At 64.4% G+C, this 56451-nt stretch carries 50 protein-coding genes and 4 tRNA genes (2 of these 54 cut by a window edge); 22 read left to right on the forward strand and 32 right to left on the reverse strand.

Annotation, left to right across the window (positions count from 1 at the left end):
• Positions 1-415: the 5' end (the start) of a DUF2797 domain-containing protein gene (locus JQN66_RS12280; protein WP_204675259.1), read on the reverse strand. The gene continues 527 nt to the left of window position 1, outside the view; 415 of the gene's 942 nt are visible here — the first part of the coding sequence; its start codon is at positions 413-415; its stop codon lies off the left edge, out of view.
• A gap of 385 nt (positions 416-800) precedes the next feature.
• On the opposite strand from JQN66_RS12280, the gene JQN66_RS12285 reads away from it, so the two are divergent.
• Positions 801-1535, forward strand: coding sequence for a GTP pyrophosphokinase (locus JQN66_RS12285; protein ID WP_229777391.1), 735 nt, complete (start codon positions 801-803; stop codon positions 1533-1535).
• Between the two features lie 125 nt (positions 1536-1660).
• Here the strand turns inward: JQN66_RS12285 and JQN66_RS12290 are convergent.
• A tRNA-Met gene (locus JQN66_RS12290) sits at positions 1661-1734 on the reverse strand.
• 47 nt (positions 1735-1781) lie between these two features.
• Positions 1782-1853 (reverse strand) — tRNA-Thr (locus JQN66_RS12295).
• Positions 1854-2369: 516 nt separating this feature from the next.
• On the opposite strand from JQN66_RS12295, the gene JQN66_RS12300 reads away from it, so the two are divergent.
• Positions 2370-2441 (forward strand) — tRNA-Thr (locus JQN66_RS12300).
• 637 nt (positions 2442-3078) lie between these two features.
• Here the strand turns inward: JQN66_RS12300 and JQN66_RS12305 are convergent.
• Positions 3079-4977, reverse strand: a complete 1899-nt coding sequence (locus tag JQN66_RS12305) for a DEAD/DEAH box helicase (protein WP_204675261.1) — start codon at positions 4975-4977, stop codon at positions 3079-3081.
• Positions 4978-5282: 305 nt separating this feature from the next.
• Between JQN66_RS12305 and JQN66_RS12310 the strand changes: the two genes are divergently transcribed.
• Positions 5283-5711: a hypothetical protein gene (locus JQN66_RS12310; RefSeq protein WP_204675263.1), complete on the forward strand. Its 429-nt coding sequence runs from the start codon at positions 5283-5285 to the stop codon at positions 5709-5711.
• Positions 5712-5851: 140 nt separating this feature from the next.
• Here the strand turns inward: JQN66_RS12310 and JQN66_RS12315 are convergent, their stop codons facing one another.
• Together JQN66_RS12315 and JQN66_RS12320 are read right to left on the reverse strand one after the other, a co-directional pair.
• Positions 5852-7009, reverse strand: coding sequence for a cystathionine gamma-synthase (locus JQN66_RS12315; protein ID WP_204675265.1), 1158 nt, complete (start codon positions 7007-7009; stop codon positions 5852-5854).
• 25 nt (positions 7010-7034) lie between these two features.
• The gene (locus JQN66_RS12320; RefSeq protein WP_204675267.1) at positions 7035-8399 is read right to left on the reverse strand and encodes a cystathionine beta-synthase; all 1365 of its coding nucleotides are present in this window, start codon (positions 8397-8399) and stop codon (positions 7035-7037) included.
• Positions 8400-8535: 136 nt separating this feature from the next.
• Between JQN66_RS12320 and JQN66_RS12325 the strand changes: the two genes are divergently transcribed.
• On the forward strand, positions 8536-9507 hold the full coding sequence (locus tag JQN66_RS12325) for a DNA-3-methyladenine glycosylase family protein (protein WP_204675269.1): 972 nt from the start codon (positions 8536-8538) through the stop codon (positions 9505-9507).
• Between the two features lie 18 nt (positions 9508-9525).
• Here the strand turns inward: JQN66_RS12325 and trxA are convergent, their stop codons facing one another.
• Complete coding sequence (trxA, locus tag JQN66_RS12330) at positions 9526-9900, reverse strand: thioredoxin (protein WP_188948967.1); 375 nt, start codon at positions 9898-9900, stop codon at positions 9526-9528.
• Between the two features lie 127 nt (positions 9901-10027).
• A tRNA-Tyr gene (locus tag JQN66_RS12335) sits at positions 10028-10109 on the reverse strand.
• A gap of 181 nt (positions 10110-10290) precedes the next feature.
• Here JQN66_RS12335 and JQN66_RS12340 point away from each other — a divergent pair.
• Entirely contained in the window at positions 10291-10779 is a 489-nt protein-coding gene (locus JQN66_RS12340; protein WP_188948968.1) for a YajQ family cyclic di-GMP-binding protein, read from the forward strand.
• A gap of 86 nt (positions 10780-10865) precedes the next feature.
• On the opposite strand, the gene htpX is transcribed toward JQN66_RS12340, so the two are convergent.
• Positions 10866-11744 (reverse strand): zinc metalloprotease HtpX, encoded by an 879-nt coding sequence (gene htpX, locus JQN66_RS12345; protein ID WP_188948969.1) that lies wholly within the window; start codon positions 11742-11744, stop codon positions 10866-10868.
• A 255-nt stretch (positions 11745-11999) separates the two neighbouring features.
• Here htpX and rarD point away from each other — a divergent pair, with 255 nt between their 5' ends.
• Positions 12000-12938: an EamA family transporter RarD gene (gene rarD / locus JQN66_RS12350; protein WP_204675271.1), complete on the forward strand. Its 939-nt coding sequence runs from the start codon at positions 12000-12002 to the stop codon at positions 12936-12938.
• Positions 12939-13232: 294 nt separating this feature from the next.
• Here the strand turns inward: rarD and gabT are convergent, their stop codons facing one another.
• The 3 genes from gabT to JQN66_RS12365 all read right to left on the reverse strand — a co-directional run bounded on the left by gabT (position 13233) and on the right by JQN66_RS12365 (position 16522).
• On the reverse strand, positions 13233-14576 hold the full coding sequence (gene gabT / locus JQN66_RS12355) for a 4-aminobutyrate--2-oxoglutarate transaminase (protein ID WP_204675273.1): 1344 nt from the start codon (positions 14574-14576) through the stop codon (positions 13233-13235).
• A 198-nt stretch (positions 14577-14774) separates the two neighbouring features.
• The gene (locus JQN66_RS12360; RefSeq protein ID WP_204675275.1) at positions 14775-14912 is read right to left on the reverse strand and encodes a methionine/alanine import family NSS transporter small subunit; all 138 of its coding nucleotides are present in this window, start codon (positions 14910-14912) and stop codon (positions 14775-14777) included.
• 2 nt (positions 14913-14914) lie between these two features.
• Entirely contained in the window at positions 14915-16522 is a 1608-nt protein-coding gene (locus JQN66_RS12365; RefSeq protein ID WP_204675277.1) for a sodium-dependent transporter, read from the reverse strand.
• A 116-nt stretch (positions 16523-16638) separates the two neighbouring features.
• Here JQN66_RS12365 and JQN66_RS12370 point away from each other — a divergent pair, with 116 nt between their 5' ends.
• The 3 genes from JQN66_RS12370 to JQN66_RS12380 are packed head-to-tail and all read left to right on the forward strand — an operon-like array spanning position 16639 to position 19008.
• Positions 16639-18042, forward strand: a complete 1404-nt coding sequence (locus JQN66_RS12370; RefSeq protein ID WP_204675279.1) for a PucR family transcriptional regulator — start codon at positions 16639-16641, stop codon at positions 18040-18042.
• Between the two features lie 19 nt (positions 18043-18061).
• A complete protein-coding gene (locus JQN66_RS12375; protein WP_188948975.1) occupies positions 18062-18496 on the forward strand; it encodes a hypothetical protein in 435 nt (144 codons plus the stop codon).
• Positions 18496-19008 (forward strand): HIT family protein, encoded by a 513-nt coding sequence (locus JQN66_RS12380; RefSeq protein WP_188948976.1) that lies wholly within the window; start codon positions 18496-18498, stop codon positions 19006-19008. The genes JQN66_RS12375 and JQN66_RS12380 overlap by 1 nt, the downstream gene beginning before the upstream one ends.
• Positions 19009-19089: 81 nt before the next feature.
• Here JQN66_RS12380 and JQN66_RS12385 read toward each other — a convergent pair whose 3' ends face one another.
• On the reverse strand, positions 19090-20187 hold the full coding sequence (locus JQN66_RS12385) for a polyprenyl synthetase family protein (RefSeq protein WP_204675281.1): 1098 nt from the start codon (positions 20185-20187) through the stop codon (positions 19090-19092).
• A 306-nt stretch (positions 20188-20493) separates the two neighbouring features.
• On the opposite strand from JQN66_RS12385, the gene JQN66_RS12390 reads away from it, so the two are divergent.
• The 4 genes from JQN66_RS12390 (at position 20494) to JQN66_RS12405 (ending at position 24487) form a co-directional block, all read left to right on the forward strand.
• Positions 20494-21831, forward strand: coding sequence for an isochorismate synthase (locus JQN66_RS12390; RefSeq protein WP_188948820.1), 1338 nt, complete (start codon positions 20494-20496; stop codon positions 21829-21831).
• A gap of 169 nt (positions 21832-22000) precedes the next feature.
• Complete coding sequence (locus JQN66_RS12395) at positions 22001-22804, forward strand: ABC transporter substrate-binding protein (RefSeq protein ID WP_204675283.1); 804 nt, start codon at positions 22001-22003, stop codon at positions 22802-22804.
• Positions 22805-22900: 96 nt separating this feature from the next.
• Positions 22901-23692 carry an amino acid ABC transporter permease gene (locus JQN66_RS12400; protein ID WP_188948818.1) on the forward strand — a complete coding sequence of 264 codons (792 nt, stop codon included), beginning with the start codon at positions 22901-22903 and terminating at the stop codon, positions 23690-23692.
• 12 nt (positions 23693-23704) lie between these two features.
• Complete coding sequence (locus tag JQN66_RS12405; RefSeq protein ID WP_275439030.1) at positions 23705-24487, forward strand: amino acid ABC transporter ATP-binding protein; 783 nt, start codon at positions 23705-23707, stop codon at positions 24485-24487.
• Between the two features lie 96 nt (positions 24488-24583).
• On the opposite strand, the gene menD is transcribed toward JQN66_RS12405, so the two are convergent.
• The 3 genes from menD to JQN66_RS12420 form a co-directional block, all read right to left on the reverse strand.
• Positions 24584-26284, reverse strand: coding sequence for a 2-succinyl-5-enolpyruvyl-6-hydroxy-3-cyclohexene-1-carboxylic-acid synthase (gene menD, locus JQN66_RS12410; protein ID WP_204675285.1), 1701 nt, complete (start codon positions 26282-26284; stop codon positions 24584-24586).
• Between the two features lie 149 nt (positions 26285-26433).
• The gene (locus tag JQN66_RS12415) at positions 26434-28539 is read right to left on the reverse strand and encodes a PhoX family protein (protein ID WP_204675287.1); all 2106 of its coding nucleotides are present in this window, start codon (positions 28537-28539) and stop codon (positions 26434-26436) included.
• A 123-nt stretch (positions 28540-28662) separates the two neighbouring features.
• Positions 28663-29658 (reverse strand): o-succinylbenzoate synthase, encoded by a 996-nt coding sequence (locus JQN66_RS12420; protein WP_204675289.1) that lies wholly within the window; start codon positions 29656-29658, stop codon positions 28663-28665.
• Between the two features lie 80 nt (positions 29659-29738).
• Here JQN66_RS12420 and JQN66_RS12425 point away from each other — a divergent pair, with 80 nt between their 5' ends.
• Positions 29739-30593 carry a phosphatase PAP2 family protein gene (locus JQN66_RS12425; protein WP_204675291.1) on the forward strand — a complete coding sequence of 285 codons (855 nt, stop codon included), beginning with the start codon at positions 29739-29741 and terminating at the stop codon, positions 30591-30593.
• 16 nt (positions 30594-30609) lie between these two features.
• Here JQN66_RS12425 and JQN66_RS12430 read toward each other — a convergent pair whose 3' ends face one another.
• From JQN66_RS12430 to pdhA, 4 genes are all read right to left on the reverse strand, one after another.
• The gene (locus tag JQN66_RS12430) at positions 30610-31596 is read right to left on the reverse strand and encodes a DUF3093 family protein (RefSeq protein ID WP_204675293.1); all 987 of its coding nucleotides are present in this window, start codon (positions 31594-31596) and stop codon (positions 30610-30612) included.
• A gap of 228 nt (positions 31597-31824) precedes the next feature.
• Complete coding sequence (locus JQN66_RS12435) at positions 31825-33294, reverse strand: dihydrolipoamide acetyltransferase family protein (protein WP_204675295.1); 1470 nt, start codon at positions 33292-33294, stop codon at positions 31825-31827.
• Between the two features lies 1 nt (position 33295).
• A complete protein-coding gene (locus JQN66_RS12440; RefSeq protein WP_204675297.1) occupies positions 33296-34378 on the reverse strand; it encodes an alpha-ketoacid dehydrogenase subunit beta in 1083 nt (360 codons plus the stop codon).
• A gap of 1 nt (position 34379) precedes the next feature.
• Complete coding sequence (gene pdhA / locus JQN66_RS12445; protein WP_188948810.1) at positions 34380-35543, reverse strand: pyruvate dehydrogenase (acetyl-transferring) E1 component subunit alpha; 1164 nt, start codon at positions 35541-35543, stop codon at positions 34380-34382.
• A 226-nt stretch (positions 35544-35769) separates the two neighbouring features.
• On the opposite strand from pdhA, the gene JQN66_RS12450 reads away from it, so the two are divergent.
• Positions 35770-36222, forward strand: coding sequence for an Lrp/AsnC family transcriptional regulator (locus JQN66_RS12450; protein ID WP_188948809.1), 453 nt, complete (start codon positions 35770-35772; stop codon positions 36220-36222).
• 780 nt (positions 36223-37002) lie between these two features.
• Here the strand turns inward: JQN66_RS12450 and JQN66_RS12455 are convergent.
• The 11 genes from JQN66_RS12455 to JQN66_RS12505 all read right to left on the reverse strand — a co-directional run bounded on the left by JQN66_RS12455 (position 37003) and on the right by JQN66_RS12505 (position 47037).
• Positions 37003-37623 carry a TetR/AcrR family transcriptional regulator gene (locus JQN66_RS12455; protein ID WP_204675299.1) on the reverse strand — a complete coding sequence of 207 codons (621 nt, stop codon included), beginning with the start codon at positions 37621-37623 and terminating at the stop codon, positions 37003-37005.
• Positions 37610-39139, reverse strand: a complete 1530-nt coding sequence (locus JQN66_RS12460) for an MFS transporter (RefSeq protein ID WP_204675301.1) — start codon at positions 39137-39139, stop codon at positions 37610-37612. Before JQN66_RS12460 ends, JQN66_RS12455 begins: the two co-directional genes overlap by 14 nt.
• Before the next feature lie 277 nt (positions 39140-39416).
• A complete protein-coding gene (locus tag JQN66_RS12465; RefSeq protein WP_188948806.1) occupies positions 39417-40202 on the reverse strand; it encodes an enoyl-CoA hydratase/isomerase family protein in 786 nt (261 codons plus the stop codon).
• A gap of 18 nt (positions 40203-40220) precedes the next feature.
• A complete protein-coding gene (gene paaE / locus JQN66_RS12470; protein ID WP_188948805.1) occupies positions 40221-41381 on the reverse strand; it encodes a 1,2-phenylacetyl-CoA epoxidase subunit PaaE in 1161 nt (386 codons plus the stop codon).
• The gene (gene paaD, locus JQN66_RS12475; RefSeq protein ID WP_188948804.1) at positions 41378-41875 is read right to left on the reverse strand and encodes a 1,2-phenylacetyl-CoA epoxidase subunit PaaD; all 498 of its coding nucleotides are present in this window, start codon (positions 41873-41875) and stop codon (positions 41378-41380) included. Before paaD ends, paaE begins: the two co-directional genes overlap by 4 nt.
• Positions 41876-41915: 40 nt before the next feature.
• A complete protein-coding gene (gene paaC, locus JQN66_RS12480; RefSeq protein WP_188948803.1) occupies positions 41916-42776 on the reverse strand; it encodes a 1,2-phenylacetyl-CoA epoxidase subunit PaaC in 861 nt (286 codons plus the stop codon).
• Entirely contained in the window at positions 42773-43063 is a 291-nt protein-coding gene (gene paaB / locus JQN66_RS12485) for a 1,2-phenylacetyl-CoA epoxidase subunit PaaB (protein WP_188948802.1), read from the reverse strand. Before paaB ends, paaC begins: the two co-directional genes overlap by 4 nt.
• A 1-nt stretch (position 43064) precedes the next feature.
• Positions 43065-44051: a 1,2-phenylacetyl-CoA epoxidase subunit PaaA gene (paaA, locus tag JQN66_RS12490; RefSeq protein ID WP_204675303.1), complete on the reverse strand. Its 987-nt coding sequence runs from the start codon at positions 44049-44051 to the stop codon at positions 43065-43067.
• Between the two features lie 182 nt (positions 44052-44233).
• Complete coding sequence (locus tag JQN66_RS12495; protein ID WP_204675306.1) at positions 44234-44677, reverse strand: DoxX family protein; 444 nt, start codon at positions 44675-44677, stop codon at positions 44234-44236.
• A gap of 213 nt (positions 44678-44890) precedes the next feature.
• Positions 44891-45628 (reverse strand): amino acid ABC transporter ATP-binding protein, encoded by a 738-nt coding sequence (locus JQN66_RS12500; protein WP_047120861.1) that lies wholly within the window; start codon positions 45626-45628, stop codon positions 44891-44893.
• Positions 45629-45642: 14 nt separating this feature from the next.
• Positions 45643-47037, reverse strand: coding sequence for an amino acid ABC transporter substrate-binding protein/permease (locus JQN66_RS12505; protein WP_204677583.1), 1395 nt, complete (start codon positions 47035-47037; stop codon positions 45643-45645).
• A 275-nt stretch (positions 47038-47312) separates the two neighbouring features.
• Here JQN66_RS12505 and JQN66_RS12510 point away from each other — a divergent pair, with 275 nt between their 5' ends.
• From JQN66_RS12510 to JQN66_RS12535, 6 genes are all read left to right on the forward strand, one after another.
• Positions 47313-49472 (forward strand): S9 family peptidase, encoded by a 2160-nt coding sequence (locus JQN66_RS12510; protein ID WP_204675308.1) that lies wholly within the window; start codon positions 47313-47315, stop codon positions 49470-49472.
• Positions 49473-49496: 24 nt separating this feature from the next.
• Positions 49497-50510, forward strand: a complete 1014-nt coding sequence (locus JQN66_RS12515) for a bifunctional GNAT family N-acetyltransferase/GrpB family protein (RefSeq protein ID WP_204675310.1) — start codon at positions 49497-49499, stop codon at positions 50508-50510.
• A 116-nt stretch (positions 50511-50626) separates the two neighbouring features.
• Complete coding sequence (paaI, locus tag JQN66_RS12520) at positions 50627-51073, forward strand: hydroxyphenylacetyl-CoA thioesterase PaaI (RefSeq protein WP_204675312.1); 447 nt, start codon at positions 50627-50629, stop codon at positions 51071-51073.
• A 33-nt stretch (positions 51074-51106) separates the two neighbouring features.
• A complete protein-coding gene (locus JQN66_RS12525) occupies positions 51107-52426 on the forward strand; it encodes a phenylacetate--CoA ligase family protein (RefSeq protein WP_188948796.1) in 1320 nt (439 codons plus the stop codon).
• Between the two features lie 32 nt (positions 52427-52458).
• On the forward strand, positions 52459-53088 hold the full coding sequence (locus JQN66_RS12530; RefSeq protein WP_188948795.1) for a TetR/AcrR family transcriptional regulator: 630 nt from the start codon (positions 52459-52461) through the stop codon (positions 53086-53088).
• Positions 53089-53280: 192 nt separating this feature from the next.
• Entirely contained in the window at positions 53281-54006 is a 726-nt protein-coding gene (locus JQN66_RS12535; protein WP_204675314.1) for a nicotinamide mononucleotide transporter, read from the forward strand.
• An 84-nt stretch (positions 54007-54090) separates the two neighbouring features.
• Here JQN66_RS12535 and paaZ read toward each other — a convergent pair whose 3' ends face one another.
• Entirely contained in the window at positions 54091-56214 is a 2124-nt protein-coding gene (gene paaZ / locus JQN66_RS12540) for a phenylacetic acid degradation bifunctional protein PaaZ (RefSeq protein WP_204675316.1), read from the reverse strand.
• 91 nt (positions 56215-56305) lie between these two features.
• Between paaZ and JQN66_RS12545 the strand changes: the two genes are divergently transcribed.
• Positions 56306-56451, forward strand: the 5' end (the start) of a protein-coding gene (locus JQN66_RS12545) for a hotdog fold thioesterase (RefSeq protein ID WP_204675318.1). 283 nt of this gene lie beyond the right edge of the window; the window shows 146 of its 429 coding nt (coding positions 1-146); its start codon is at positions 56306-56308; the stop codon falls past the right edge of the window.

The following is a 56451-nucleotide window of genomic DNA, read 5'->3' on the forward strand; positions in this document are numbered from 1 at the left end:
ATTTGCTCTGGGTTGAGGTGGTGCCGACCTTCGTGGCTCCGTGGGCGAAGCTTGCCACGTACAGGAAGTGCGGCTGCTCCAGGTACTTGCGCATCCCCGCCGGCGCTTCACCGGTCGTATGGAAATGGTGCATGAATTTGGAGTGGTCCAGGCGCCGGCATCGGTCGCACTGGCTTCCGGTCCGCACGGCTTTGTTCTTGGGGCAGGGGAAGTTGTTGCGGCTTCCATCGGGGTTCATGGTGATATAGCCCAGGCAGAATTTCAGGTCGCTGACCTGCAGGCGCAGGGTGCGGTTCACCGACAGCGACTCATGGCTCCACTGTGAACCACGGCGCAGGCTCAGGCTCGGCGCCGGCTCGTAGTGGGAAAAACTAATCCCGTGGCAGAGCTGTCGTGATTCGCTGGGGAATTCCATGGAGGCCTTTCAAGAGAAGAGTCGCATTCAAGCCTAGGCCAGTGCCAACCGGTTCGGAGAACGTAGCCCACCAGAACGGCCGCCGCCCTCGCGGAACATTGCCGACCCGAGCGGGGTTGCCATTCTCACGGCCCTGGCCAGGATTTCTTACCAGCTACGTATCGGCCGCCGTGTAAACCGATGACTTTCGGGCGGCGCTCCAGGGGTTCTGGCCATTTTCTTAGGAGCGCGTTCTACGCTGGAGGTACATACAGGCGCGCGCTCCCGGCTTCGCGACAGTGATTATTCAGAGGTGATCGAGATTTCAACTCAAAGCTCAGACCGGCCGTCCCCGTCCCCGGTGGCACTGCCTACCGCAGCGATGAACAACCCTGAACTCCAGAACATGGCACGCACGTTCCATCACCAGTTCCAGCGTTTCATGATGGAGCACCAGTTTGCGGTCGATGAAATCCTGACCAAGGTCTCGATCCTCCGCGAGGAATTCCTGTACCTGCACAAGTACAACCCGATCGAGCATGTCACGTCCAGGGTCAAGTCCCCGGAAAGCATCATGAGAAAGGTTGCCCAGCGGCACATCACTCCAACGTTCGAGGCTATTCGCGAAAACATCAGCGACATCGCCGGCGTTCGCATTACCTGCAGCTTCGTGAAAGACATCTACAAGGTGCTCAACACGCTGACCTCGCAAAGCGATCTGGAAGTCATCCAGATCAAGGACTACCTCAAGAATCCAAAACCCAACGGATACAAGAGCCTGCATGCCATCGTGAAGGTCCCTGTTTTCCTGTCCGAGGGGCCGGTAGACATCACCGTGGAAATCCAGATCAGAACGATCGCGCAGGACTTCTGGGCGACGCTCGAGCACAAGATCTTCTACAAGTACGAGGGCGCGGTGCCTGAGCATCTCGTCGAAGAGCTGGCTGAAGCTGCACGGGTCGCTGAGAGCCTCGACATGAAAATGCAAAGGCTGCACACGGAAGTCCACGGTCACGACGTCAACAGCACCGAGTCGGAAAACGAACGCGGTTTCGATGATTCCGTGCTGCAGGAACTGCTGATGATCGCACAGCAGGGAGCGACGGCGGAACAACCCGAGTCCCAGAAGAAACGCAACTGACCCGGGTATGCGCGGATCGGTCTCAAACCGGCCCGCGCGTATCCCGCTCCCCGGCCTGCGGCAGGATGCACCCGGGATTTTTCCTCTTAACGAGAAAAGCCCCGGATGAACCGGGGCCATTCTTGTAGCGGCGCCGGGACTCGATCCCGGGACCTCACGATTATGAGTCGTGCGCTCTAACCAGCTGAGCTACGCCGCCACAAGTGAGAAGCTTTCCAGTAGAAGCCAAGATCGCTTCTCACTCAGAGCCCCCTGCCGGAATCGATCCGGCGACCTCGTTCTTACCAAGAACGCGCTCTACCACTGAGCTAAGGGGGCAACGAGTAAATACTCTACACGGGTTTCCGTGGAAACAAAAATCGTCAACTACCCCCGGAAATGCCGCGCAAAAATCATACATAACCCCAAGTCAGATAATGTTTTATGTTTGCCGAGGGGCATCAGTAAACGATGCCCGGGACAAAAACACTCACAGTGACGATGCTCACTGACGTTTCGGGGTCCAGGAATTGACAAGCCATTGGCGCCCAGTCATTAAATGACGGCCCGATCCGCTGGCTAATGCCCGAGCTATCGAAGATATTTGCGGGCACCCATTCACAATTCACCGCGATTCACCCAGGCGCCACGCATGCGGACGCGACCCCGGCAATTCCGCTTCTCCGGGCGATTCCCACGCCGTCAAGAATTCTGGCGCCACGGATCCCGCCACCCCCGATCCCCCATGCGACTACCGCTGTCATTGTCGACCTGAGTAGGAGCGATGTGACCTCAGCTACAAATTGCTGCAGAATTTTGCAATCACTCAAAAGCTGTGTAAAGTTATTACTCGTTGCCCCCTTAGCTCAGTGGTAGAGCGCGTTCTTGGTAAGAACGAGGTCGCCGGATCGATTCCGGCAGGGGGCTCGAAATAGGAGAGGCAATCTGAATTCAGATTGCCTCTCTTTTCGTTTCCCTGCGCCATTTCCTGCTCCATTGCTTGCGGGATTCTTTGCCGTTTTTCAGGCCTCGCCCGGGAACAATCAAGGTCCTGTAATCCCTAGCCGCTCCATGCCACGAGCCATCGGTTTTACAGCCCTTGGACCGCATTCCAACCGCCCACTTGCCTCTGCTCTCCATCCGGCAGGCATCCTTCTTCCCCACAGGCTGTTCCCCGGAGGCGTCCCAGGCATCGGCCGGCGGACCCGGCGAGCAGAGGCTGCCGCCGGGAGCATTCCGATGTCCCCCGTACATGCGTGCTTGCCCGCAGACCCGAGCAGGACTGTGGGCCGAGCTCCCACCCGCCAGAGCCCGTGAGAGGCCTTCGCAGCGCCCAAGACGGCACAATCCCGACCCCGCCCGTCCTTGGCCTGCAGATCAAGCGCTGTGCAGCCGCAGAAGGGCGGCATTCCCCGTCAGTGCGCGCCTGCTGTCCGCTGTCGTGCACCGCCGGGTTCTTTGGACACCGTTGCCACGCAGGTGCAGGGAAAACGAGAACCCCCGGAAAGGACCAAGTGGTCCTTTCCGGGGGTTCCCAGTTCACGCTGGCTAAGCCGCTGGAGGCTTAGTAGTCGCGGCGACGAGCCGAATCGCTGAAGCGATCCTTGCTGCGTCCGCCGAAGCGCTTTTCTCCGCCACCGCGGCGGTCATCGCCACGGAAGCCGCCCGAGCGCTTGCGGTCGTTGAAGCCGCCGCCTCGTCCGCCGCGGTAGCCGCCACGATCCGAATCGTCGTCGCCGTGCTGCTTGCGGCCGGAGTCAAGCTCCAGGTTGATCGGCTCTCCGCCGATGCGGGTGTTGGACAGCGCACGCCACTGGTCCTTGCTCAGCTCGGCTGGCAGCTCGACCAGGGTGTGGTCCGAACGGATCTCGATGCCGCCGATTTCCGAGGAGTTGAAGCCGCCCTCGTTGGCCAGTGCGCCAACGATGGAGCCCGGCTGCACGCGGTTGCGGCGGCCGACAGCCAGACGGTACATGGCGTTGCCTTCGGCAGCGGTCTTGCCGCGGCGGGGGCCGCGCTCTCCGCGATCGCCACGGTCGCCGCGGTCTGCACGGTCGCGCTCAAGACGGGCCTTCTTGGCAGGAGGGATAACCGGCTCGGTCATCAGCAGCGGACGACCGCCCTGGGCCATGAGGGCCAGAGCTGCAGCGATTTCCAGGTGGTCCAGGTCCTCGTGCTGGGAGGCGAACTGCTCCACGATTTCGCGGAAGGTGCCCAGGTCCTGACCGGTGATGGTGGCATCGATGCGGTCGGTGAACTTCTGGATGCGGCGGTTGTTCACCGAATCCAGGGAAGGAAGCTGCATCTGGGTCACCGACTGGCGGGTGGCCTTCTCGATGGCGCGCAGCAGGTACTTCTCACGCGGGGTCATGAAGAGGATCGCGTCGCCCGTGCGGCCTGCACGGCCGGTACGGCCAATGCGGTGCACGTAGGACTCGGTGTCGTGCGGGATGTCGAAGTTCACGACGTGCGAGATGCGCTCGACGTCCAGACCGCGAGCGGCGACGTCGGTGGCGACCAGGATGTCGATCTTGCCCGAGCGCAGGTTCTCGACCGTGCGCTCACGCTGCTGCTGCGGGATGTCGCCGTTGATGGCTGCAGCGGTGAAGCCGCGGGCCTTCAGCTTGTCGGCGAGGTCCTCGGTGGCCATCTTGGTGCGCACGAAGGCGATGACGCCGTCAAATGGCTCGGATTCGAGGATGCGGGTCATGGCGTCCAGCTTGTGTGCGCCCATCACCTGCAGGTAGCGCTGGGTGATGTTGGCGCCGGTGGTCTGCTTGGACTTCACGGCGACTTCCTGCGGGTTGCGCAGGTACTCGGAAGCGATGCGGCGGATCGTGCGCGGCATGGTGGCCGAGAACAGGGCAACCTGCTTGTCCGCCGGGGTGGCTTCCAAGATCTTGTCGACCTCTTCGGCGAAGCCCATGCGCAGCATTTCGTCGGCCTCGTCCAGCACCATGTACTGCAGGTTGGACAGGTCCAGGGAACCCTTGTTGATGTGGTCGATCACGCGACCCGGGGTGCCAACGACAACCTGTGCGCCGCGGCGCAGGCCGGCCAGCTGAGGGCCGTATGGCGAGCCGCCGTAGACAGGCAGCACGGTGAAATCAGGAAGGTACTTGGCGTAGGAGGTGAAAGCCTCGGCAACCTGCAGCGCAAGCTCGCGGGTCGGTGCCAGCACCAGGATCTGCGGGGTGCGGGCCGGACCGTTCAGGTCGGCCAGCTCTGCCATGCGGGACAGGGCAGGCAGTGCGAACGCGGCGGTCTTGCCGGTACCGGTCTGGGCCAGGCCGACAACGTCGCGGCCCTCGATCAGCAGTGGGATGGTGGCGGCCTGGATCGGCGACGGCTTTTCGTAGCCCAGGTCGGCCAGTGCTGCAAGCACGCGGGCATCAAGACCAAGTTCGCTGAAGGTAACCGTTGGTTCCTCGGTGGTCTGGGCGTCGGCAGTGTTTACGGGCATGTCAGAAGACAAGAAGAATTACCTCAATCGTTAGGGGAAAGGCCTAGCCGTCCCCATAAGAAACGACGCCAGGCTGCACAGTCAGAAAACAAGTCACGCTCATCAAGCGCTCCCCTATGACATAAAGACCCGCACACACTTTGCGGAGATACAACACGAGAAGGCTCTAACCTCAAAAATTGGGCCAGATGCAAGGGATACCCTGATGTTCGCGAACACCTAATGCTAACGAATCCGGAGCCTGTTTGTCAGCGTCAGGGGTGTGTGAGATCGGGCACCGCAGCTAAACCAGTAGGGTTGGAACCGTGAATATTCGTGATTTTCCAAGGCGTCCGGACGAGCCCGTGCCCGGCGGGCTGCTCATCTCGCAGCTGCTCTGGGTGCTGGCCGGAGTGCTCTTCCTGGGCTTCGGCGCATTCCTGGTTTACGAACAAACCCAACGCGGTTCCTTCGACCTCGGCGCGATGGCCCTGGTCGTGCTGCTGCTGGCCGCCGGGGCCGCGTTCGGCATTCTGGCGTACCGGCTGTTCCTCGGCCAGCGTTCGGCGCGGGCCCAGCTGACTTGGGTCGGGCTGATCGCGGCCCTGCCCATGGTGCTGCGCATGGGACGGTATTCAATCCTGGCGGCCATCGTGCTGTTCAGCGTCGCGCTGATGTGGGCGCCGGCCAGCAACCGCTACTTCAAGGTGGTCTCCCCCAAGCCGCGCAAACGCCGCCCGCTGCCCCCGCGCTGACAACTCCCGCGCCGCCCAGCACCCGGACCTGCAGGTTCGCGGGCAGGACGGCAAATGCGCGCTGAACCCGGTGACGGGTCAGCGCGCATTTTTCATTTCCGTCCGTTGCCTATTCCTCCGGCATCGGGTGTCCTTGCCTCCTACAGCGCGGAGAAGGCCCGGTCCAGGTCGTCAATGAGGTCCGCAGCGTCCTCGATGCCCACCGAGAGGCGCAGCAGATTCACCGGCACGGCCAGCTCGGTGCCCTTGACCGACGCGTGGGTCATCTCCGAGGGGTAGTTCATCAGCGATTCGATGCCGCCCAGCGACTCGGCCAGGGTGAACAGCCTGGTGCTTTCCGCGACGGTGCGGGCCGCCGCCTCGCCGCCGGCGAACTGCACGGAGACCATGCCGCCGAAGCCGCTCATCTGGGTCTTGGCGATCTCGTGGCCCGGGTGGTTTTCCAGGCCCGGGTACAGCACCCGCTCCACTTCCTTGCGCTCGCCCAACCAGGCGGCCACCTGCGCCGCGTTTTCCGAGTGGGTGCGCATGCGCACGCCCAGGGTCTTCAGGCCGCGGGTGGTCAGAAACGCGTCCATCGGGCCGGAGACCGCGCCCACGGCAAACTGGATGAACCCGATCTTCTCCGCCAATTCGGCGTCCTTGACGATGACCGCCCCGCCGACCACGTCGGAGTGGCCGCCGATGTACTTGGTGGTCGAGTGCACCACGATGTCCGCGCCCAGCGCCAGCGGCTGCTGCAGGAAGGGACTGGCGAACGTGTTGTCCACGACCAGCAGCGCTCCGGCTGCGTGGGCGATCCGCGCGGCCTTGGCGATGTCGGTGATCTTCATCATCGGGTTCGACGGGGTCTCGACCCACACCAGCTTCGCCTTGTTCTTTTCGATCGCTGCGGTCAGCGCCGCCTCGTCGCCCATGTCCACCGGGGTGTTGCCGATGCCCCAGGCGCCCAGCACGCGGTCGATCAGGCGGAAGGTGCCGCCGTAGGCGTCGTTGCCCAGCACGATGTGGTCCCCCGGGCGCAGGATCGCGCGGATCAGCGAATCCTCGGCGGCCAGGCCGGAGCCGAAGGAGAAGGCGTGGGTGCCGTGCTCGGCGGAGGCCAGCTGCTCCTGCAGCGCGTCGCGGGTCGGATTGCCGCCGCGGCCGTATTCGTAGCCGCTGCGCAGCTGTCCGATGGCTTCCTGCGCATAGGTCGAGGAGAAGTGCAGCGGAGGCACCACGGCGCCGGTGACCGGTTCAAAGGCCTGGCCGGCGTGGACGAAGCGGGTGTTGGATCCCTGGGCATTGTGGGTCATTGAATGTGTGTCCTTTGCGAAATCTCTAGCGGGTGACGTAGGCCAGCAGGTCTGATGCGGTCAGGGCGGCGACGACTTCGCCGTTGTCGGCCAGCAGCACAGCGGGGTGATCCGCCAGCAGCTGGTGGGCGCGTTCCAGGCTCTCCCCCACTCCCAGCAGCGGGACGGGCAGCGAGTCCAGGTCGGCCAGGGTGCTCTCCGGCGCGGCACCGGCCAGCAACGCCTCGGTGAGCTGCGCGGCGCCGACGACCCCGCGAACCTCGCCGATGCGGGCCGGCAACTGCGCCGTGGCGGCAACCAGCGCGTCCGCTCCGGATTCGCGCAGCGATGCCGCGGCCCGGGCCAGCGTGGTGTCCAGCGGAATGGTCATCACCGGGTCGGCCGCCAGCGCGGTGGCCACGCGACGCAGCTCGGCGTCGCCGTCGCCGGTGAAGCCCTGGGTCAGCATCCACGATTCGTTGTAGATCTTGGTCAGGTAGCCGCGGCCCCCGTCCGGGGCGATGACGACGATGACGTCGTCCTCGTCCAGGTCCTTGGCGATGCGCAGGGCCGCTGCAACGGCCATGCCCGAGGAGCCGCCCAGCAGCAGTCCCTCTTCCTTGGCCAGCCGGCGGGTCATGGCGAAGGCCTCGGCATCGGTGACGGCCTGGACCTCGTCGGGCACGGCAGGGTCGTAGTTCCCCGGCCACATGTCTTCTCCCACGCCCTCGACGAAGTAGGGGCGGCCGGTGCCGCCGGAGTAGACCGAGCCGTCCGGGTCCGCGGCGATGACCTTCACCGGGCCGGAGGCGCGGTCGGCGGAGATCTGCTTGAGGTAGCGGCCGGTGCCGGTGATGGTGCCGCCGGTGCCGGCGCTGATCACCACATGGGTCAGTTTGCCGTCGGTGTCGGTCCAGATTTCCGGGCCCGTGGTTTCAAAGTGGCTGTCCGGCGCCCCGGGGTTGGAGAACTGGTCGGGTTTGTAGGCGCCGTCGATCTCGGTGACCAAACGGTCCGAAACCCCGTAGTACGACTCGGGCGAATCCGGGGCGACCGCGGTGGGGGTCACCACGACCTCGGCTCCGTAGGCGCGCAACACGTCGCGTTTTTCCTCGCCGACCTTGTCCGGGGTGACGAAGACGGTGCGGTATCCCTTGAGCTGGCCCACCATGGCCAGGCCGACGCCGGTGTTGCCGCTGGTGGGCTCCACGATGGTGCCCCCCGGTTTCAGCTCGCCGCTCTGCTCTGCACGCTCGATCATCTTCAGCGCGATGCGGTCCTTGATGGAACCGCCCGGGTTCAAGTATTCGAGCTTCACGAGTACCGTGGCCTTGATGCCTTCAGTCACGCGGTTGAGTTTCACGAGCGGCGTGTTGCCGATCAGGTCCAGAACGGTAGGCGCATACTTCATGTCAAGAACTTTACCGGCGGGTGTCACACTTGTCGTTCCCGCCCGTAGTCTTACGTCACGCAGTTCCCGGAGCACCTTCGCGGTGCTAACAGAATGAGACGCCTGCGCCCAGCGAAAAGAGAGGATTCTGCCGCCGATGCAGTTGGATCAGAATGCCGCGACAGGGATCTTCGATCCCCAGCGCCCGGTGTCTCTGGGCAAGTCATTGGGGATTCTGCGCCGAGGGCTGGGTGATCCAACGATTCGCTTGTCCGGCTCCGAAGCCTGGCTGGTGTTCGCAACTCCCGACGGGGATGCCTCGCTGCGAATTCTCAAATCCACGCTTAACTCGCCTGCAACATTCCAGGCGTGGGGACCCGGAGCCCGGTGGGCGGTGGAGTTCGCCCCGGATCTGCTGGGCGCCAGTGACGACTGGAGCGCTTTCGACGCCCCGGAATTCAACGGGCTGCTGCCACAGATCGTGCGGCATACCCGTTCCCTGCACCGGGATGTCGTCTTGCCGCGGACCAACCGGATTTTCGAGCATCTGCTGGGCGCAGTGCTGGAGCAGCGCGTCACCGGGATCGAGGCGAACTTCGCGTGGCGGTGGCTGATCCGCCACAAGGGGCGGCCGGCACCCGGTCCGGTGCCCGAAGGCCTGCGTATTGCCCCCGGGGCCGAGCAGATCGCGACGATGAACCGGTGGGATTGGCAGGCAGCGAGGGTGGACCAGCAGCGGGCTTCGGCGCTGCGCCAGGTGGCGGCGGCGGCCGGAAGCCTTCAGTGGTGGGCCGGACGTCCAATCGAGGAGGCGAAGCCGTCCGCGAGAAAACCCGGAACCTTGGAGGCCGCGCTGCTCTCGCTGCCGGGCATTGGCCCCTGGACCGTGGCCGAGACGTTGCAGCGTTCGCATGGCTCGGCGGATTTAGTGTCCGTGGGAGATTTCCACTTGGCGGCGTTCGTGGGCCAGGCGCTCACCGGCAGGCGCGTGGATGACGCCGGAATGCTGGAACTTCTTGCTCCGTTCGCTCCGCATCGCCAGCGGGTGGTTCGCCTGCTGCAGCTTTCGGGCGAACGGAAGCAAAGCTTCGGGCCCCGCTATGCGCCGCTGGATCACCGGGAGCGCTAGAACCCGAAGCGTAGGGATTTAGGACTCCGCCTGTGCGGCTTCCTGGGCGATCTGCGCGTGGACCTCGCCCATGTCGATGCCCTTGACCGCAGTGACCAGGTCTTCGAGCTGGCTGGCGTTCAGGGCGCCGGCCTGCGAGAACACGAGGACCTTTTCACGGAAGGCCATGATGGTCGGGATGGAGGTGACGTTGGCGGCGCGGGCCAGGCCCTGCTCCGCCTCGGTGTCGACCTTCGCGAAGACGACGTCGGTGAACTTCTCCGAAGTCTGCTCGTACACTGGGGCGAACTGGCGGCAAGGACCGCACCACGCAGCCCAGAAATCCACGAGGACAATGTCGTTCTCTTCGATCAGCTGCGCGAATTCGTTTTCGCTCACATTTTTAGTTGCCATGCTTACACGGTAGCGGACGCACACGGTGAATACCCAGAAATGGGAGATTTAACGAGCCTTGGTCATTTCGGGAATAACTTCGGGTTAATCAAAAAACTCCCAGATCTTTCGATCTGGGAGTTATTTGTGGCAGATACTGGATTCGAACCAGTGAAGGCGTTGCCAGCTGATTTACAGTCAGCCCCCTTTGGCCACTCGGGTAATCTGCCGAGCCGCTCCGTTTGAGAACATTTGTTCTTGTCGGAACGAGAAATAACTCTACAGGAGATTTTCGATGATGTGAAATCGAGAGGGGCCTTTTTGCTGTAACCCTGATCACAGCCGGTTTTCGGGGTCTAAAACCGGTAGTCTTGGACTCGAATCTGAACCGTTACATCTAGGAGTATTCACATGGCTAGCGATTCCAGTTTTGACGTTGTCAGCAAGGTGGACAGCCAGGAAGTAGCCAACGCGCTGCACCAGGCCCAGAAGGAAATCCAGCAGCGCTACGACTTCAAGGGCGTAGGCGCCGAGATCGATTTCAGTGGCGAGAAGATCCTCATGAAGGCCTCGTCGGAAGAGCGCGTGAAGGCCGTTCTGGACGTCTTCCAGTCCAAGCTGGTCAAGCGCAACATCTCGCTGAAGTCCCTGGACGCAGGCGAGCCTTTCGCCTCGGGCAAGGAATACCGCATCGAAGCGGGCATCAAGGAGGGCATCGCCCAGGATGTCGCCAAGAAGATCAACAAGCTGATCCGCGACGAGGGGCCGAAGGGCGTCAAGTCCATCATCCAGGGCGACGAGCTGCGCGTCTCGTCCAAGTCCCGCGATGACCTGCAGAGCATCATTGCGCTGCTGAAGGACTTCGAGGAAGCCGACCTCCAGTTCATCAACTACCGCTAGGCGTTCACCGCTGCGGTACGACATAGGCGAGGAGCCCCTGCCGGGGCTCCTCGCCTATTTCTGTCTTCCGGGCGCGTTGCCGGAGCCTAGTACTGCCGGCCGCCTGCCATGGCCTCAAGGCGTGCAATGCGTTGGTCCATCGGCGGGTGGGTGGAGAACATCTGCTTCATCTTGGAACCGAACGGGTTGGCGATCATCAGGTGCGAGCTGTTGACCAGCTTCTGGTCCTGCGCGCCCAGCGGGGCGGCGCTGATCCCTGATTCCAGCCGACGCAGTGCGCTGGCTAGGGCCAGCGGGTCGCCGGTCAGCTTGGCGCCGTCCTCGTCCGCGTCGAACTCGCGGGTGCGGCTGACCGCCATCTGGATGATGGACGCGGCAATCGGAGCCAGCAGCGACAGGGCGATCAGCGCGATCGGGTTGACGTTGCGGTTCTCGTTGTTGTTTCCGCCGCCGAAGAACAGCAGGAACTGCGCCAGCGAGGTGATCACGCCGGCGATGGCAGCCGCCACCGAGGAGGTGAGGATGTCGCGGTTGTAGACGTGCATCAGCTCGTGTCCCAGCACGCCGCGCAGCTCGCGCTCATTGAGCAGCTGCATAATGCCCTCGGTGCAGCACACCGCGGCATTCTCCGGGTTGCGTCCGGTCGCGAAGGCGTTCGGCGAAGCGGTCGGCGAGACGTACAGGCGCGGCATCGGCTGCTGGGCGTTCATCGACAGCTCGCGCACGATCCTGTACATCTGCGGCTGCTGCTCTTCGGTCACCGGGTAGGCGCGCATCGAACGCAGCGCGATCTTGTCGCTGTTCCAGTAGCCGTAGGCCGTAGTGGCCACGCCGATCAAGGCGAAAATCCAGATGAAGCTGGCGTTGCCGGTTCCATTGGCAATCAGCGAGCCAATCGCCAGGAGCAACGCAAACATGCCGCCGAGCAAAAGGGCTGTCTTGAATCCGTTGTTGTGTCCATGCACGATGGCGTACTCCCCTAAAGATGAATCCGTACTAAGTCTTCCTAGTCTAGTCAACGTACGGATACGCCGCACCGTTCCGCCAGCCGGCGAATACTTGCGCGCCGGACCGGTGATCTTTGCAACATTGCCGGTTCGCCTGCGCAGGCGGGAATACGGAGCGCGAGGTGATGTTATACGGTGTGACTTGTATCTACTTCCCATGGGGAGTTCTCCGGGCTCCACGCAGCCCACTTCGTTCGAAGGCCATCGCACCGCATGACACCAAACACCGTGAAACCCATCCGTTCGCAGCACAGCTACGGCCTGATCCAGGGAACGAGCGCCTACCTCATCTGGGGCCTGCTTCCGGTGTACTTCCTCATGCTCCCGCAGATTTCCGCCTTTGAATTCGTTGCGGTCCGGGTGCTCTTCTCGTTGATCTTCTGCGTCCTGCTTCTGTTGGCGACCCGGCAGATGCGCCAGTTCGCGGCCATGTTCAAGGAAGGCAAAACCATGTGGCAGCTGGCCCTGGCCAGCTTCCTGATCGCGGCGAACTGGGTCCTGTACGCGGTGGCGGTGCTGACAGGACACGTGCTGGAAGCATCGCTGGGCTACTTCATCAACCCGATCGTGGCGATCCTGCTCGGAGTGCTTGTGCTCAAGGAGCGTCTACGACCCCTCCAATGGGTGGCCGTGGGCTTCGCCTCCGCCGCGGTGCTCGTGCTGACCATCGGCTTGGGCCGCGTCCCGTGGATATCTCTGGGACTGGCGTTCTCCTTTGGCTTCTACGGTCTCGTGAAGAACCAGGTGGGCCAGAGCGGCACCGCGCTGGGGACGCTGACGATGGAAACCCTGTGGCTGACGCCCCTAGCCGTCGTGTTCATCGGCTGGCTGGCCCTCGCCGACTCCTCGGCCCTGTTCCAGGCGGATTCCGGCACGCTGCTGCTGCTGGCGGCCAGCGGCATCATCACCGCGGTTCCGCTGCTGCTCTTCGGAGGGGCGGCGCGGCGGCTGCCGCTGAGCACCGTCGGCTCGTTGCAGTTCCTGGCGCCGTTGATCCAGTTCGTCCTGGGGCTGCTGGTCTTCGGCGAGCAGATGCCTGCCGAACGCTGGGTCGGCTTCGGACTGGTCTGGGTCGCGGTCATCATCGTGCTGGTCGACATGCTCCGGGCTCCCAAGGCCGGCAGCATGCCGGAGCCCAAGAAGCTCATCTAGCCCCGCGCCCCAGCCGGGCCAGACCCGCAGCACCTGCAACGGATCGTCCCCGGTGCTGCGGGTTTTCCTTTGCAACCTCTAGCTGGCCCCTTCAGCGGACCGCACCCGTTCCGCAGGGCCGTTGCGCATCCGCACGAGGCTCGGCGCTCTGCCGGGCCCAGGGCTTCCCGCTGGAGGATGCGCGGGCCGCAGGGAGCACCCAAGATCCCGCCTTCCGGTTAATGCACGGCATCCCCGCACAGCGTGAGCCGTGCGGGGATGCCGCTTGGGGTGGGTTTATCCGTTTGCTGCCGCTTAGGCGGCGTGCTTGCGGATGGCTGCTTCCAGCACGTCGAACGCGTCGGTCAGCAGTTCGTCGCCGATGACCAGTGGCGGCAACAGGCGAACAACGTTGCCGTAGGTGCCGCAGGTCAGGATCAGGACACCCTGGGCCAGGCACTCGTCGGCGATGGCCTTGGTCAGGGCGGCGTCAGGCTGCTTGCCGCCGGCCTTGACGAATTCCAGCGCAATCATGGCGCCGCGGCCGCGGACCTCGCCCAGTGCGGGAACGTCCTTCTGCAGCGCGGTGAAGCGGGCGAAGAACTGCTCTTCAATCTCGCGGGCGCGGCCCGGCAGGTCCTGGTCTTCCATGAACTTGATGGATTCCAGCGCAGCGGCCACGGCGACGGGGTTGCCGCCGTAGGTGCCGCCCAGGCCGCCGCCGTGCACTGCGTCGATCAGCTCGGCGCGGCCCACGATGCCCGACAGCGGCATGCCGCCGGCGATGCCCTTGGCCACGGTGATGATGTCCGGCTCGATTTCCTCGATGTCCGAAGCGAACCAGGCGCCCGAGCGGGCAAAGCCGGCCTGGACTTCATCGGCAACGAAAACGATGCCGTTTTCCTTGGCCCATTCGGCGATGCGCGGCAGGAAGCCGGCGGCGGGAACAATGAAGCCGCCTTCGCCCTGGATCGGCTCGATGATGATCGCGGCGATCTGGTCGCCGCCGATCTGCTTCTCCATGGCCAGGATGGCGCGCTCTGCGGCTTCCTTGCCCGAGATGTTCGGGTTCTCTTCGCGGTATGGGTAGCTCATCGGCATGCGGTAGATTTCCGGTGCCAGCGGGCCGAAGCCGCGCTTGTACGGAGCAGCCTTGGCGGTCAGTCCCATGGTCAGGTTGGTGCGGCCGTGGTAGGCGTGGTCGAAGGCGACAACAGCCTGGCGGCCGGTGGCCACGCGAGCCACCTTGATGGCGTTCTCCACTGCTTCGGAACCGGAGTTGAAGAACGCGGCGCGCTTTTCGAAGGTGCCGGGGGTGATCGCGGCCAGCTTCTCAGCCAGTGCAATGTAGCCCTCGTACGGGGCAACCATGAAGCAGGTGTGGGTGAAGCGCTGCGCCTGCTCGGCAACGGCCTTGGCCACTGCCGGGTTCGACGCGCCAACGGTGGTCACGGCGATGCCTGAGCCGAGGTCGATCAGCTGGTTGCCGTCGACATCGACAATGATGCCGCCGTCAACGTCTGCAGCGTACACCGGAAGGGTCGAGGCGACGCCTGCTGCCACCGCGTTGGCGCGGCGGGCGGCCAGCTCCTGCGACTTGGGGCCTGGGAATGGGCCTTCGAGCTTGCGCTTCTGTTCAATGCGGTAGGTAACGTCCACCAGCTTTTCCTCTCACTATGGCTCCTGCATTCGCCGGGGAATGCAAAGTTCTAGTAGCAGAATATGTTGGCGCGAATCGTTGCACTACCGGATTCAGCACAAGTGGGCACCGGCTTGGTAGTGCAAGTGCACAGACGCGGCGCGGCCCCCGTTCCGCGAAGGGAACGGGGGCCGCGCCGGTGGTGCCGTGGTTCGAGGCTACAGCGTGTGTGCCGGCTCGATCACGTCGTCATCGGTTTTCTCCGGGTGACGCGACAGGTGGATCAGGGAAACGGCCAGGCCGCCCCAGATGGTGAGCATTGAAACGATCATGAAAACAATGGCAATCGTACTCATTTTTAGTACTCCTTTCCTGCAGGTTCCGGAATTTCCTCGGCCTCGACGTTCTTCTTGTGCTGGTGGAATTCCGGATCATTGAGCTTGGATTTCTTGCTCCACGGAATCAACGACAGGATGACTGCGCCGACGATCAGCGCACCGGCCATGCCCCAGCCGAAGACGCCGTTGAACCATGCCGGATAGCCGGAGTACTGCTCGGCTATCTTGGTCTGGATCTCGTTGATGAGCATGTAGCCCAGGGCCGCCGGGCCGACACCGCCGACCAGGACCTTCCAGCCGGTGCCCACCTTGATGGAACTGTGGCGGTTCAGGTGCTTGGCCAGCTTCGGCAGCATGCCCAGGCCGGCGCCGAGGACGATCACGATGACCAGGGCGCAGGCGAGGATGCCGAACTGGTTGACGAACGCGTCCATGGTGTCCAGCAGGAACAAGCCAGTGGTGGTCGGGAACAGCGCCAGCGAAATCAGCGCGACCGGGATGGTCACGATCAGGGTTGCCGGAGCACGACGCCAGCCCAGCTTGTCCTGGAACGCCGCCACGATCACTTCGAGGATCGAGATCAGCGAGGTCAAGCCAGCGAAGACCAGCGACCCGAAGAACAGCACGCCGATCACCGAGCCCAACGGCGCCTGCGACACGATGGTCGGGAAGGCGATGAACGCCAGGCCGATGCCGCTGACGGCGACCTCGTCCACGCTGGAGTTCGCGTTGTAGGCCATGAAGCCCAGTGCGGCGAACACGCCGATGCCGGCCAGCAGCTCGAAGCTCGAGTTGGCGAAGGCCACCACGTAGCCCGAACCGGTCAGGTCGCTCTTGCGCTTCATGTAGGAGGAGTAGGTGACCATGATGCCGAAGGCCACGGACAGCGAGAAGAAGATGTGTCCGAAGGCCGCGGCCCAGACGCTCGGGTCCTTCAACGCTTCGAAGTTCGGGGTGAAGAAGGCGTTCAGGCCGTCGATGGCGCCGGGCAGGAAGACCGACTGGACCACGAGGATCAGGAACATGACGATCAGCAGCGGCATGAAGATTGCGTTGGCGCGGGAGATGCCCTTGTTCACACCGGCAACCATGATCACGATGGCGATCAGCCAGACGGCGAACATCGGGATCAGCACCGGGCCGACAAAGTCGAAGCCGACGGTGACCTCATCCTGGACCTTCAGGAAGTCGTTCATGAAGAATCCGCCGGCGCCGTCGGGGTTCTTGTCCCAGGCCTTGGTGATGGAGAACCAGCAGTACATGGCGGCCCACGCGATGATGGCCGCGTAGTAGATGGCGATGATGAAGCAGATCAGCACCTGCCACCAGCCGAGCACTTCGGCCTTGCGGTTCGCGCGGCGGTAGGACAGCGGCGCCGAACCGCGGTAGCGGTGTCCGACGGCGTAGTCCAGGAACAGCAGCGGGATACCGGCGCACAGGATGGCGACCAGATAAGGGATGAGGAATGCACCGCCGCCATTTTCGTAGGCGACGTAGGGGAAACGCCAAATGTTTCCCAGACCAACGGCCGAACCGATCGCGGAGAGAATGAAGAGTTTGCGCGAGGAGAATGTCTCACGCTTGTCTGATGCGAGCGGAGCGCCCTGATTAGATGATTGAGAGCTCATGTCACTAAGCTAGCGCAAAAATTTCGCAATGTGGTCACTTTTCGGCATCTTTCGCGCAGGTTTTTGAGCATTTTGCGCAAATCGTTGCAGGAGCGGTCGCACCATAGAATGAACCTATGGCAATTAGTTTACGCGGACTGCTGGAACATGACGAGCTCGGGTTGAAGGCTTTAACTGATCCTACACATGCCCTTGAGACCGCGATCACCTGGGGCGCGGTGACGGAGCTGTTGGACCCTTCCAAGTTCCTCACCGGCCGGGAGATCGTGCTGACCACCGGGGTCCGCCAGAAGTCGGTGCCGGCGCAGATCGACTTCGTCCGCACTCTGGCTGCAAACGATGTGGTGGCATTGGGATTCGGCATTGGCCTTGAGCACGAAAGCGTGCCCGAACCGGTCCTGGAAACCGCCCGCGAGGTTGGCCTTCCGGTGATCGAGGTGCCCTACAAAACTCCTTTCGCCGCCATCTCCCGCCTGATTGCCGAAGCCCTGAACGCCGACCACGTCAAGCGTGTCGAGAATCTGCTGCGCGCCCACCAGAAGCTGGCCCAGTCATTGCTCTCCTCGGACCTGGACCGCATGCTCGCCGAACTGTCGAAGATGCTGCACACGGACGTCGCGCTGAGCCTGCATGGGGAGATAATCAGCGGCGACTTCGAACCGGAGCGCTCCTGGCATGAACTGCCCGTGGCCACCGGGCTGCGCGACCGCTGCACGCTGCACATCGCAGAGCCCTACACCCACGACCCGATTGTCGAATACGCGCAATCGCTGATCGGCTTGGAATTGACCAATAAGTCGCGGTTGCGCGCTTCCCAACGGCTGGCCAACGGGCAGGTGCTGGCGGACCTCGCCTCCGGCGTGCTTTCCGGCTCGGACGCCGCGGTGCGCCTGGGCGCGCTGGGCCTGGAATCCCAGCGGGAGCACTCGGTGGTGCTGGTGCAGGCCAGCGGCCAGTCCGAGCGGCTGCAGACCCTGCCCCTGCCTGCGGATCTCGCCTCACAGGTCACCGCCATCGTCGAGGACCGTCTGGTGGTCATCGTGGCCTATAGGCAGGTGCAGCTGTCCATCGACCGGCTGGACGCGTATCTGGCCACGGCGGGAATCCCGGCCAAGGTCGGCTACGGAGGACGCTACTCGAACACCACCGGCATCCGGTGGAGCTATTTCGAGGCGTTGGAATCCCTGCGCCACGGCGAACGGGTGAACGTCCCCACCAAACTCTCGCTGACCTCGCTGCTGCTGGCGGCCCGCGACGTGCCGCTGCAGGATCTTGCAGCGGAGGCGCTGGGCCCCATCCAGGATTTCGACTCGTCACATGACTCGGGGCTGATGCGCACCCTGCGCGAGTATCTGAACCGCGACGGCTCGGTCGGAGCGGTGGCCGAATCGCTGGGACTGCACCGCAATACCGTGCGCTACCGCATGCAGCAGATCGCTGAACTGTCCGGCTACGACCCGAACGTGACCAGCGACAGGGTCCAGTTGTGGATTGCGCTCAGTGCACTTGAGCTGCGCTAGTTCTGGATAGGATTGAACCATGGCTGACATGTTTCTAGAGAAGTTCCGTTCCCTCGTCCCGAAATACCTTGAGGACCAGTGGAACGAAGCCGATGGCCTGACCGCCGGGGAATTAGCTGACGGCTTGGCGGAGTCCAAGGTCCAGATCCCCTTTGTCCTGGAAGAGTTTTATCTCGCCCTGGGCAACAATGACGATTTCATGGAGGCCTACCACTACTTCTTCGATCCCGAAGAACTCGAAATCGACGACGGCTACCTGTTGTTCCTCGAAGACGAGGAGGAGAAGTTCGTTTGGGGTTTCAAGCAGTCCCAGCTGGAGGTCCCGGATCCCATTGTCTACCGCCGGAGCAATGCCAAGGGCAACTGGGTCAGCGAGGAAGGCACCTTCAGCGAGTTCACCTTGGACATGTTCGCCTGGGTCTTCGAGGAATTAGCCGCCGAGCTGGAGGACTAGTGCTCTACCGTTCCCACGAACCGCTGGGCTACCAGTGTCCCTTCTGCGAGCTGGTCAACGACCTGCCCTTCAGCGAGGACAACCTGTGTGCACCCACGGACCTGATCTACCAGACCGACCAGGTCGCCGCGATCATGGCCTGCGACGGTTTCGGGAACTTCGGCGGGCATGTCATGATCATCCCGACCGCCCATCTGGAATCCCTGTACGACCTTGATGAGCAGATCGGCGCAGCGATCATGCGCGAGACCCGCCGCGTCGCTTTGGCGATGAAGCTGGCGTGGAAGCCCGATGGCACCAGCACCCGCCAGCACAACGAGCCGGCCGGGAACCAGCATGTCTGGCACTACCACCAGCATGTCTTCCCGAGGTATTGGGACGACGAGCTCTACCGCCAGCTGCGCCACCGCGTCCCCGTCGAGGACCGCGCGGCCAAGGCCCAGCAGCTGCGCGCGGCGCTCTTCAGCGACGAGCACCCGCAGCGGCTCTACGCGTCCGACGTACAGCGCTGAGGACCCGGGCCTAGACCAAGAAAGTCCTGCACTTCCCTTCCGGGAAGTGCAGGACTTCGTTCGTTGGCTAGTTGTCCGGGCCTAGGCTTCGCGGGTCACCACGGCGTCGGCGAAGGAGATCAGCGCGCTCTTCACGGTGCCTTCCGGCAGCGGTGCGAGCACCTCGATCGCGTCATCGGCCCAGCGGCGCGCCACATTCCAGGCGTCCTGGATCGATCGGTGGCCGGCGACGGCTTCCACGGCCTTGGCCAGCGCTTCGTCGCTGGTCAGGTCCGAGTCCACCAGTTCGACGGCGGCCTGGGCCTCGGCGTCGCCGTTCTCGGCGGCCTGGCGCAGCAGCAGCACCGGCAGGGTCGGCACGCCTTCACGCAGGTCGGTGCCCGGGGTCTTGCCCGAGTCGGCTTCCTTGGAGGCGATGTCGATGACGTCGTCGGCGACCTGGAAGGCCACGCCGACCTTTTCACCGTACTCGCGCAGCACCTCGATGAATTCCGGGATGCCGCCGAAACGGGCGCCGAAGGCGCCGGAGGTCGCCAGCAGGGAAGCGGTCTTGTCGCTGATCACCTGGATGTGGTGGGCGATGGCGTCGTCGCCCTCGCGCGGGCCGATCGATTCGTGCAGCTGGCCCAGGCACAGGCGTTCGAAGGTCCGGGACTGCCAGTTGACGGCTTCCGGTCCCAAGTCGGCGCCGAACACCGAGGCGCGGGCGAAGATCAGGTCTCCGGCCAGGATGGCCACCGAGTTGCCCCAGACCTCGTGCGCGGTGGGAGCACCGCGGCGCATCGGCGCGGAGTCCATCACGTCATCGTGGTAGAGGGTTGCCAGGTGGGTCAGCTCGACCACGGCGGCGGCCTTGATCACCTCGTCGGTGACGCCGTCTCCCAGCAGGGAGGTCAGCAGCACCAGCAGCGGGCGAACGCGCTTGCCGCCGGCTTCCACCAGGTGCCGGCTGGAGGCATCAATCAACGGATCGGAGTTGGCCAGCGCATCGCGCAGCAGTTTCTCCACCTTGGCCATGCCCATGGAAATGGCAGGTCCGAATTCGGGATCCTCGGCGATTAATGCGAAGCCCGAGGGAAGATTGATGGCCGCAGCAAGCACTGCGGTTTCAGGATTCAGCTCAATCGAGTCGGACACCTCGTGTCCGGCTGCGGTCCAGTTGCTCTTGGAATCAGTCACTGTTTTACGGCTTACTTATCTTTCATCGGGTTGGTCATCGCATTGAACGAGGACTGCTTGCCCGCGCTGGTGGCGCACAAACATCACTTCACTCTATCCGATGCGTTCCACTGAACGCTCGCAGGCCGGCGCTTGCCGTGTTTTATGGCATGGCACTGGGCCGCGAAACTGGTCAACACCGAGTTTACCGGGTCGCGCGCGATGGCGCGGCTCAACCCGCTGAAAGTCACAGCGGCGGCGGGCGTGGTGACAGCGGACACCACCTCCAGTCCCCGGTGGTCATTGCGCGGTAGGCTTAGCCCTATCATGTCTGCAGATTCGTCCGTTCTCGGCGCCAGCGGCCTTCACGCGTCGGCGCCTGCGTTAACCAGCATCACCTTCGAGTACGAAGGTGCCTCCGAGCATCTCATTTCCGATTCCCTGCGCCACGGCAGCATGGTCTGGACGCGGCGCGGACGCGGACTGGTGGGTTTCGGAACCGCCGCGCGGTTGACGACCCGCGGCGAGCAGCGTTTCATCGACGCGCGCACCTGGTTCGCCCAGCTTCTCTCCCAGGCCCAGATCACCGATCCGATCAACCGGCCCGGCAGCGGCCTGATCGCCTTCGGCTCCTTCGCCTTCTCCTTCACCAGCGCCTTCGATTCGCGACTGGTGATCCCGCAGATCGTGCTGGGACAAGATGACGAGAAATCGTGGATCACGGTGACCGGCAGCGCCGAACAGCTGGCAGGCCTCACCCTGGACTCGGCGCTGGAACGCGCGCGGGCGGCCATGGACGAGGCGGCTCTGGCCCCGACCAGCCAGGGCGACATCGAATTGACCAGCGGCCAGCTGACCGCCGGAGCCTACCTGGACGCGGTGCGCCAGGCCCTGGGCACCTTCAGCGAATCCGGCATCTCCAAGCTGGTGCTGGCCCGCGACATCCTGGCCCGCAGCACCATGCCGATTGATTTGTCCCATGTCGTCAACGCGTTGACCGAACGCTACGGCAACTGCTGGACCTACTCGGTGGACGGGCTGGTGGGCGCCACTCCCGAAATGCTGGTGCGTGTCACCAACGGGCTGGCCGAAGCCCGCGTGCTGGCCGGCACCTTGGACCGTGCCACCGAAGGCGCCGACGCGCCGGACTTCGCCAAGCTCCGGCTCTTCGACGATCCCAAGCAGCGCCACGAGCACCAGCTGGCCATCGACTCGCTGACCGAAGCGCTGAACCCGATCTCCCACGGCATGAAGTCCCCCGACGAGCCGTTCATCCTGCAGCTGCCCAACGTCTGGCACCTGGCCAGCGATGTGCGCGCCGAACTGCGCCCGGACGAGCGCGGGGCGCTCCCCTCCGCCCTGGACATTGCGGAGATCTTCCACCCGACCGCCGCCGTGTGCGGCACTCCCACCAAGCAGGCCGGCGCGGTGCTGCGACAGCTGGAAGGGCTGGACCGCGGACCGTATGCCGGTCCGGTGGGCTGGGTGGACTCCCGCGGCGACGGGGAATTCGGCATCGCCCTGCGTGGCGGCATCCTGGAGGACGCGAACCTCATGCGCCTCTACGCCGGGTGCGGAATCGTTCCCGGCTCGGTGCCCGAGGACGAATTAGCCGAGTCCTGGGCGAAGATGCGCCCAATGCGCCAGGCGCTAGGTGCGGAGTAGCGTTGCCGCTCGTCCCATGGCAGGTCAGGTAATGGTCGGAATTTGAGCACAAGTTTTACTTACGCTCACCGACACGTGTGTGAGGTGAATCTCATCCTCGTTGTAGCGTGGTTATGATTGTGCGTACGCAATGATCCACTCGCATTACCCGAAAGTAGGTTTAGATCCTATGCGTCTGACCAAAAAACGTTTTGCCACCACCCTGGCAGCAACTTCCGTAGCTCTCCTGGCATTGACCGCCTGCGGCTCCGACAGCGGTTCAGCCGAACCTTCGGCAGACGCCGCGGGCGGCCCCAGCTTCCTCACCGCAGGCAAGCTGACCGTCTGCTCCGACATCCCCTACGTTCCTTTCGAGTTCAAGGAAAAGGACAGCGACAAGATCGTCGGCTTCGACATGGATATCGCCGCCGAGATCGCCAAGGATGCCAAGGCCGAGCTGAATGTCATCGACGCTAGCTTCGACTCCATCGAATCAGGCCTGTTCAAGTCCCAGTGCGATATCGCCATCTCCTCGCTGTCCATCACCGAGGCCCGCGCCAAGAAGATGAACTTCTCCACTCCTTACCTGGATGACGACCTGGTGCTGGTCGCCAAGAACGGTTCGGGCATCACCGACCTGGAGACCTCCAAGGACAAGAAGGTCGGCGTCCAGCAGGCCACCACCGGCGAGAAGTACGCCAAGGAACAGGGCCTGACCCAGGTTGTGGGCTACGAGGATGCAGGCCTCCAGACCCAGGCACTGCTGGCCGGACAGGTCTCCGGGCTGCTGGGCAACCAGTCTGTGATGCGCTACTCCATCAAGGACCACAAGGATTTCGCAGTGGTTGCCGAGTTCAAGACCGGCGAGCAGCTGGGCATCGGCGTGCCGCTGGAGAAGGACGCTACCCTGACCCTAGTCGACGGCACCCTGAAGCGCCTGGCTGACTCGGGCGAGATGGACATGCTGAAGGCAAAGTGGTTCGGCGAGCAGTAAGCCCGCGACGCTAATGCACCATTTCTCCGCGGGGGCCCAGCTGATGCGCTCAAGCAGCGCCGCTACGGCCCCCGCGACCTTTATGAGAGGTACACCATGGCAATGACCACAAGTCAGCGCGCCCGCCTGAGCAAGACCATCCAGATCGTGCTGTTCATCGCGATCATCGTTGCGCTGGTTTTGGCACTGGACTGGGACAAGACGCGTTATGCCTTCTTCTCCTTCGAAGAACTGGGACCGATGTTCCCGGACATGATCATCGTCGGACTCAAAAACACGATCTTCTACACCGTCATCTCCTTCGCCTTCGGCCTGGTCGCCGGCCTGCTGCTGGCATTGATGAAGATGGCGTCCTTCGCCCCCTACCGCTGGTTCGCCACCGCCTTCGTCGAATTCTTCCGCGGGATCCCAGCCATCCTCGTGTTGCTGGCCTTCGGCTTCGGCCTGCCCCAGGCTTTTGGCACTCTGTGGCCGCAGCCGGTGAACATCATGCTGGCCCTGGGTCTGGTCTCCTCTGCCTACATCGCGGAAACCCTGCGAGCCGGCCTGCAGGCCGTGCCCAAGGGGCAGACCGAGGCGGCGCGTTCGCTGGGCATGCCGGCCTGGCGCGCCATGGTCACCATCGTGATTCCGCAGGCATTCAAGATCGTCCTGCCTCCGATGACCAACGAAGTGATCCTGCTGACCAAGGACTCCTCGCTGGCATTCATCCTGGGCATGTCCATCACCCAATACGAATTGACGAAGTTCGGGCGCGACGGCATCCAGTCCCTGGACGCCGGGCTCACTCCTCTCGTCGTCGCGGGCATGTTCTACCTGGTCATCACGATCCCGTTGAGCCTGGTAGCCCGGAAGTTTGAATCCCGCTCGGCTCGGACCAAGCGCTAGAAAGGACCGACAATGACCACGACACACAACTCGATGGCAGAACGCGCCGCCGGCGTGGAGATCACGGACCTGCGCAAGTCCTACGGCAGCAACGAGGTGCTCAAGGGCATCAGCCTGGATGTGAAGCCCGGCGAGGTCGTCTGCCTGATCGGTCCTTCGGGCTCGGGCAAGTCGACCCTGCTGCGCTGCGTGAACCTGCTGGAGCAGCCCAACGGCGGCACCATCCACGTGGGCGGCTTCGAGGCTACCGACCCCGAGGTCAACCTCGACAAGATGCGCCAGAACGTGGGCATGGTGTTCCAGCAGTTCAACCTGTTCCCGCACCTGACCGTGCTGGAGAACTGCACCGTGGCCCAGATCAAGGTGCTCAAGCGCGACAAGGCCACGGCGCAGGCCACCGCGAAGCTGAACCTGGAACGCGTGGGCCTGGGCGACTTCGGCGCGCGCTACCCGGACGAGCTCTCGGGCGGCCAGCAGCAGCGCGTGGCCATCGCCCGCGCGCTGTCCATGGAACCGACCCTGATGCTCTTCGACGAGCCGACCAGCGCGCTGGACCCGGAGACCGTGGGCGAAGTGCTGGCCATCATGAAGAAACTGGCCAGCGAGGGCATGACCATGCTGGTGGTGACCCACGAGATGGCCTTCGCCAAGGAGGTCGCCGACCGGGTGGTCTTCATGGACGGCGGCGTCGTGGTGGAGGAAGGACGTGCGGCCGAGGTCATCGGCAATCCGCAGCAGCCGCGTACCCAGGACTTCCTGCGCCGCGTGCTGGACCCGACCCACGTGGATATCTAGTCGGAGGTTCGAGCATTGCCGAAGCCCCGGCAGGCATCCTGGCCATCAGCCAGTTCGCCTGCCGGGGCTTCGTCGTATCCGGACCTGCGGCCGGGATCAGTCCAGCGGCCAGGGCAACTCGCCAAGGCGCTGGTTCAGTTCCTGGTGGTGCGCACGCAATGCCTGGCGGCTCGCCGGGATCTCGATCAGCCGCAATTCCCCGCGGGTGCCGGCTGACAGCAGCGAGCCGAGGTCGGCGCGGGTGGACACCCGGTGGTAGCTCCAGCCGTAGCCTTCGGCGAGCGCCCTCAGGTCCATCTGCTGGGGCGTGGCGAACAGCCGCTCCACGCTGCTGCCGTAGCGCCGGGACTCGTCCACCTGGCCGTGCTCCAGGGTGGAGAAGATCGCTCCTCCCCCGTCGTTGTAGACGACGACGTCCACGGTGGGCTTCTGCTCGCCGGTGCTCCACAGCATCGATCCGGCGTCATGGGCGAAGGTAATGTCTCCCATGACCGCCAGGGTGCGCTGCCCGCTGCCCGCCGCCAGGCCCAGGGCCGTGGAGATGGTCCCGTCGATACCGGCCAATCCGCGGTTCGCATGGCACGTGCCGGCTCCCGCGGCGCCGGGATCCGCCGCAAGGTCGAAGTCGCGCACGATGTTCGAGGACCCCAGCAGCAGCTGCGGGATGCCTGCGTTCCAGATTTCCTCCGCCACGCCGGCCCCGTCCAGTGTTCCGGGTTCCTGCAGTGCTGCGCGGATCGGCTGGGCCTGCGCATCCAGCTGCTGCCAGCCTTCCAGCCAGCCTGCCGGCGCGGTGCCGGCGAAGTCGACGAGCTGCTGGGGATCTGCCACCGGTGTTTCGCGCCGGCGCCCGGACTCGTACCAAGGGGCCGGGGCTGGTTCCCAGATCACCGATTCGATGTGCGCTGCGGCGAGCAGGCGGCCGACAGGGCGGCTGAGCGTGGGGCGCCCGAACAGCACCACGCGGTCGATGCGCTCAAGCCCTACCGTTATCAGCGGGCGGTAGTGGCGGATGGCGTGGGCCGAGAAGCGCGCGTTGGAGGACGGCTCGGCAAAGAGCGGCAGCCCCAGTTGCTGGGCGAAAGCTTGCGCCTCGGGTCCCGCAGCGTGGCCCGCGACAACCACTGTGCGCCGCGCGGCGGCCTCGCCGGGCTGCGGCCAAGCGGTTCCGGACAGCTGGGCCCCTGCGCCCGTCCAGTCCCCCGGATCGATGCCGGTCCAGGCCTGCGTCTCCACTCGGGAGTCGTCTTCCGGCGTCAGCGGGTCGCGGAATTGCAGGTTCAGCTGCACCGGGCCGGCAGGTGCCTGCGCATTGCCGCGCAGAGCGGCCAGGGCCGCATCCAGTGCAGCTGCAGGGCTGTTCCCGGCGGGGACGTTCAGCGCCGCACGGACGTGTTCGCCGAACAATGTTTTCTGCCGGGTGCTCTGGCTGGCGCCGGTTCCGTGCAGCTCGTCCGGCCGGTCGGCCGATAGGACCAGCAGCGGCGTGCCGGTGTGGTTGGCTTCCATGACGGCGGGCAGCATCTGGCCGATGGCCGAGCCGCTGGTGGCGGCGATGGCCGTGGGTGCGCCGGTGGCCTGGGTCAGGCCCAGCGCCATGAACGCGGCCGAGCGTTCGTCGATGCGCACATGCACCCGCAGCTTCCGGGCGGCTTCTGCTTCGGCCGCGGCGTAGGCCAGCGGTGCGCTGCGTGAACCGGGAGAGATCACCAGGTCCCTGATTCCTGCGGCAATCAGCACCGAGAGCACCTCGCGGGCCGTGGTGATGGCACGCTGTCCATCTTGCTGCGCACTCACGCGTTCAGTCACCTCTAGTCTTGGCCGGAAAGCATCCTTCCAAGTCTATCGAGTCGGCGGCTGTCTGGAATGCAGGAGCCGTGCCGGGAGGCGGGCAGCGGCTGGAAGCCTGATGCTTCCCGCCGCTGCCCGCCAGTCACTGGCTACGGCTAATGCTTGCCGTTCCCGTGGCCATTTCCGTTGTTGCCCTTGTGGTCCTTGAAGACCTGGACGACGCTGGGCCGCGGACCGTAGAACTGGCCCTTCTTCACCTTGCCCGGAGCTGCAACGAAGTCGGGGAACAACGACGCCGGCTGGGCGAAGCTGCCGCCCTCGCCCGGATGCTGCACCGCAACAAACACCGAACCGTCCTTGTCATGGATGACCGGGCCGCAGGTCTCGGCACCGGTGGGTACCGCGAGGAACTGCTCCACGCGTCCGCGGTCCTTGCCGGTCAACGTCACCTTGTGCAGTGCGTCGGAGTAGCCGATGGTGCCAGGGGCCCCATCGGTGGAGATCCACAGGTTGCCGGTCGAGTCGAAGGCCAGGTTGTCCGGGCAGGAAATCGGGGAGACCTTCTGCGCCGGGTAGCCGGAGAAGTAGGTGGAGGAGTTGACCTTCGGGTCGCCTGCCACCAGCAGGATGTTCCAGGTGAACTTCGTGGCCGTCGCGTCGTTGCCCGCTTCGGTCAGTTCCAGGACGTGCCCGTCGCGGTTTGCCACGCGCGGGTTCTGCTCCGTGGCGCCTTCCTTCCCGGCCTTGCCTCGATCGGAGTTGTTGGTCAGCGCCACGTACAGCTTGCCGGAGACCGGGCTCGGCTCCACATCTTCGGGACGGTCCATCTTGGTGGCGCCGACCTTGTCGGCGGCCAGCCGGGTGTACACCAGCACCTCTGCCACATTCATGCCCTCGACCATCGACTTGCCGCCGCGCACCAGCGGAAGCCAGGTGCCGGTGCCGTCGAATGCGCCGTCCGACGGCAGTGCGCCGCTGCCGTCGATTTCAGCGGCCGGCGAGTTGCCGGCGAACTTCGCCACGTACAGGTCGCCGTCCGAGAGCAGGGACATGTTGTGGCGGCGGTCGTTCTTCCGGTAGGTCGCCGAGGAAACGAACTTGTAGATGTATTCGAAGCGCGAATCGTCGCCCGAGTAAGCCACGGCCTTGCCGTTATTGGCGATGCGCACGTTGGCGCCCTCATGTTTGAAACGCCCCAGGCCGGTGTGCTTGACCGGGGTGGACTTGGGATTCTGCGGATCAATTTCCACAACCCAACCGAAGCGGTTCGCCTCGTTCTCGAAGCCTTCGTGGTGCAGGCCGAAGCGCGGGTCGGTGTCCTCCCAGCCGCGCTCGGTGGCCTTGGCCGCAATGCCGTAGCGGGCTTCCTCTGCGGTGCCCCGGCCGCGGAAGTACTGGTCGATGTTCTCCTCCCCGGAGAGCACTGTGCCCCATGGAGTGGTGCCGCCGGCGCAGTTGTTCAAGGTACCCAGGATCTTGGTGCCCGTGCGGTCCGCTGCGGTCTTGAGCAGGTCGCTGCCTGCCGCCGGTCCGTCAACGGTGAACTCGGTCTGCGCGGTGATGCGGCGGTTGCGTTCGCCGCCCTGGACGTAGGTCCACTTCTTGTTGTTCTTCTTTCGCGAAACCTCAACGACGCTGAAGCCGTGGGCGTTCATGGCGATGCGGCGGGCCTCGTCCTTGTTCGCCTCGAACCAGTCGGCCTCGAACATCATGTCTTCGTTCGTGTATTCATGGTTGGCGACCAGCACGCCGGTGCGGCCGGAGTACTTGTCGACGATGATGTCCAGGTAGTCGCAGTTATAGCCGAACTGCTCGGCCTGCTTGCGTGCGGTCTGCTTCTGCGCGTCGAATTCCGGTGAGCGCTTGAACAGCGGGTCGCCCCAGCGGATGATGCTGTGCCAGTCGTAGCCTTCGGGCACGGTCATGGAGTCCACCGAACGCGAGACAGGCGCGATGGCCTGGAAACCGAGCTTCCCGCCGTTGGAACCGTGTTTTCCGGCGACGGCCACCTCTGCCGCAACGGCCGAGGGGGTGCCTAACAGCTGCGGGCCGACAACCAGTGCGGAGGCCCCGATGGCGCCCAGGCCAAGCATCTGGCGGCGTGAGAGCGCGGAGTCGGCGATGTCGCGGAAGTAGGCGTTGGATGAGTTGTTGCAATCCGGCTTGACGCAGGCATCCCCGCATTTGAAGTGGCAGGTCGCCGCGGAACGCCCGCCGCGGGTATGGCCAAGCATCGGCAGCAGGGTACGGGTGGGATTCATTGATCCGTCACTTCCTCGGTATGGCTCGCTTTTCAGGGGGTGAAGCGATTCGAGGTTTTCATCCGGAAGTGGTCAAAAGCCGTACGGAAGGTTAACGCAGGAATAATTCCCGGGGTGGCGCCCCTACTCCGCCTGCAGCTGCGCGTAGCAGTCCCGAACCCGCTGGTGCCACCAGGCTTCACGTTCTTGCCCCGGATGCAGCTTGGCCAGCTTGTGCGCCTGCGGCTTCACGCGGCGCACCGGCAGGTACCCGGCCGTGGCCAGCAACGGCTCGTCGGTCACGTCGCCCGCGAAAAGCGTCCCGGTGGACAGCCCGCAGGCGTAGGGAAGCTCGGGCAGGGCGCTGGCCAGCGCGGCGGCCTGGGCCAGGCCCACGGAGGTATCCAAGGCGCTGGAGACCACGACATCCAGCTCGGCCTGTGCGGCGATGTCCAGTACGGCCTGGATGCCTCCCAGCGGCTGGGCCTTGATGACCATCAGGTCGGCGGCGCCCAGTCGGGAGACTTCCAGCGGGTCGGTGTGCTTTCGCACTGCCTCGTCCGCGGCGATCTTCAAGGGGATTCCTGCGGACCGCAGCTGCGCGCGCACCTCGGCCAGTCCCGTGATGCCGGGCACGGGCTGTTCCGCATACTGCAGGTCGAAGTCGCTGAGCCGGGCCAGTGCCGCGACCGCGGTAGGGATGTCCCATCCCGTGTTCGCGTCCACGCGCAGCGCAGCCTGCGGGTACAAGCGCCGGGTTTCGGCCACGCGGGCCAGGTCCTCGTCGAGGCTCTGCCCTTGCTCGGCCACCTTGATCTTGATGGTATGCGGGGCATCGTAGCGTTCAAGCACGCGCCCGACCTCGTTGGCTGGTACGGCGGGCAGCGTGGCATTGACCGGGATGCTGGTCCGCAACGGCTGCGGGAACGGCTGGTAGGCGGCCTCGATCGCGGCCGCCAGCCAGCGGGATGCCTCCTGCGGACCGTATTCCAGGAAGGCGGAAAATTCCCCCCAGCCTGCAGGCCCTTCGATCAGCAGCGCTTCGCGCCGGGTCACACCGCGGAATTTCACCTGCATCGGCAGCTGGACTACGTGGCTGTGGGCGAGGATTTCTTCCAAGGCAGGCAGGGGAAAGTTCATATTCCCAGCCTAGCCAAGGTGGCGATAGTTACATGCCCAAAGCATGCCGTGGAGCACGTGAGTTATGACAGGCTAGATACATGAGCCGCCATTCCGCCACCCTGAAGCCGCGCCACGTGCAGTGGTGGTCAGGCGGGTTGCTGTTGCTGGCGTTGTTCATTGTCGAGTACGTCTTTTTTGTCCAGCTGCGCGCCGGGCAGTGGGCGGACCAGGTGGGTTTCACCGTGTGGTCCCAGTGGTGGCCGTCCACCAATTCGGGCAACCCGGTCCGCCGATTCCTGGATTTCCTGCCGCTGATCTGCGGGGCCATCGCCACGGTGTTCCTGCTCTACCGGGTCATCCGCGACCGGAGATTCCTCCGGGCGCTGATTGCGGTGGCTGCGGCCGGTGCCGCCATGGCCACAACACAAATCCTGAAGCACCTGGTCCTGGTCCGCCCGGATTTCAACTTCGGCACGTCGGGAAACTCCTTCCCCTCAGGGCACACCACGGCAGCAGCCGCAGCCATGGGACTGATGTATCTGGTCTCTCCACCCAAGTTGCGGCCCGTGGTCCAGCCCATCGCGTGGATTTTCGCCACGGCCGCCGGTGTGGCCACCTTGGTGTGCGGTTGGCACCGTCCCAGCGACATCGCCGCAGGCTTCATGGTCGCAGCGTTCTGGATGGTCCTCGCAAGCGCGGTGCTGCAACGAATCCAGCCGCTGAGCGGCGAAGTCAGCACCACCAGCTGGTCGCGCAGCCTTGGCATCATGAGCCTCGCCGTCTGGGCGCTGGTGCTGGTCTTGTCCTACTTGCTCCCCCACCCGCATATCCAGAAGGTGCCGCAGGAGCTGCTGGTGGCCTATGCGGTGCTCGGCATTGTGCATGTGGTGGCCGCGTCACTGGTCTCCGGACTGGTGCTGCGTTCCGCCGTCATCGGCCCGGCCCGCAGCTGACTCGCCGCGATACCGGTTAGCGTCCTTGGTTGATCAATGCGTTCAGCTGTGCGGCGGCCTGTCCGGCACGCGGGATCGTGACCGCGAAGCGGCGTTTGTCCTTCAATTCAACCGCCAGGCCCTCATGACGGCGCATCACCACGGCTGACCCGCCGGGAAAGAAACGCCATCCCCAGCCGCCCCATTCCATGGGCTGGATTTCCTCGGCGAGCACCGATTCCATGTCCTTGACATCGATGGTGCGCAGCGGGAAAGCGAATACGGCACTGGAAACGCGCAGCCTGCCGCCGGCAATCGTCACACGGATCCTGGCCAATCCGAAGACCAGCGGGGTGAGCAGAACAATGAAGGCGATGCCCATGACCAGGCTGACGGTGTCGCCTCCGCCACTGGCGTTCATGGCGATCATGAAAACGCCCATTCCCGCCATGAAAAGCCCCAGCAACCACAACCAGCCCGGGGCATTCATGGTTTCGCTGAACTCCTGTCCGGGTTCGACCGGAACCACCGGTGAGGTCTCGACCGCGGTCGCCGGCTGCTTCCCGCGGGCTTGGGCCAGGCGGTCGCGGCGTTTGTTCTGGCGGTTGAGCTGGTATTGCTGGAAGACTCCGCAGATCCACAGCGGCACGAGGCTGACCAGGGTCGCAGCGATGCTGGCAAAGATCCATGGTCCTGCCACGGCTTGCGTCGGGTCCCCGGCGAGCGCCGTAGGCACCGAACTGGAAACGTAGACCCCTGCACTGGTCCAGGTGGTCAGGCTTCCCACGAAGAGCAGCCCCAGCAGCACCATGGGCTTACGGGTCAGATACAGCGAAACCCACCCGACCAGGCTTCCGAGGATTGCGAAGGTCATGGAGGCGGTAAAGAACACCGCGCTGTCGGTGAACCCGTCCGGCAAGGCACTGTCCGACCAGTGGGTTGCGGTAATGCTGGGCAGGGAATCCCCCAGCAGCGTCCGGGTCAACGCGATCACCGCGATGGGCAGGAATAGCAGGATATGCAATGCTGTGCGGTTTCTGGCCTCAACGCGTTCGCTGGAAATGATCTGCCCCTTTCGGCATCGACGGGCCGCCCGTTGTCGGGCAGTCCGCCGGATAAGTCATGTTCAAGTCTAGGAAATGTCCCTTGACTTGCCAATTAATCCCCCGAAACGCGCGCTCGGCCGGAGGAGACGGGAAAAGCCCCGCCGCCAGGGAATTGTTCCCAGGCAGCGGGGCCCGCGCCAGGCCGTCTACAGGGTAGACAGGGCCTTCTTCGGATCGGTCATCGCGTCGGCCACGTAGCGCAGGAAGCCGGCAGCGGTGCCCCCGTCGCAAACGCGGTGGTCGAAGCTCAGGGTCAGTTCGCAGATGGAACGGACCTTGATTTTTCCGTTGACCACCCATGGCTTCTCAACGATCCGGCCCAGGCCGAGGATGGCCGCTTCCGGGTAGTTGATAATCGCCGCAGAGCCGTCCACGTTGAACACCCCGTAGTTGTTGATTGTGAAGGTGCTGCCCGACAGGTCGGAGACCCCGGCCTTGCCTTCGCGGGCTACCCCGGCCAGTCGGGCGAACTCGGCCGACAGCTCGTTGGCGTTCAACTTGTGGGCATCGCGCACGTTCGGAACCACCAGGCCGCGGTCGGTCTGGGCCGCGAAACCCAGGTTGACCCCGTCGAAGATGGTGTGCCGCAGCGAGCCGTCGGACTCCACGTCGATGCGGCTGTTCAGCTCGGGGAAGCGTTGCAGGCCGGCCACGGCGAAGCGGGAGATCAGCGCCATGATGCTCGGCGCCTGCCCCTCGGATTCCTTGATCTTTCCACGCAGCTTCAGCAGTTTGGTGACATCCACGTCCACCCACACGGTCGCTTCCGGGATTTCCCGGCGCGAGGTGCTCATGGCCGCGGCAATGGTCTTGCGCACGCCGGCGAGCACCTGGCTGGAAGCCACCGGCAGGCCGGTGCGCTTGTCATCGCCAGCGGCAGTGGCAGCAGCGGCCTTGGCCGGTGTGGCCGGTGCCGGTGCAGCGGCCGACGCAGGAGCGGCCACCGGGGCTGCCGGTGCAGCGGCAACAGCTGCGGCTGGCTGCCCCTGGACGATCAGCGCCTGGACATCGGCACGCAGGACCAGGCCCTCGGGGCCCGTGCCGCTCACGGCGTGGATGTCGATGGAGTTCTCGCGGGCCAGCTTGCGCACCAGCGGGTTGATGACCCGCACGGCCTGGGTGGAGGTCTCGCTGGACGCGGCCGCGGTGGTGATGCCGGCACGCGGACGGCGACGGCGACTGGTGCTCGGCTTGGAGGCACCGGTGCCGTAGCCGATCAGCACGTTGCCGCTGGCCTCGTCGGCATCGGCTTCCTCCGGCGCCTGGGCGCCGGCCATTTCCTCTTCGCGGTAGGACAGCGCGCCCTCGGAGGACGGTTCAGCGGCGGGCTCCGTGGCCGCAGGGGCCGCAGGGGCCGCGGCTTCCGGCTCGTCGCCTGCGGTGTTCACCGAAATGAACGGCTCGTCCACCAGCATCATCTGACCTGCGTCGCCGTGCAGCGTCGAGACCACGCCTTCGAACGGGCACGGGATCTCCACCAGCGACTTGGCGGTCTCCACCTCGGCAATGGGCTGGTCGACGATGACCGAATCGCCTTCGGCGATCATCCAGCGCACCAGTTCCGCCTCGGTCAACCCTTCACCCAGGTCGGGCAGCAGGAACGTCTTAATGCTCAATTTAGGCCTCCCACTGGAGCTGGTCGACCGTATCCAGGATGCGCTCGACGCTTGGCAGGTTGTACTTCTCCAGCGTTGGCGCCGGGAACGGGATGTCAAAGCCGGTCACACGCAGCACCGGGGCCGCCAGCGAATGGAAGCAGCGCTCCTGCACGCGGGCAACGATTTCGCTGGCCACGGAGGCGAAGCCCTGGGCTTCAGCCACCACGATGGCACGGCCGGTCTTGCGCACCGAAGCTGCCACCGATTCGTCGTCGAACGGAACGATGGTGCGGATGTCGATGACTTCCAGGCTGATGCCCTCCTCCGCTGCGACCTTGGCGGCCTGCATGCAGGTGGACACGCTCGGTCCATAGGTGATCAGCGTGGCGTCGGATCCGGCGCGCGCAATACGCGCCTTGCCCTCGGTTCGCGCCGCCTTGCCGGACTCGTACTGCTGGGCCAGCTCTTCGAGGTTGACCTGTTCCTTGGACCAGTACAGTTTCTTCGGCTCGAAGAAGACCACCGGGTCCTCGGAATCGATGGCTTCGCGCAGCATCAGGTAGGCGTCGGCCACGGTGGCCGGGGTGAAGACCTTCAGGCCCGGGGTGTGGGCGTAGTAGGCCTCGGAGGAATCGCAGTGGTGTTCCACGCCGCCCACGCCGCCGGCGTAAGGGATACGGATGACCATCGGCAGCGGCAGGCGGCCCTGGGTGCGGTTGCGCATCTTGGCCACGTGCGAGGCGATCTGCTCGAAGGCCGGGTAGGCGAACGCGTCGAACTGCATTTCGATGACCGGGCGCATGCCGTTCATCGCCATGCCGATGGCCATGCCCACGATGCCGGATTCGGCCAGCGGGGTGTCAAAGCAGCGCTCAGAGCCGAAGCGGGCGGTCAACCCGTCGGTGATGCGGAAAACGCCGCCGAGCGTTCCCACGTCCTCGCCGAAGATGACCACCGACTGCTCGGCGGTCAGGGCATCGGCCAGGGCGGTATTCAATGCCTTGCCGAAGGTGACCGGCTGGTTCTCGTTGGCGGCCTTGGCCGCTGCACGGGCGGTCGCGTCGGAGACGTTCGGGTTCACCCGCGAAGTGGTGGTAGTCATGCTAGGCCTCCTCACGGGCTAGTTCGTCGGCGAGCAGCGCCTGCTGCTCGGCCATCTGCGGGGTCTTGGAAGAGTAGACGTGCTCAAACAGTTCCAGCGGATCGGTGTCCGCGTCCTGGTTCATGCCGTCGCGCAGGGTCTTGGCCACGGCCTCCGCCTTCTGCGAGATATCGGCGGCGGCCTGCTCGGTCAGCAGCCCGGCGTCATCCAGGTAGGACTGGATGCGGATGACCGGGTCCTTGGCCTTCCACTCGGCGACCTCCGAGTCCTCGCGGTAGCGCTTGTCGTCGTCCGCGTTGGTGTGGGCCTGCATGCGGTAGGTGTGGGCCTCGACCAGCAGCGGGCCGTTGCCCTCGCGGGCCAGGCGCACGGCGCGGGTCATGACCGACATCAGCGCCATCAGGTCGTTGCCGTCCACGCGCTCGCCGGCCATGCCGTAGCCCACTGCCTTGTGGGCCAGGGACGGGGCGGCGGACTGCTGGGAGAACGGCACGGAGATCGCGTACTTGTTGTTCTGCACGAAGAAGATCACCGGGAGGTTGAACACCGCGGCGAAGTTCAGCGCTTCGTGGAAGTCGCCCTCGCTGGTGGCGCCGTCGCCGCACATGGCGACCACAACGGTGTTTTCCCCGCGCAACTTGGCCGCGTGGGCGACGCCCACCGCGTGCAGCAGCTGGGTGGTCAGCGGGGTGGCCATCGGGGCGCAGTTGTAGGCCTTCGGGTCGTAGCCGCAGTGCCATTCGCCGCGGAAGCTGGTCATGACTTCCATCGGCGCAACACCCTTGGTCAGCACGGCCACGGTGTCGCGGTAGGTCGGGAACAGCCAGTCGCCCTCTTCAAGGCACAGCGCGGCGGCAACCTGGCAGGCTTCCTGGCCGTGGCTGGACGGGTAGACGGCCATGCGGCCCTGACGCACCAGGGCGGAGTTCTGGTCGTTGACGCGGCGGCCGGTGACCAGCGCGGAATAGGCTTCCATGAGCCGGGCGGGGCTCGGCAGCGGGTACTCGTGGCCCGGTTCGGTGCCCTGCTTGTCCTGCGGACGGAGGGTTCCATCCGGATCCAGAAGGTTGATCATGTGCCGCGCCGGCAGCATGTAGTCTTCCGGGGTGATCCCGAATTTGTCGCTGACTTCAGTCATGCGATCCGCGTGTGCGTCGGTGCTCATGTTCTCCCACCTTTCGTAGTACTGCGAAGGTCCTGCGTCACCCATACCTGTGACTGGCTTCACCAAAACATCATTTGCAACCAATTATGCGTATCAGTGGCAATCTGTATCCACTCCCGGCGCTAATCATGGAAAGTTGAGCATGGGATACGTATACTCATAGACGATTCGTATCAAGAAAATGAGTTTGACGATGACTCGTCCGACCCGCTTGCAAGGAGTACAGATGGCCGCCGATGCGGAACTGAAACTGGATGATGTCGACCGCGCAATCCTGGCCGAACTCACCAGCGACGGCCGGCAGTCGGTCACCACCGTCGCGCAGAAAGTCCACGTCTCCCGAGCCCACGCGTACTCGCGAATCGCCAAGCTCCAGGATGCCGGGGTGATCACCCGCTACACGGTGGTCATCGATCCGGTGAAAACTGGCCTCAAGGCCAGTGCCTACGTGACATTGAAGCTGCGCCAGCACTCCTGGCGCGAACTGCGCGACCATCTGGCGTCGATCCCGGAGGTCCACCACATCGGTTTGGTCGGCGGAAACTTCGATGTGATCCTGCTTGTACGTGCCAAGGACAATCTTGATCTGCGCCGGGTGGTGTTCGAGGAGCTGCAGGCACTTCCCACGGTGCTGGATACCCAGACGCTGCTGATTTTCGAGGACACCGACACCCGCTAAGCGGGCAAACCACCCGAAGACAAAACGTCCGCCGGATCAGATCCAGCGGACATTTTGTCGTTGCCAAAAAGCGCCTGCTATCGGTGCAACGCGGCCAGCGCGCCTGAACTCCCCAGAGGTATGGCGCACAGTCACGAAAATCTTCGCGAATTGAATGGATACGCTGGAGATTCCCAGATTCGTCCATTCCTCTGTTGGCTTCAACCCACTGAATAGTAGAGTTCGCCTCTTCGAGTATGCCCGGAATGAACTCCTTGGGATCAACGATGACGGTTTGGGCCTCGGCAGCAAAGAGCGTCGGGCGTGTCTTGCCGCGCATGCATAGCAGGGTGGGCATGTCTGGAAACACCCGGTCCGCCTCCTCCGGGAGCATGAGCTCTTCAGCCAGTTCAAACTGAATTCCCGAGGCTTCGTCCCAGAGGTTCGCGGGGACGAAGTCATGCCAGTCATACGGCAGAGAGGAGAAACCTGCGCTGCCGCGGAGTTGCATTTTGGCCTATGGCGCCACATCTCGGCCTCGCGCTCGGGTTCGCCGAACTTGCTCCTCAGGTGGTTGTCCCGGTTGTTCACGAAATCTCGGAGATCGGCGACCGGGTGCGGGATCAAAATGAACGGTTCGCACTGGACTGCGGGTCCACTTGGCCCCTGCATCGATTCTAAGGCGGCGCCTCCGGCGCAATCGTGGCTAAACCGTTACCAGCTGGCTCGACGCGACCCAGCATTTCCAGGTTCAATCATCGCCGTTGGCGTTCAGTGGGATGCAGGCTGGAGACTGTCAGTTCACACCGTATCCGCTGGCGGCCGAGAAGGATCCAATAGGCTGGGTCTGCCGCTCTCAGCCAGCCCCAGCAAATACTGACGCGTTACGTCCAACTCCTCGGCGGTTATGTATGGAGAGTTCATTGACATGGCTATCCCTTCCGCGGCAAAACGCAACATGAGCGAGGCGGGCTGGCTCAGTCCGTCCGCGGCAAATGCTTCACGCCAAGACGCGGCATATTGCTCCATGAGATTCTGGGCCACCTGCTCATTGCCCATGATTTGGAGCAGGTAAGTTGGCGAGAAGATCTGCCTCATGATCGCGCTGTTCCCTGTCAGCGCCCTGATATATCCACGCATAAGCATTCCGGGGCGGTTTTCCGCGAGGTCGATATGCGCGTGAACCTCATCCCAGAATTGCTGCGCGCCGTCAGTCATCACTGCCTCTTCAAGCGCGCTGCGGCTGGCAAAGTGGTGGGTCAATGCACCTTTGGAGACCCCGGCCCGGGCTGCGATGTCAGCCAAGCTCACTCCGGCGCCGTGAGTAGAAAAAAGTGCGGTGGCCGCATCGATGAGCGCCCGTCGTGTGCGTTCCTTATCCCGGGTAGCATCACGCCCGGTGACTGGTTCAGTGCTCGGCACGGGTTTCCTCCTTGGAGATCGGCGTTGAGGGGATGAGCCGCCAGGCGATGAAAGCTGCAATGACCAGCAGCAGCGATGCGATGTAGGCGGTGATCTGCATACCGTGGGTGAAAGCGCCTTGGGCCACTGCCAACAGCTCGGCGTCGGACGAGCCCAGCGCTCCTGCGGCGCTTGCCAAGGACTCGTTCATGGCTTCGGCAAGCGGGTCCGGAGTGCCCTCTGGTATCTGTAGGTTCGCTCGGTAGATCGCCGTCTGAAGCGACCCGAGCACGCCGATACCCAAGGCGATACCCATTTCATACGCGGTCTCGGAAATCGAGGATGCAGCACCAGCGCGTGCCGGCGGCGCCGCCGATACCACTGCATCTGTCGAGAGGGTCATGGCCAGCCCGGTGCCTAAGCCGATGATAGCCAGTGAAATGCCCAGACCCATGTAGCCCGGCATCCCTTCGCTCAGGCCCAGCGCCGCCAGACCGAGTGCACCGATCAGCAAACCTGCGGCGATAGCGCGGCCCAGACCCAGTCGGGATAGCACTACCCCGACCAGCAGCACGACTGCCAATGAGGCAATGGTGGCTGGCATTTCAGCCATGCCTGCCCAGAATGGCGAATAACCGCGCACCAACTGCAGGTATTGCGAGAAGAAGAACAGTAGCCCGAAGAAAGCGAAAATTGCCAACGCATTGGAAGCCACTGCGCCGCTGAAGGCAGGAATCTTGAACAGGGAAATATCCACCAAGGGTGTGGTGAGACCCCGCTGCCGGCGAATGAACAGGAAGCCCGCGGCCAATCCGAACAGCAAGGTACCCAGCACCAGATAGTCAAACCCGTCGCTGATTACATGCTTGATGGCGTAGACCACCGGCACGATGGAACAGACCGAGAGGACCGCCGAGACGAGGTCGATCCGCACTGCATCGGGATTCTTGGACTCGGGCAGCAGCATGGCACCCAGAACGACGATCAGGATTATGACCGGGACATTAATGAGGAAGACCGAGCCCCACCAGAAGTGTTCAAGCAAGGCGCCCCCGACCAGCGGGCCTACAGCGCCGCCTGCCATGGCTCCGGCCGACCAGATGGCGATAGCGCGGGAGCGCTGGATCGGATCATGGAATAGGTTGCGGATGATCGACAAGGTGGAGGGCATGATCGTCGCTCCGGCGATGCCCAGCAGCGCGCGGGCTGCAATGAGGATTTCGGGGCTAGGCGCAAATGCCGCGAGAACCGAAGCGAGCCCGAAGCACACGCTGCCGATCATCAGAAGTTTCTTGCGCCCAATCCGGTCAGTCACGTTGCCCATGGTGACCAGGAAGCCGGCCAATACGAAGGAATAGATATCGCCGATCCACAGGATTTGTGTCGCTGTTGGCGCGAGATCGGCGGTAAGGGCGGGCACTGCCATGTAGAGGACGGTACCGTCAATGGCCAGCAGCGTTACTGCGAGGATCAGTACGACCAGTGCGGACCACTCTTTGCGTCCGGCACGCAGCGGGGCAGAGGAAATTGAATTCACCCATACATACTAACGAACCATTTGGTTCGTTATCTACTACTACGGGGCTGAAGGATGCATATCCAACGCGCAGACTGCGTTCAAAAAAACTCATTCGGAGGCCGTTGCTGCAGCCACCGTCCGGAAGTCTGCTCAACCAATCTGTGGCGAATGCGCCTTGATCTTGGACAGATCGCAAAAACGTCCATGGCTTTTCGCCGTGGACGTATGTTCAAGCCGATCTGGATACACCAAGCGCCCGCCAGATTGATTCTGGCGGGCGCTTGGCAACAGGTGTTTACTTCTTGCCGGTGAACACCGGCGGACGCTTTTCCTGGAAGGACTTGAAGCCCTCCGCGTAGTCCGTGGTGTCGCACAGCGCTGCCTGCGCACGGTTCTCGGTGCGCATGGAGTTCCACAGGCCCACACGCTGGTCGCGGATTTCCGCCACCAGCTGTTTGGAGGCGACGAAGGCCTGGGTTGCACCCTGGGCGACCTTGGCGATGATCTCCTCGCCTCGCTCAGCCAGTTCCTCGGCCGGGAAGGCGCGGGAGAACAGGCCCGAGCGCACCGCTTCGGCGCCGGAAATCAGCTCGGCGGTGTAGATCATGTCAAGGGTGCGGTGGGCACCCAGGCGTTCGGTGAACAGCCAGTGTCCCCCGGAGTCCAGGGTTGCGCCCAGGTTGGCGAACGGCGAACCGATCTTCGCGTTCTCCGCCACGTACACCACGTCGGTGGCGACTGCCAGGCCAAGTCCAACACCCAGGCAGGCACCCTGCACCAGGGCGAAGGTGGGAGCCGGGAAGCTGGACATCTTCTCCAGCAGCGGCTGCACCTTGCCTTCGAGGTAGCCGATGACGTCGTCATCGGCCGGGTTGACCCCGGAGATGTCGCGTCCGGCGCAGAAGCCGCGGCCTTCGCCAGAAAGCACCAGCGCGCGGACCTCTCCGGTTTCCACGGCCGCCGCAGCCTGGTCATAGGCCTCGGACAATTCGGCGAGCGCAGCCTCGTCCAGCGAGTTCATCTTCTTTGGCGCGTTCAGCACCACGCGGGCGATGGAGTCGGCAATCGTCAGTTCGATCATGAAGTCATCCTGCCGTTACTAGGCGTCGAAGTCGACGCTGAGCTTTTCGGTGGTCGGGTGCGACTGGCAGGTCAACACGTAGCCGGCCTCCACCTCGTCAGGCTCCAGGGCGTAGTTCTCAGCCATGGTGACGGTGCCGCTGGTGACCTTGGCACGGCAGGTGCCGCATACGCCGCCGGCGCAGGCGAAGGGAACGTCCGGGCGGACGCGCAGGGCGGCGTTCAGCACGGTCTCGTTGGCGCGCACCGGGGACTTGACCTCGCCCTGCAGGCCGTCGAGGGTGAAGCTGATCTCGTAGCTGTCCTCGTCCTCCTCGACCTTGACCGGGCGGCCGATGTGGCCCTGGGGCTTGCTCGGCTCGCCGGTGGAGAACAGTTCGAAGCGGACCTTCTCGGCCGGAATGTCCATGCCGGTCAGCTGGTCGCGGACCAGCTGCACCAGCTCGAACGGGCCGCACAGGAACCACTCGTCGACGTTCGGGGCCTGGACCACGGTGTCAAGCAGCGTGGAGAGCTTCTCCGAATCGATGCGTCCGGAAAGCAGCGGCGAGATGCGCTGTTCGCGGCTGAGCACGTGGTGCAGGGCCAGGCGGGACGGGTAGCGGTCTTTCAGGTCCGCCAGTTCCTCCAGGAACATCACGTCCATGGCTGCCTTGTTCGCGTAGATCAGGTCGAAGCGGGTGTTCTCGTTCGCGGCCAGGATGGTGCGGGCGATGGCCAGCACCGGGGTGATGCCCGAGCCGGCGGCCACGGCCACGAAGCGGTCCTGGGCCTCGGTGTCGATCTTGGACGGATCGTTGATCTCGGTCAGGCGGTGCTTGGAAATGAAGGCACCAGCCGGGCTCATCACGTCCATCTGGTCGCCTGCGGTCAGGTTTTCATTGGCCCAGGTGGAGAACAGGCCGCCAAGGTCGCGCTTGATGGCCACCTTGATCTCGCTGCCGGTCGGCTCGGCGCAAATCGAATAGGAGCGGCGCAGTTCCTGCAGCTCGCCCTCGGCGTTCGGGATTTCCTTGCGCAGCGCCACGTACTGGCCTGCAACGTAGTCGTACTCCGCGCTCAGTTCCTCGGGAATGGCGAAGGTGACTTCGATGGAGTCCTTGGTCAGCCGGCGGACGTTGGAGACGGTCAACCGGTGGAAGGACGCCCGGCGACGAGTTGATGTGGTTTGGTCGGTCATGAGAGCACCTTGAAGTAGTCGAAGGGTTCCAGGCAGTCTTTGCAGGTGTAGAGCGCCTTGCAGGAAGTCGAGCCGAAGCGCGCCAGCTCGCGGGTGTTCAGCGAATGGCAGCGCGGGCACTTGACGCTCATGCCGAGCGTCACGCGTCCGGCATGGCCCCGCCCGGTGGGCGGGGCGATGCCGTAGGCTTCCAGCTTGGCCTTGCCGCTCTCGGTCATCCAGTCGGTTGACCAGGCGGGGGTGAGCACCAAACGGACGTCGACCTGTTCGTGGCCGGCCTCGTGGAAGACCCGGTACAGGTCCTCGGTGATGACGTCCATGGCCGGGCACCCCGAATAGGTCGGGGTGATGACCACATGGACTGCGCCATCCTCGTCCTGCAGGACGTCGCGCAGGATGCCGAGGTCCGCAATGGTCAGCACGGGAATCTCTGGATCCGTGACCTTCGAGGCGATGGCGAACAGATCTTCGGTGTTGGTGATCAGGTTGCTCAAGACTGCTCCCCCTTAGCGGGCGAAAGGGTTGGTGTGGTGGCTACCAGCTCGCACCGGGGTGCTTGCGGGCAAGGACTTGCATTTCGGCCAGGATGAATCCGAGGTGCTCGGAATGCTCTCCGCCGCGGCCGTTGGCCATGGCCTGGCCGGTCTTCGGGATTTCCAGGCCGGAGTCGGCCAGGACAGCGGTGATTTCCTTGTCCCAGTCTTCGCGCAGCGAGGACGGAAGCACTGCGATGCCGTCCAGCTTGCGGTGCAGTTCCTGATCCTGGAACATCTCGTCCACGTATGGCCAGAGGATTTCCAGCGCATGGCGCATCTTGGCGGCCGATTCCTCGGTGCCCAGGCCCAGGCGGACGGTCCACTGGATGGCGTGGTCGCGGTGGTAGTCGACTTCCTTGACGGCCTTGGCGCAGATCGCGGCCAGAGTTTCGTCGGCGGATTCGGTCAGCTTGGAGTACAGCAGGTGCTGGAAGATCGAGACGATCAGCTGGCGGATGATGGTCACGCCGAAGTGGCCGTTAGGCTGTTCGACGATCCACAGCGAGGTGAAGTCGTCTTCTTCGCGCCAGTAGGCCAGGTCGTCTTCGGTCTTGTCCCACGCCAGGCCGGCGTAGGTCAGGAACGAACGGGCGTGTCCGAGCACGTCCAGAGCGATGTTGCCCAGGGCGATGTCTTCTTCGAGCTCAGGTGCACGGGAGATCCAGTGCGACAGGCGCTGGGCGAGGATCAGTGCGTCGTCGCCCAAGGTCAGTGCGTAGCGTGCCACGTCCTCGCTCGGCTTGGCGCCGCCCACGGCGATGTCCTCCGGGCGCAGCGCGTTGCCCGGGGTGACCCGGGTGGCCGAAGCGAGCGCATCGCCGAAGCTGTCGAGCTCGGCATCCAGTTCGTCGTGGTTCACAGGTGCTTCACTCCCTCACTGGCCTTGTAATAGGTCGCGTGGCGGTAGTCCTTGCCCTGGGGGGATTCGAAGAAGGCATCCTTCTCATCCGGATCGGAGCTGATGATGTCCTCGGACTTCACAACCCACAGGGACACTCCCTCATTGCGGCGGGTGTACAGGTCGCGGGCGTTGCGCACTGCCATCTGGGCGTCCGGTGCGTGCAGCGAACCTGCGTGGACGTGCGAGAGTCCACGGGAGGAACGGACGAATACTTCCCACAGGGGCCAATTGCTCTGTTGGCTCATGTTAGGCAACCTCACTTTGTACTTGCTTGGCGGCGTATGCGGCGGCGGCTTCGCGAACCCAAGCACCTTCGCGGTGGGCTTCGCGGCGGCGTTCCATGCGCTGCGCGTTGACTGGGCCGTTGCCCTTGATTACTGCCATGAATTCATCCCAGTTCAGATCCTTGTGGATCCACTGCTTGGTCTCTTCGTCGTACCGCAGTTCGGGATCCGGCAGGGTCAGTCCGAGGACCTTGACCTGCTCGGCGATCATGCCGACGAAGCGCTGGCGCAGTTCGTCATTGGAGAAACGCTTGATGTTCCAGGCCATGGACTGCTTGGAGTTCGGGGACTGCTCGTCCGGCGGGCCGAACATCATCAGCGCCGGCTCGTAGAAGCGGTTGATGGCATCCTGGGCCATCTTCTTCTGCGCCTCGCTGCCGCGGGACAGCGAGAGCAGGATTTCGAAGCCCTGGCGCTGGTGGAAGGATTCTTCCTTGCACACGCGGACCATGGCGCGTCCGTACGGGCCGTAGGATGCGCGGCACAGCGGGACCTGGTTGGCGATTGCCGCACCGTCCACGAGCCAGCCGATGGCGCCCATGTCCGCCCAGGAGCGTGCCGGGTAGTTGAAGATCGAGGAGTACTTGGCTCGTCCGGTCAGCAGCTGGTCGTTCAGCTCGTCGCGTCCGGTGCCCAGGGTTTCCGCTGCGGAGTACAGGTACAGGCCGTGGCCTGCCTCGTCCTGGACCTTGGCCATGAGGATCGACTTGCGCTTCAGCGATGGAGCGCGGGTGATCCAGTTGGCCTCAGGCTGCATGCCGATGATCTCGGAGTGCGCGTGCTGGGAAACCTGTCGGGTCAAGGTCTTGCGGTAGGCATCCGGCATCCAGTCGCGCGGCTCAATGCGCGAGTCCTTGCCGATCAGGGCGTCAAAGCGCGCCTGTGCCTGCTCTTCTTCGTAGCTTGGGACGGCACTCAGTCCCGGCTCCTGCGGTGTGGTCGGGGCCATGGGTTCACCTCACTGAAAGATATTTACATACTGACCGTTCGTTCAGTATGTCAGAGTGGGTTCGGTCACGTCAACATCACCACCAAAACCGACGTCGCACAACCGCTCCGTCCAACCGGCCGCCCGCTCAAACAAACCGGCGCCCGAAAGATGCTCTTTCGGGCGCCGGGCTCCACTACCCCTTAGACGCTCGGCACCGCCACAGCGGCCTTTCGGGCGAAGAGGAAGCGGTCAACCGAGTACGCCCCCGGACCGGCCAGCACCAGGGCCGCCGCCGCGGCCGCCAGGATGGCCACCAGCTCATATCCCCCGTTGTCGACAAAAATTCCGGCCGAAAGGTGGACCAGGAACAACGCCCCGAGCATGTCCACGGCCAGCAGCGCCGCGACGACGCGGGTCAACACGCCGAGGACCAGCGCGATGCCGCCGGCAAGTTCAAGGGTGGCCACGGCGGGAGCGACCACCGAAGCCAGCGGGACGCCCATTTGCTCGAACGAGGCCGTGGCGCCGTCCAGGGTGTATTGGAAGAACTTCTGCCAGCCATGGGCGGCCAGGATGAAGCCGAGCACGACGCGCAGCACCAGCAGCGCGACAGAGGTCATCGTCGGGTTGTTTCGGGTGGTCATTTCAATCTCCATCAGTGGATCTACGGGAATGAGCGGCTTCGCAACAACTCGGGTTCGACTCTAGCCTTAAAACTTGAAGCTTCAATGATAGTTTTCTATGTCGTTCCTGTGATCTGTTCCGCACATGGCAAAGCCGCCCGGGAATGAACAAAATTTTTGTTCATTTCCGGGCGGCTTGCGCTGCGGCACGATGCCGCATCCAATCTCAGGCGCCTACAGCACCTTGGACAGGAAGTCCTGGGTGCGGGCCTGCTGCGGGTTGCCAAAGAGGTCCTCGGGCTTGCCCTGCTCGCACACCACTCCGTCGGCCATGAAAACCACGCGGTCGGCGACTTCGCGGGCGAAGCCCATCTCGTGGGTCACCAGCACCATGGTCATGCCCGAGTCGGCCAGCTCCTTGATCACCTGGAGCACCTCCCCGACCATTTCCGGGTCCAGCGCGCTGGTGGCCTCGTCGAAGAGCATGATCCCCGGGGACATGGCCAGTGCGCGGGCGATGGCCACACGCTGCTTCTGGCCGCCGGACAACGATGCCGGGCGGGCATCGGCCTTCTCCTTCAGCCCCACGCGCTCCAGCAGCTCCAGCGCCTTGGCGCGGGCCTCGGTGCGGTTCATCTTCTTCAGCTCCACCGGGGCCAGCATGATGTTCTCAGCCACCGACATGTGCGGGAAGAGGTTGAAGTGCTGGAACACCATGCCCACGTGGCGGCGCACCTCGTTGATGTCCACCTTCGGGTCGGTCACGTCGAAACCGTCGACAACCACCGTGCCGGAGGTGATGTCCTCCAGCTTGTTCAGGCAGCGCAGCAGCGTGGACTTGCCCGAGCCCGACGGGCCGATCACGCACAATACCTCGCCCTCGCGGATCTCCAGGTCGATGCCCTGGAGCACGTTGTTGGAACCGAAGGACTTGTGCAGGTCGGTGACCTGGATCTTTACCTGCGAGTTCATCTCGCTTGCGGTGCTCACTTGTTGAACCTCTTATCGGCATAGTTGGCCAGCTTGGTCAGGGCCATGATGGCAACGAAGTAGATGACACCCACGATCAGCAGGGTCTCGGTAACGCGGAAGTTCGCCGCGTAGATCTGCTGGCCCTGGTAGAGCAGCTCGGCGAAGCCGATGGCCAGCAGCAGCGAGGAGTCCTTCAGGCTGATGATCAGCTGGTTGATCAGCGACGGGGTCATCATCTTGAAGGCCTGCGGAATCACGACCTTCTGCATGGACTTACCGTAGCCCAGGCCCAGCGAGCGGGCGGCTTCCAGCTGTCCCGGATCCACCGACTGGATGCCGCCGCGCACGATCTCGGCCACGTAGGCGCCGGCGTTCAGCGACAGGGTCAGGATGCCGGCAGTCCAGACGCTGATGTCCCATCCGGTCAGCTGCGGCAGGCCGAAGTAGAACATGAACGCCCACAGCAGCAGCGGGGTGCCGCGGAAGATGTTCACGAAGGTGGTGGCGATGCCGCGCAGCACGATGTTGCCGGAGATCTTGAAGAAGCCGAAGAGCAGGCCCAGCGCCATGGCGATCGCGAAGGAGATCGCGGTGACGCCCAGCGTGTTGCCCAGACCGGTCATCAAGGCCGGGAATGACTTGACCGCCAGGTCGAAGAAGTTGCCCGGGGTGTTGACGGTGGGGTCGGCCAGGTACTTGTCCAGGATCTGCTGGTACTCGCCGTTGGCCTTCAGCTCGGCCAGGCCGTCGTTGAAGGCCGCCAGCAGCGCGGTGTTCTGGCCCTTGTTCACCGCGAAGCCGTAGGAGCCTCCGGGAACCTTGTCGGTGACGGTCTTCAGGCCGTTGCCCTGGGCGATGCCGTAGGCCAGCACCGGGTAGTCGTCGAAGACGGCGACGGCGGAGCCGGCCTTGACCGATTCGTACATGGTGGCGGACTGGTCCAGGGACTTGACGGTGAAGTCGTACTGCTTGGCAATCGACTTGGCGTAGGTTTCACCCTCGGAACCGGTCTTGGCGACAACGGTCTTGCCCTTGAGGTCCTCGTAGCCCTTGATGTCCTCGTCGTCCTTGGCCACTGCCATCTGGACGCCGGATTCGAAGTACGGCTCGGAGAAGTCGTAGATCTGCTTGCGCTCGTCGGTGATCGACATGCCGGCGATGACGCCGTCGACCTGGTTGGCGGACAGCGCCGCCAGCGCCGCGCTGAAGCCCAGCGAGCGGACTTCGACCTTGAAGCCCTCATCCTCGGCGATGGCATGCAGGATGTCCATGTCGATGCCCGTCAGCTCGCCGTTCTGGCGGAACTCGAACGGGGCGAAAGTGGTGTCGGTGCCGATGACGTAGGTCTGGCCCTCGACGCTCTCGGCCCCCTGGGCCATGGACGCCGGGGCTCCGACGACCAACGCCATCAGACCGATGGCCGCGCCGGCGATCCACCGGGTAAGGCGACCTGTCCGGGTCGGGGTGTGGTTGTTTTTCACTTATCTCAATCGCTTTCTCATGATGTAGGGGCGAGTAACCCATGGGGCAGATTGATTCACTCTGCTTGCTAGCCTATGACCAATGCGCGCATGTCGGAACCTTTTCCACCCATTAGCGCGAGTCAGCGAGGCAGGGCCGGTCGAATGTCCGCGCTGAGCTTAGCGGCCTGCCAAACACCGCAGCGGTGGGATTGAATAGGTGTATGACTCCAGAACCGCTTACCGCCAGCGCGCCGATCGCCGCGAAGAATCCCGTCACCCGCACCTTCCACGGGGACACCTTCACCGATGACTACGAATGGATGCGCGAGAAGACCAGCCCGCAGGTCCTGGACCACCTCAAGGCGGAGAACGCCTACACCGACGCGGTGACCGCCGGCCAGGAACCGCTGCGCCAGGCCATCTTCGATGAGATCAAGGCCCGCACCGTTGAGACCGACCTGTCGGTGCCCACGCGGCGCCGCGGCTGGTGGTACTTCACCCGCTCGGTCGAGGGCAAGCCCTACACCATCCAGTGCCGCGTCAAGGCCCGGCAGACCGGGGACCTGCGCGCCGACTGGACCCCGCCGGTCATCGACCCGGAAACCGCGCTGGAGGCCGAACAGGTGCTACTGGACGGCAACCAGCTGGCGCAGGGGCAGACCTTCTTCGCCCTGGGCGGCATGGCCCTGAACGAGGAAAGCAACCTGCTGGCCTACTGCATCGACACCGCCGGCGATGAACGCTTCACCCTCTACGTCAAGGACCTGGACACCGGCCGGCTGCTGCCCGACGTCATCGAGGGCGTGTTCTACGGGCTGGCGTTCTCCCCGGATTCCTCGACCGTCTTCTACGTCGTGGTGGACGAGTCCTGGCGCCCGCACCAGATCAAGGCCCACGTGCTGGGCACCGATCCCGCCGAGGACACCGTGGTCTACCAGGAGGACGACCCGGGTATGTGGCTGGGCTTCGATTTGAGCACCGACCGCACCAAGCTGCTGATCTCCAGCGGCAACTCCGAATACGCCGAAACCAGCGTGCTGGACCTGACGGCGCCGGCCGCCCAGGTCCGGCTGCTGGTGCCGCGCTCGCTGCGCCTGCTGCACGGGGTGGACCTGCTGCCCGGAGCCGACGGGGCGGCCGTCATCACCCACGATTACCAGTCGCCGAACAACATGGTGTCGCTGGCCGGGCTCGACCAGCTCGGCGGGCAGACCCAACCCGCGCAGTGGCGCACGGTCGTCGAGCACCAGCAGACCGTGAAGATCGAGGGCACCGTGCTGACCGGGACGCATCTGGTGCTCTCGGTGCGCCGCGACACCTGCGAACGCGTCCAGCTCATCGCCCTGGACGGCCTGGGGACCGACGCGCAGCAGGCGGCCCTGGAACCGGCGTTCGAGGACGAGCTGTTCACCGCCTCCCCGACCTTCGCCTCGCTGGAAGCGCCGCTGATCCGCATCGGCTACACCGCGGACTTCACCCCGGCCCGCGTCTACGACCTGTGGCTTCAGGACCAGTCGCTGGTGCTGCGCAAGCAGACCCCGGTGAACAACTACAACGCCGAGGACTACCTCTCCACCCGCGAATGGGCCGTAGCGGCGGACGGCACGCGCATCCCGCTGACCATCATGCGCCGGGCGGATCTGGACACCTCCGTGCCCAACCCGGTGCTGGTCTACGGCTACGGCTCCTACGAGGCCTCCATGGATCCGGGCTTCGGCATCCCCCGGCTGAGCGTGCTGGACCGCGGGGTGGTGTTCGTCATCGCCCATGTGCGCGGCGGCGGCGAGCTGGGCCGCGACTGGTACCTGCAGGGCAAGAAGCTGCACAAGAAGAACACCTTCACCGATTTCATCGACGCCACCCGCTACCTGCTGGACACCGGCTGGGCCGACCCGCAGCGCCTGGTGGCCTTGGGCGGCTCCGCCGGCGGCCTGCTGATGGGCGCCATTGCGAACATGGCCCCGCAGCTGTACACCGCGATCGTGGCGCAGGTGCCGTTCGTGGACGCGCTGACCTCCATCCTCGATCCGGAGCTGCCGCTGTCCGCGCTGGAATGGGAGGAATGGGGCAACCCGATCGAGGACAAGGAAGTCTACGACTACATGAAGTCCTACTCCCCCTACGAGAACGTCACCGCGCAGGCCTACCCGAAGATCGCCGCGGTCACCTCCTTGAACGACACCCGCGTGCTCTACGTGGAGCCGGCCAAATGGGTGGCCAAGCTGCGCGAACTGACTACCGGGGAGCAGCCGATCGTGCTGAAAACCGAAATGGAGGGCGGCCACGGCGGCGCCTCGGGCCGCTACGAGTCCTGGAAGTCCCGCGCCTGGGACTACGCGTTCATTCTGGACGCGCTGGGCTGCCGCGAGATCGTGGACTAGCCGCGCACCACCAGAAAGGCGGCCATGCGCCACATCCAGATCTCCGAGTACCGCCAGCATCCCGCCGTGCGCGAGCTGCTGGCGCTGGCCGCCGACCCGGTGGACGAGGCAGCCCTGCAGGAACTGCTCGATGACTGCGAGCGGCTGCAGGTCCTCGCCGCCTTCGGCAAAGACGGCACCCCGGCGGCGCTGGCCGCCTATCGGCTGCACGACGAATACAGCCTGTGCGTCGAGTACCTCGCGGTGCTGGGGACGCAGCAGCGCCGGGGCCTGGCCTCGGCGCTGCTGCGGCGGCTGCAGAAGCTGCACGGCCGCTGCCTCTGGGCCACCACCGATGATGATGCGGTGGACTTCTACCGCGCGCTGGGCTGCGTCATCAGCGACAGCGCCGCGGATCCGCGCTGGCCGGGCGCCCGGCGCTACCTGTGCACGCTGCCCCATGCTCCCCTGCTCGCCCGGCAGCCGGACACCGACCCTGCGTACGAGCAGGTCGACGGCCGCCCCTCGCGCGGCATCATCGACCTGGCCCCGGCCGATGGCCGATGGCCCGATGACTTCGAGAAGATCCGCGCGGCGCTGGCCGCCGCCCTGGGCGCCCGGGCCCTGGCCATCGAGCACACCGGCTCCACCTCGGTGCCGGGGCTGCCGGCGAAGCCGCTGCTCGACATTGCCTTGCTGGTGCCGGACGCCGATGACGAAGAGCGCTACGTCCCGCAGCTGCGCGCCGCGGGGATGGTCTTCTGGCACCGCGAACCGGGGTGGTACAAGCACCGCATGTTCAAGCCCGGAGCCGGCACCGGGCTGGCGAACGGCAACATCCACGTCTTCAGCGCCGGAAGCCCCGAGTTCCTGCGCATGGTCCTTTTCCGCGACCATCTGCGCAGCCACCCGGCGGATCGCGACGCGTACGCCGAGGTCAAGCGTGAGGCGGCGCAACAGCTGGCGGCCCTGCGCGGGGCGCAGGGGCTGGTGATGGATTACAACCGGATCAAGGAACCATTCATCCTTGACCTGCACCGACGGATTTTCAGCCGCTAAGACTTTCCCCCACGATAGCCAGCCTTTCGCAGACGAATCACCGCCAGAACTTGACTTGACTCACATTTTGTTATTACCTAATGATCGTTCGGTAAATAATTCGGCGAAGGAAGTCCATGAGCGAAACACAGGTCGAGAAGCCTCTTCCGCACGCAATTCTCGAGAACGACTATGCCACGCAGTGGATGGGCATCGAGGTTGTCGAGGTCTGTGAGGGCAAGGCCGTCATCACCATGGAGCTGAAGCAGGAGATGCTCAACGGCTTCGGCATCGCCCACGGCGGGATGATCTTCGCTCTTGCCGACACCGCTTTTGCCCTGAGCTGCAACCCTCCCGAGGGTTCGGAAGACACCATCACCGTCGCTTCCGGAGTGGACATCAACTTCCTCAAGCCGGGCATGCCCGGACGCCTGTTGACCGCATCCGCGCGCCGGGTCTCCCAGCAGGGCCGCAGCGGACTCTACGACATCACCGTCACCCAGCCAGGCCGCGACGGAGCTACGGAAACCGTGGCCGAGTTCCGCGGACGATCACGAACCGTCCCGAAGCCCAAGAGCCGCTAGCCCTTTCCGCCACCACCACACGAAAGTACGAGCATGTCACAGAACATCGACCGCGACAGCCTGCCGAATCCGCTGGATGCAGAAGAGACCATGAGCCGCGACCAGATCGAATCGATCCAGCTCACCCGCCTGAAGGAAACCCTGCACCTGGCCTATGACAAGGTGCCGTACTACAAGGAAAAGTACGACGCGGCGGGGGTGCACCCGAACGACCTGAAGGAACTGGATGATCTGAAGATCTTCCCGTTCACCGAAAAGGAAGACCTGCGCAAGACCTACCCGTTCGGCATGTTCGCCGTGCCGCAGCACGAGGTCGCCCGCATCCACGCCTCCTCGGGCACCACCGGCCGCGCCACCGTGGTGGGCTACACCCAGCAGGACCTGGACGACTGGGCCAAGCTCGGCGCCCGCTGCCTGCGGCTGTCCGGCGTGAAGCCGGGCTGGAAGGTCCACAACGCCTACGGCTACGGCCTGTTCACCGGCGGCATGGGCGCCCACGCGGCGGCCGAGCGCCTGGGCACCACCGTGATCCCGATGTCCGGCGGCCAGACCGAGAAGCAGATCACCCTGATCAAGGACTTCGCCCCGGACGCCATCCTGTGCACCCCGACCTACCTGCTGACCATCGGCGATGCCATGCAGCGCCAGGGACTGGACCCGCGCGACACCTCGCTGAAGGTCGCCGTGCTCGGGGCCGAGCCGTGGACCGAGGAGATGCGCCATGAGCTGGAGGAGATGTTCGGCATCGACGCCTGCGACATCTACGGGCTGTCCGAGGTTATGGGCCCTGGCGTGGCCGGCGAATCGCGCGAGCGCAAGGACGGCAGCCACATCTGGGAGGACCACTTCCGCCCGGAGATCCTCGACGCCTACGACGAGACGAAGGTGCTGCCGGACGGCGAGCACGGCGAGCTGGTCTTCACCTCGCTGACCAAGCAGGCGCTGCCGATCATCCGCTACCGCACCCACGACTTGACCCGCCTGATGCCGGGCACCGCGCGTCCGGGCCACCGACGCATGGGCCGCATCACCGGCCGCAGCGACGACATGATCATCCTGCGCGGCGTGAACCTGTTCCCGAGCCAGATCGAGGAACTGATCTTGAAGGTGCCGGCCCTGTCCGCGCACTTCCAGCTGGTGCTCACCCGCCCGGACCGCATGGACCAGCTGGCCGTCAAGGTCGAGCGCCGTCCGGACGCTTCGGCCGAGGACGTGGCCAATGCCGCCAAGACCCTGGCCAAGCTGATCAAGATCCATGTGGGCTCCTCCTGCGCCATCGACGTGGTGGATCCGGAGACCTTGGAACGCTCCATGGGCAAGCTCAAGCGCATCTTCGACCTGCGCAACAGCTAGCCTCCACGGAGACGTGAAATAATCGAGGCATTATGCAATCAACCCAAGCAGTGACCCCACCGGTCAAACGCGGCCGTCCCGGTTACGACCAGGAAACCGTGCTCCAGATCGCCGTCGAGGCGTTCAACGAGTACGGCTACGATGCAACCTCGATGGGCAAGCTGGCCGACCGGCTGGGCATCAGCAAGTCGGCGATCTACCACCACGTCCCCTCCAAGGAGGATCTGCTGCGCCTGGCGCTGGACGAGGCGCTCATTCCGCTGGAGTCCATGATCGAGCAGGTGCGCCGGCACGAGGGAACCGCCGACGAGCGTCTGGAATTCTTCCTGCGCTCCACGGTGCGCATCCTGATCGCCAAGCGTTCCTACGTGACCCTGCTGCTGCGCCTGCGCGGCAACACGGAGCTGGAGCGCACCGCGTTGGAGCGCCGGCGCCAGATGGACCGCGAGCTCTCCGAGCTGGTGACTGTGGCACAGCGCGAGGGACGGCTGCGCGAGGACCTAGAGCCCCGCGCAACGGCCCGCCTGCTGTTCGGCATGATCAACTCCGTGGTGGACTGGTACCGGCTGGACGGCGTGATCGATGCGGTGACCTTGGAGAACCAGGCGATTTCGCTGCTGTTCAACGGCCTGCATGCGCTGCCCAAGAACCAGACCTCCTGAACCCGAGTGGCGAAGGCCCCGGTTCGCCCCTTTCGGGCGGGCCGGGGCCTTCGGCGCGCAGCGGGCAGTGCGCGGCGCTGCGGAACCCGCAGGCTCCCCTGCGCTTGTGCTCCTCACAGGATTCACGGCTAACATCGTAGGGGTGCGTTTTGCGCCCGCTGAGCCGTATACAACTCAACACAAAGAAGCATCGTGGATTCAATTATTGATAGTCTCTTCCAGCTGTCCTTGAGCACCAGCTCTGGCGTGCAGATCCTGCTGTTCGCGATCAGCGCCCTGTTCGTGGTCATCGCCGCGCTGCTGCTGGCGCACCGCAACGACCTGGGCTGGTGGGCCCTGATCATGGCGGTGTTCTCCGGACCGATCATCAGCGCCATGAAATACGACCTCTACTCGCTGTTCTACGGCGTCCCGCTGCTTCTGCTGGCGATCTTCGGCCTGTGGCGCTTCTCGCGCTTCGAGCTCAAGGGCAAGTTCATCCGCATGGTGACCCGCACCCCGCTGACCGCGACCTCCGTGGTCGGCCTGCTGGCGGGCGTCATCCTGCTGGTGGCCCTGCACTTCAATGTCTTCCTGTTCAACGGCAGCTACCTCAGCGCCACCCCGGAAGTCTGGGCCATGTACGTTTCCGACGCTGTGATCTTCGCGTCCTTCGTGCTGATCGCCCGCGGCGTGCGCAGCGGCTGGCTCCTGCTGGCCGCCGGAGCGATCTCCTATGTTGTGGTCTACTTCATGGTCAGCCCGATGCTGGGCATGCTGGGCCTGTACGTGTTCACCGCGCTGGCCGCGCTGTACGGCTGGTACCAGTGGCGCGCGCTGCCCGCCCCGGCGCAGCCCGAGCCGAGCGAGGAAGAGATCGCCCTGGAAGCCGCCGCCAAGGCCGCCCTGGACAAGTTGAACTCCGCAGACGACAAGTAGATATTTCTCGGCACAACACAACGCCGGCCTTCGAGAATTCTCGAAGGCCGGCGTTGTGTATAAGGCGCTACCGCCGCACGGGGCTTAGCCCTGCCAGTTGGCGTAGGTGGAGTCGGTCTTCTCCACCAGGGTCAGCACGTCGTAGGTCGCCACGATCTCGTCGTTCTGGTTGTGCAGCACGGCGTCCCAGGCGACCTCCCCGTACTCGTCGGTCACGCGCGGGGTGATCTTCTTGGCGGTCAGGGTCACGCGGATCGAGTCCCCCGCGCCCACCGGGGTGATGAAGCGCAGGTTCTCCAAGCCGTAGTTGGCCAGCACCGGTCCCGGAGCCGGCTCCACGAACAGACCGGCGGCCCAGGAGACCAGCAGGTAGCCGTGGGCCACGATGCCCGGGAAGAACGGGTTGGCTTCGGCGGCCTTCGCATCGGTGTGCGCGTAGAAGGTGTCGCCGGTTTCGTTCGCGAAATCGGTGATCTCCTGCAGCGAGACCTCGCGCAGGTCCGAGACGAAGCCGTCGCCGATCTTCAGCTCGGCCAGCGACTTGCGGAACGGGTGCACGTTGGAGGCCTGGCCGCCGAACTTCCCGCTGCCGGCCAGCGACTGGGCGGCTCCGGTGTGCCACACGCCGGTCAGGGCGGTGAGCATGTTCGGGGAACCCTGCACCGCGGTGCGCTGCATGTGGTGCTTGACCGAGCGCACGCCGCCCAGTTCCTCGCCGCCGCCGGCGCGGCCCGGGCCGCCGTGGACCAGGTGCGGCACCGGTGAGCCGTGGCCCGTGGTGCTGCGCGCGGTTTCGCGGTTCAGGATGTGCACGCGGCCGTGGTGGCCGGCGATGCCCAGCGACAGCTGGCGCATGGCCTGCGCGTCGTTGGTGCAGACCGTGGCGACCAGCGAGCCGGCGCCCAGCGCGGCCAGGGCCACTGCCTCGTCCACGGTGTCGTAGCCGACCACGGAGCTGACCGGGCCGAAGGCTTCGCGGGAGTGCAGGATCGGGTTGCGGGCGTCGTCCCAGCGCAGCACCATCGGGGCCATGAAGGCGCCCTGCTCGGCCACCGCGTCGGTGTCCGGGGCCACGCGGACCTTCGGCGCGTCCAGCGCGCCGTAGGCCAGCTCGCCGCCGGCGTCCAGCATGTCCTGCACCGCGGCGCGCACGTCGCGCAGCTGCTCCAGGGAGGCCAGCGCGCCCATGGTCACGCCCTCGACGCGCGGGTCGCCTACGACCACGCGCTCGTCGATGCGCTTGCCGATGGCTGCGATGACCGCATCCACCTGGCTTGCCGGCACGATGTTGCGGCGGATGGCTGTGCACTTCTGGCCGGCCTTGGTGGTCATCTCGTTGACGACGACCTTGATGAAGGCGTCGAACTCCGGGGTGCCCTCCACGGCGTCCGGGCCGAGGATGGCAGCGTTCAGCGAGTCGGTCTCGGCGCTGAAGCGCACGCCGCCGTCGATGACGTTCGGATGGGCCTTCAACTTGCTGGCGGTGGCCGCCGAGCCGGTGAACGCGAACATGTCGCGGTAGTCCAGGTGGTCCATCAGGTCGCGGGCCGAGCCGGAGAGCAGCTGCAGCGAGCCGTCCGGCAGTAGGCCGGAGTCGAGCATCAGGCGCACGACGGCTTCGGTCAGGTAGCCGGTCGGGGTGGCGGGCTTGACGATGGTCGGCACGCCGGCGATGAAGGCCGGGGCGAACTTCTCCAGCATGCCCCAGACCGGGAAGTTGAAGGCGTTGACCTGAACCACGACACCGGTCAGCGCGGTGTAGATGTGGGTTCCTAGGAACGAGCCGTCCTTGCTCAGCGGCTCGGTCGGGCCGTCGAGGATGACGTTGGAGTTGGGCAGTTCGCGGCGGCCCTTGCCGGAGAAGGTGAACAGCACGCCGATGCCGCCGTCGATGTCCACCATGGAATCGATCTTGGTGGCGCCGGTCTTGTAGGAGATCTCGTAGAGCTCCTTGCGGTGCTCGTTGAGGTGCAGGGCCAGCTCCTTGAGCTTCAGCGCACGCTCATGCAGCGAGAGCTTGGCCAGTTCGCGCTGGCCGGTGGTGCGGCCGTAGGCTACGGCGCCGGCCACATCGAGGCGGTCCTTGGTGACGGTGGCGAGCAGTTCGCCGGTGTTGGCATCAAGTACTTCGGTGCCTCCCTCGGCTGCTGGGGTCTGCCATTGACCGGCAATGAAACTTGGGACTACACCAATCTGGGCTGTCGTCATCGACGCAATTCCTTCCTGAACGGTCGGTCAGTATTAGTGTTAACCATAACAGCAATGACGTGATCGACGACACCCGTAAAGGACCGTGAAAATGACCGAAGTACAGCACCAGGCCCAGAACCTCGAACCGTGGACGATTGAGCTGGGCGAATTGGACCGCAAGATGGGTGTGCGCATCATCGAGGAGTCCGTGGACAAGGTGGTGGCCACCATGCCGGTGGAAGGCAACACCCAGTC

The organism is Glutamicibacter protophormiae (assembly GCF_016894325.1).
Lineage (GTDB): Bacteria > Actinomycetota > Actinomycetes > Actinomycetales > Micrococcaceae > Glutamicibacter > Glutamicibacter protophormiae.

Bases quoted from the DNA above. Each gene is read 5' to 3' on its own strand.
- JQN66_RS12405 (WP_275439030.1), top strand. From the start codon at position 23,705: ATGACCACGACACACAACTCGATGGCAGAACGCGCCGCCGGCGTGGAG.
- JQN66_RS12370 (WP_204675279.1), top strand. From the start codon at position 16,639: ATGGCAATTAGTTTACGCGGACTGCTGGAACATGACGAGCTCGGGTTG.
- JQN66_RS12530 (WP_188948795.1), top strand. From the start codon at position 52,459: ATGCAATCAACCCAAGCAGTGACCCCACCGGTCAAACGCGGCCGTCCC.
- JQN66_RS12425 (WP_204675291.1), top strand. From the start codon at position 29,739: ATGAGCCGCCATTCCGCCACCCTGAAGCCGCGCCACGTGCAGTGGTGG.
- JQN66_RS12465 (WP_188948806.1), bottom strand. From the start codon at position 40,202: ATGATCGAACTGACGATTGCCGACTCCATCGCCCGCGTGGTGCTGAAC.
- JQN66_RS12365 (WP_204675277.1), bottom strand. From the start codon at position 16,522: ATGAGCTCTCAATCATCTAATCAGGGCGCTCCGCTCGCATCAGACAAG.
- JQN66_RS12395 (WP_204675283.1), top strand. From the start codon at position 22,001: ATGCGTCTGACCAAAAAACGTTTTGCCACCACCCTGGCAGCAACTTCC.
- trxA (WP_188948967.1), bottom strand. From the start codon at position 9,900: ATGGCAACTAAAAATGTGAGCGAAAACGAATTCGCGCAGCTGATCGAA.
- JQN66_RS12420 (WP_204675289.1), bottom strand. From the start codon at position 29,658: ATGAACTTTCCCCTGCCTGCCTTGGAAGAAATCCTCGCCCACAGCCAC.
- JQN66_RS12360 (WP_204675275.1), bottom strand. From the start codon at position 14,912: ATGAGTACGATTGCCATTGTTTTCATGATCGTTTCAATGCTCACCATC.
- pdhA (WP_188948810.1), bottom strand. From the start codon at position 35,543: ATGAGCACCGACGCACACGCGGATCGCATGACTGAAGTCAGCGACAAA.
- rarD (WP_204675271.1), top strand. From the start codon at position 12,000: ATGACACCAAACACCGTGAAACCCATCCGTTCGCAGCACAGCTACGGC.
- JQN66_RS12440 (WP_204675297.1), bottom strand. From the start codon at position 34,378: ATGACTACCACCACTTCGCGGGTGAACCCGAACGTCTCCGACGCGACC.
- JQN66_RS12515 (WP_204675310.1), top strand. From the start codon at position 49,497: ATGCGCCACATCCAGATCTCCGAGTACCGCCAGCATCCCGCCGTGCGC.
- JQN66_RS12495 (WP_204675306.1), bottom strand. From the start codon at position 44,677: ATGACCACCCGAAACAACCCGACGATGACCTCTGTCGCGCTGCTGGTG.
- JQN66_RS12415 (WP_204675287.1), bottom strand. From the start codon at position 28,539: ATGAATCCCACCCGTACCCTGCTGCCGATGCTTGGCCATACCCGCGGC.
- paaE (WP_188948805.1), bottom strand. From the start codon at position 41,381: ATGACCGACCAAACCACATCAACTCGTCGCCGGGCGTCCTTCCACCGG.
- paaZ (WP_204675316.1), bottom strand. From the start codon at position 56,214: ATGACGACAGCCCAGATTGGTGTAGTCCCAAGTTTCATTGCCGGTCAA.
- JQN66_RS12450 (WP_188948809.1), top strand. From the start codon at position 35,770: ATGGCCGCCGATGCGGAACTGAAACTGGATGATGTCGACCGCGCAATC.
- JQN66_RS12320 (WP_204675267.1), bottom strand. From the start codon at position 8,399: ATGAAGTATGCGCCTACCGTTCTGGACCTGATCGGCAACACGCCGCTC.
- JQN66_RS12325 (WP_204675269.1), top strand. From the start codon at position 8,536: ATGCAGTTGGATCAGAATGCCGCGACAGGGATCTTCGATCCCCAGCGC.
- JQN66_RS12400 (WP_188948818.1), top strand. From the start codon at position 22,901: ATGGCAATGACCACAAGTCAGCGCGCCCGCCTGAGCAAGACCATCCAG.
- JQN66_RS12500 (WP_047120861.1), bottom strand. From the start codon at position 45,628: ATGAACTCGCAGGTAAAGATCCAGGTCACCGACCTGCACAAGTCCTTC.
- JQN66_RS12505 (WP_204677583.1), bottom strand. From the start codon at position 47,037: ATGGCGTTGGTCGTCGGAGCCCCGGCGTCCATGGCCCAGGGGGCCGAG.
- JQN66_RS12375 (WP_188948975.1), top strand. From the start codon at position 18,062: ATGGCTGACATGTTTCTAGAGAAGTTCCGTTCCCTCGTCCCGAAATAC.
- JQN66_RS12390 (WP_188948820.1), top strand. From the start codon at position 20,494: ATGTCTGCAGATTCGTCCGTTCTCGGCGCCAGCGGCCTTCACGCGTCG.
- paaA (WP_204675303.1), bottom strand. From the start codon at position 44,051: ATGGCCCCGACCACACCGCAGGAGCCGGGACTGAGTGCCGTCCCAAGC.
- paaI (WP_204675312.1), top strand. From the start codon at position 50,627: ATGAGCGAAACACAGGTCGAGAAGCCTCTTCCGCACGCAATTCTCGAG.
- JQN66_RS12525 (WP_188948796.1), top strand. From the start codon at position 51,107: ATGTCACAGAACATCGACCGCGACAGCCTGCCGAATCCGCTGGATGCA.
- JQN66_RS12340 (WP_188948968.1), top strand. From the start codon at position 10,291: ATGGCTAGCGATTCCAGTTTTGACGTTGTCAGCAAGGTGGACAGCCAG.
- JQN66_RS12315 (WP_204675265.1), bottom strand. From the start codon at position 7,009: ATGACCCACAATGCCCAGGGATCCAACACCCGCTTCGTCCACGCCGGC.
- paaB (WP_188948802.1), bottom strand. From the start codon at position 43,063: ATGAGCCAACAGAGCAATTGGCCCCTGTGGGAAGTATTCGTCCGTTCC.
- JQN66_RS12305 (WP_204675261.1), bottom strand. From the start codon at position 4,977: ATGCCCGTAAACACTGCCGACGCCCAGACCACCGAGGAACCAACGGTT.
- JQN66_RS12510 (WP_204675308.1), top strand. From the start codon at position 47,313: ATGACTCCAGAACCGCTTACCGCCAGCGCGCCGATCGCCGCGAAGAAT.
- JQN66_RS12285 (WP_229777391.1), top strand. From the start codon at position 801: ATGGCACGCACGTTCCATCACCAGTTCCAGCGTTTCATGATGGAGCAC.